The following is a 57671-nucleotide window of genomic DNA, read 5'->3' as shown; positions in this document are numbered from 1 at the left end:
CCCCGCCGACTGTTGGCTGATGCGCGCGACCTCGCGCGCCGGGTCCGTCTTGCCCAGCGGGTGACATGGTTGCCGCTGGGCGTGCTGGCCCTGGTGACGTTCGGGGCGATCCCCGCCTACCGGTACGGCCACACGGTCGTCAGCGACTGCCGGACGGTGGACGGCGGCCAGGTGTGCCGGGTCTGGGAGCCGGCTGCGCAGTTCTACTGGCTGGCGGCGGCGGTCCTGGCGTACGTGGTGATCGCCGGCGGTTACCTGCGGGTGGCCCGGGCCCGGGGAGTGGACGCCCGCGTGCTGCCGTACGTGCTCACCGGTGTCGCGCTCTCGGTCGTGCTGTTCGCCGCCATCGCCGCCGGCGCCGGAGCGTGGATCGTCCGCGACCCACAGGCGCTCCTCGACCCGTCCACCTTCGTCCAGGTCCTGTTCCGGCTGCTCACCCCGATCGGCGGGATCGGGCTGGCTCTCCTGGTGCTGGCCTGGCTGGAACGGCACGTCGCGCTGCTGTTGTTCGCCCTCGGGTACCTTGCAGTGGTGCTGGTGCCGATCGACTTCGGTTGGGGAGCCCACTGGGGTGGCCAGTGGGAGAACGTGCCGATGCTGGTCGTCAGCGGCGGCGTGCTGTTGCTGGGCAGCGCCGGCTTCGCGCTGGCGCAACGGCTGCGACGGTCCCGGTGACCGACCCCGTCGACACCCCGGCGCCACAGGAGACCGAGTCCCCGCATCCGGCCACCGCGCTCGACGACGTGGTGCACCAGCGGATCCGGCTCGGCATCCTCACCATCGCGCACGAGGCCCGTCGGGTGGAGTTCGGCTACCTGCGCACACACCTGGAGCTGACCGCCGGCAACCTCTCCAAGCACCTGAGCGTGCTGGAGACAGCCGGCCTGGTCCAGATCGAGAAGGGCTACGCCGGCCGGCGCGGCCGGACCTGGATCACCCTCACCGCCGCCGGTAACACCGCGCTCGCCGAAGAGATCGCGCGCCTGAAGCAGCTCATCGCCCGCGTCGACCCGACAGCCGGACAGTAGCGACGACAGCCGACAAGAACTGAGACCACAAGCAGAACGCCCGGCCGATCCTCGCGGATCTTCCGGGCGTTCACGCTGTTCACGAGCGGTGGCGGCGGGATTTGAACCCGCGGAGGGCGTAAACCCTCACACGCTTTCGAGGCGTGCTCCTTAGGCCACTCGGACACGCCACCGCCGAAGAGGTTACAGGACCACCGGCCCGGACGCCGAACCGGTATGCCACCGGACGGCCTGGCAGGATCCTCCCCATGAGTGTGCACATCGGCGCGAAGCCGGGAGAGATCGCCGAACGGGTCCTGATGCCGGGCGACCCGCTGCGGGCCAAGTGGATCGCGGAGACCTACCTCGAGGACGCCACGTGCTACTCGACGGTCCGGGGCATGCTGGGCTTCACCGGGCGCTGGAACGGCGTGGAGGTGTCCGTCCAGGGCTCCGGCATGGGCATGCCGTCGGCCTCGATCTACGCCCACGAGCTGATCAACGAGTACGGCGTACGGTCGTTGATCCGGGTGGGCTCCTGCGGTGCCCTCGCCGAGGACCTGAAGCTGCGGGACGTGATCGCGGCGAACGGCTCGGCCACCGACTCGAACATGAACCGGGTGCGTTTCGACGGGCTCATCGACTACGCCCCGGTCGCCGACTTCGGGCTGCTGCGCACCTCGGTCGAGATCGCCGAGCGGCGCGGCGTACCGATGCGGGTGGGACCGGTGCTGGCGGCGGACGCCTTCTACACCGACCGGCCGGACCTCTACGACCGGCTCGCCGACTACGGCGTGCTGGCGGTGGAGATGGAGTCGGCGGCGCTCTACACCATCGCCGCCCGGTTCCGGGCCCGTGCCCTCACCGTGCTGACGGTCAGCGACCACATCAAGACCGGCGAGAAGAGCACCTCCGCCGACCGGGAGCAGACCTTCTCCCAGATGGTCGAGATCGCTCTCGACACGATCGTCGCCTGACCGCGCTGAGGTGGTAGCAGGGGACCCTTCTTACGCAAAATCCGGTAGCAAGGGTCCCCTGCTACCACACAACACCCCGCCACAGCGCACCCCGCCATACGACGCCACGCCACACGACGTAAGGCCGCAGCACATCGTGCTGAGGCGGTGCGGCGTCAGCGGAAGAAGGCGCGCAGCAGGGCGGCGGACTCGGTCTCCAGGATGCCGCCGTACACCTCGGGCCGGTGGTTGAGCCGGCGGTCACGCAGCACGTCCCAGAGCGAACCGGCCGCCCCGGTCTTCGGCTCCCAGGCCCCGAAGACCACCGTCGACACCCGGGCCAGCACCAACGCGCCCGCGCACATCGTGCACGGTTCCAGGGTCACCACCAGGGTGCAGCCGTCCAACCGCCAGTGTCCGAGCCGCTGCGCGCCCCGGCGCAGGGCCAGCACCTCGGCGTGCGCGGTCGGGTCGCCGGTCAGTTCCCGCTCGTTGCGCCCGACGGCCAGTTCGACGCCGTTCGGGTCGTAGAGCACTGCGCCGACCGGGATGTCGTCCGCGCCGACCGGAGCCGCGGTCGGGGTGTCCGGGCCGGTGACGGCGACCGCCAGCGCGCGGCGCATCCACAGTTCGTGCCGCTGCCGGCGGCCGACACCGCCCGGGTCGGCCAGCCCCTCCTCCGCCCCCGGTCCGATCCGTCCGGCGTACCCGGGGGTGGGTTGGCCCGGCCGGACGGTCTCCAGGGCGGGGTCCGTGACGTCCGCCGGCTCACCGGCAGGAAGCGGAAAGTCGGCGGCGGAGGGGAGCCCACCGGTGGCAGGAGGCTCGTTCACACCTCGCGCAGCTCCTCGACCTCGTCGGCACAGCCGAGCACCTGACACACCTCGGCGGTGACGTCGGCGGGGAGCATCCCCTCCCGGGTGCAGAGGGTGACCAGCCGCTGCGCGGGGATGCCCAGGTCGTCGAGGAGGTCGGCGTCCCCGACCGGGTCGGCCTCGGGGTCGACCGCCGGCTGGTCGCTCTCCCCGCCGCCGGTCGTCCGCCGCACGTCGCCGACGTCGTCCAGGTCGGGGGCCTTCAGGTCGCCGACCAGCACCGACCCGAGCTGAGACTCCTCGGCGTACGCCGAGTCGGAGCCGAAGACCCGCAGGTCCTCCCCCTCGTCCAGGCGCAGCACCACCAGGTACGCGTCGTCGGCCTCGACGAAGAGCAGGGACAGGTCGGCGTCGGGCTCGACGTCCCGCAGGCGCTCGGCCACCTCGTCGAGATCCGTGACGCCCCGCAGGTTCACCTCGGCGGCGGTCCAGCCGCCCGCGTCCCGTACTGCGGCCGCAGCGAAGTACGACACTGTCCCCCCTGACTACCCGGCACCGCGTGCCGACCTGTTACGCGTGCACGGTAGCCGGTCGCATCGGCGGGCGACCGGTCAACGCCCCGATGAGGCGGTCAATCCCCGGGAAAGTCGAGCCCGTCCCGGCCGGCGACCCGACCGTGGGTGGCTGGTTCAGCCGGCGACCCGGCGACGGGTGGCGATGAGCTGGCGTAGCCGCTCACTGCGTACCCGCTGCGGTCGCTCGCGTTGGCGGACCGCTCTGGCCCCGGCCAGTTCCGCGAGGAGCTGCAGGCGTCGGCGGCTGCGGTCGGGGTCGAGCCGCGGGGTGGTCCAGGCCATACCGCCGAGGGTGACCCAGTCGTGTCGCGTACGTCAAGACGTGCTTCGGTGTGCAGCGGGACGACCACGCAGCGCTTACCGGAGCGGACCGTTGAGCCCCGGTCCGGTGGTCACCAGAGCGGCCAGTTCCCGCTGCCCGCCCAGCTCGCCACCACCACGGCCACGGCGATGCTCCAGCCACCGGCGGTGACGATCGCCACGCCGGTGCCCACGCCCCGGTCGCCGAAGCGGACGAGCACCAGGGCGACGACCCAGGCGACCAGGCCGGCGCCCACCGTCCACCAGGCGTAGCCGCGCAGGCCCTCGCCGAGCAGGCCGAAGAAGAGCAGCCAGGCGGCGCCGACCGCGCCACCGACGGCGACGCCGCTGCCGGTGACGGGATGCGGCTCGCGGTAGGTCGGGCGGACGGGCCGCCCGGAGGGGAAGAGACCCGACGGGGTACGCCCCATCGGGTGTCCCACGCCCGGCGGGGGCGGCGGGCCGGGTTGCCAGGTCATCGCCGTCACTCCTCCCCGGGCCCGGCGGGCCCCCTCCCACCGTAGTGGTCTGCCAGGATGGTCGGGTGTTGCCGCGACTGATCGGGTATGGGTCCACGCGGCCGGTTCTGCTGCTGCTCGTGCCGGTGCTGCTGGCCGGATGCGCGACCTCCCGGCCGGTGAGCGCTCCGTCGGCGTCGGCACCGGTCGGGTCGTGGTCGCCGACCGGGTCCGCCCCGGCATCGCCGCCGGTGGCGACCGGGACGCCGACCGTCCGTCCCGCGCCGACGGCCACCGGTCTGCGGTACGCCTTCCCGGTGCGGTCACGCAAGGTCGGCTACCACCCGACCCACTCGGCGTATCCGGGCACGGACATCTTCGCCGACTGCGGCGAGCCGGTGGTCGCGGTGACCGACGGCGAGATCCTCGAGGTGAGTCGGGTGGACCGCTTCGACCCGGACGGGCCGAAGGGGCCGAACAACGGCGGCCTCTCGGTGTCGCTGCTCGGGGACGACGGTGTGCGGTACTACGGCTCCCACCTCAGCGTGGTCGCCGACGGGGTGGACGCGGGGGTCCGTGTCCGGTCCGGGCAGCAGCTCGGCCTGGTGGGTCGGACGGGCAACGCGAACAACGTCTGCCACCTGCACTTCGGCATCTCGCCGCCCTGCCCGGGGAAGGACGGCTGGTGGATCCGGCGGGGCGTGGTCTGGCCGGCGCGTTATCTGGACGCCTGGCGGCGCGGGGTCGACCGGGAGCCGGCCGCCGAGGTGCGGGCCTGGCATCGCAAGCACGGCTGCCCACCCGCCCCCACCTCGGCGAACTGATCCTCCACTCAGCCTTTAACGGGTAGGACACATTGACGAGTGTTGCCTTGTCGGCTACCGTCCGAGCGAGAGAGCGCTCTCACAGCACCCTTTCCCCCCATTTCTGACAAGCGCCCCGGAGCCGACCAAACCGGCGTCGGACGCGCGATGGAGGCCCGATGAAACCTCCCGTCCCCCACCGCCCGCTGGCGCTGGCCGCCGCGACCGCCCTGGCCGTCCTCGTCGGCGGCCTGGCCGTCAGCGTCACCACCCCCGCCGAGGCCGCCACCGTCGGCCGGGGCAGCTACACCACCGACCCGGTCGGCCCTCTCCCCGCCGGCTGCGGGCAGATGTCGACCAACCCCCGCCAGTTCGTCACCGCCAACGCCCCCACCGGCCCGGTGCCCACCAACGACTGGTGGTCGTCCCTGCTGTGGAAGAAGACCAACTGCGCGTTCAGCGAGCCGCTGCACGCGCACCCGATCTCGTTCAACACGCTCACCGACGGTCTCGGCTTCTCGGCCACCTCCACCCCCGTCATCACCGGCACGGCGACCGGCGTCGGCGAGTTCAAGTACCCGTACCAGGAGGACATCCGGGTCGGGGTGGCCGGGCTCGCCGCGCCGAACGTCAAGGTCGACGGCTGGACCGACTGGACGGTCAGCCCGCACTGGAGCGACGGCGCACGGACGATGCGGGCCACCATCGGCCACGGCCTGCCGTACGCCTACTTCCAGACCGGCGGCGGCGACGCGGTGGTCAACGTGACCGGCGGCAGCCCCACCGTCTGGTCGAACGGCGGCGGCACCATCGGCTTCACCGTCCGCGGCAACAACTACGTCGCGTACGCCCCGACCGGGGCCACCTGGACGGTCAGCGGCACCCGGATCTCGTCCAACCTGGCCGGCCGGGGCTACTTCTCGGTGGCCCTGCTGCCGCAGACCAGCGACTCGACGGCCCGCGCCTCGCTCGCCGCCACCTACGGCCAGTACGCGCACGCCCACGTCACCGGCACCCGCGTCTCCTACAGCTACGACCAGGCCAGCAGCACGGTCCAGACGACGTACGCGTTCACCACCACCGCCCGCGAGGGCAGCGCCAACCGGACCGTGGTCAGCCTCTACCCGCACCACTGGAAGTCGCTGGCCGGATCCACCCCGATCGCCCAGACCTACCCGTCGGCCCGGGGCCGGATGAAGGTGCTCACCGGCGTCGCCCAGTTCCAGACGTCGATGAAGTTCCACGGGGTGGTGCCCGAGCTGCCCGCCGTCGCCACCGGCACCGGCAGCGACCTGACCACGCTGCGCAACCACCTGGCCGCCGTCCGGAGTAACCCGATGGACCAGCGGGGCAACGACACCTACTGGACCGGCAAGGGCCTCGGCCGGGCCGCCCGGATCGCCGAGATCGCCGACCTGGTCGGTGACACCGACACGCGCACCGCCGCGCTGAACGCCATCCGCAGCACGCTGACCGACTGGTTCACCGCCTCGTCGGGCAAGACCCAGCGGCTGTTCTACTACGACCGCAACTGGGGCACGCTGATCGGCTACCCCGCGTCGTACGGCTCCGACCAGGAGCTGAACGACCACCACTTCCACTACGGCTACTACATCGCCGCCGCCGCGACCCTGGCCAAGTTCGACCCGACCTGGGCCCGCGCCGACCAGTACGGCGGCATGGTCGACCTGCTCATCCGGGACGCGAACAACTACGTGCGCAGCGACACCCGCTTCCCCTACCTGCGCGACTTTGACATCTACGCCGGCCACGACTGGGCCTCCGGGCACGGATCGTTCGCCTCCGGCAACAACCAGGAGTCCTCGTCGGAGGGGATGAACTTCGCCAACGCGCTGATCCAGTGGGGTCAGGCCACCGGCGACACCGCCGTCCGGGACGCCGGCATCTGGATGTACACCACCCAGGCGGCGGCGATCAACGAGTACTGGTTCGACGTCGACAACGAGAACTTCCCGGCCGCGTTCGGCCACTCCACGGTCGGCATGGTCTGGGGCGACGGCGGCGCGTACGCCACCTGGTTCAGCGCCGAGCCGGAGATGATCCAGGGCATCAACATGCTCCCGGTCACCGGCGGCCACCTGTACATGGGCTACCGGCCGGCGTACAACTCGACGAACTACGCCGAACTGGTCCGCAACAACGGTGGTGAGCCCACCGTGTGGCAGGACATCCACTGGCAGTTCCTCGCCCTCGGCGACCCGGACTCGGCCCTGGCCAAGCTCCGCGCCAACCCCGGTTACACCCCCGAGGAGGGCGAGAGCCGGGCACACACCTTCCACTGGGTACGCAACCTCGCCGCGCTGGGCAACGTCGACCGGTCGGTGACGGCGAACCACCCGCTGGCGGCGGTGTTCGTCCGCAACGGGGCCCGTACGTACGTGGCGAGCAACATCAGCGCGTCCCCGATCACCGTCCGGTTCTCCAACGGCACCACGCTGAACGTGGCGGCGGGTAAGACCGCCACCACCGGGGCGTACACCTGGAGCGGCGGCAACGCCAACGGCGGTGTGAACCCGAGTCCCACGCCGACCACGACGCCCACGTCCAGCCCGACCCCGACGTCCAGCCCGACCCCGACCCCCACCCCCACCGGCACGCCGGACTCCCCGACCCGCTACCTGCTCGCCGGCGGCGGTCTCGCGGGTGCCGGCACGGCGGGCACCGCCACGGTCGCCGCCGCCAACGGCAACCACGACGGACGACCCACCAACGCGCTGGTCTTCACCGCGACCGGCCTCGACCTCACCTACCAGGGCGGCAACGGCAGCTTCGACCTCTTCCTCGACGCCGGCACGGCGGTCGGCAACGGCGTGCAGCTGCGTGCCTCGTACGACCTGACCGGTGACGGCACCTTCGAGCGGGTGGAGACGTACCGCTACTTCGCCACCGACCCGGTCCAGGGCTACGAGCACTACACCCAGAACCAGGGCCTCCAGACGGCCACCGGCAGTCACGGCAACCTGCGCAACGGCACCGTGAAGCTGGAGGTCTGGTCGGCCATCGGCAACAACCCGACCACCCTCGGCGTGGGCAACCAGTCGGTTCTCCGGCTTCCCCACGCCTGATCCCGCATCCGCCGACCCGGGGGCCGTCGTGGCGTGCCACGACGGCCCCCACCGGCACGCCCGCCGGGAGGGGACGGCACGGGGAGCCCGCGCCGCCGAGCCGACGACCGCGACGCGGCCGGCAGGCGGGGACGGAAGGACGGGCGTAACCGGGACCGGAGGCGTAAGTTCGCAGGGTGAGCCGGGATCCCGTCGCCGACCTGCGCCGCATCGCGTTCCTGCTGGAACGGGCGAACGAGGCCACCTACCGGGTACGCGCGTTCCGCTCCGCGGCCACGACCCTCGCCGCCCTGCCCGCCGGGGAGCTGGCCGAACGGGCCCGCACCGGGAAGCTCACCGAGCTGACCGGGGTCGGTGACGTCACCGCCCGCTGCGTGGTCGAGTCGCTGGCCGGCGAGGAGCCGGTCTACCTTCGCCGGCTGGCCGCCACCGAGGGCACCGACCTGGACGCGGCCGCCACCGACCTGCGTACGGCGCTGCGCGGCGACTGCCACACCCACTCCGACTGGTCCGACGGCGGGTCACCGATCGAGGAGATGGCCCTCGCCGCGGTGGAGCTGGGCCACGAGTACCTGGTCCTGACCGACCACTCGCCCCGGCTGAAGGTGGCACGGGGGCTGACCGCCGACCGGCTGCGCCGTCAGCTCGACCACGTGGCGCAACTCAACGACGCGCTGCCGGAGGGGTTCCGCGTCCTCACCGGGATCGAGGTGGACATCCTCGCCGACGGCTCGCTCGACCAGGACGACGAGTTGCTCGCCCGGCTGGACGTGGTGGTCGGCTCGGTGCACAGTGGCCTGAACGACGACCGGGCGAGGATGACCCGCCGGATGCTCACCGCCGTCGCCAACCCGCACCTGGACATCCTCGGGCACTGCACCGGGCGGATGGTGGCGTCCCGGCCGGCCGGGGTGAGCGGGCCGGGCGACCGGGCGCACCGGCCGCGTACCCGGCCGGAGAGCGACTTCGACGCCGACGCCGCCTTCGCCGCCTGCGCCGAACACGGCAAGGCCGTCGAGATCAACTCACGGCCGGAGCGGCAGGACCCGCCGAAGCGGCTGATCCGGCGTGCCCTGGAGGCCGGCTGTGTCTTCGCGGTGAACACCGACGCGCACGCCCCGGGGCAGCTCGACTGGCAGCGCTTCGGGTGCGAACGGGCCGCCCGGTGCGGGGTGCCCGCCGACCGGGTGGTGAACACCCGGTCGGCCGACGAGCTGGTCGCCTGGGCGCGGAGCCACGACCCCGCCTGAGGATCCACCGGGCCCGCACCGGCAGCCACCCAGCCGGCGGACGAACCGGGCCGACGGGCCCCGGGACACCGCCGCCGACCTGAGGGCCAACGAACCGGGCGGCGGACCGACCGGGCCGGCCGGGGTCAGTTCCGGGAGGCCACGGTGGGCACGGCGGGCGCGGCGGCGGTGGTGGTCGCCGCACGGCGCGGCCAGCGGAGGAGGCCCTGCGACACCGCCACCCCGAGCAGCACGACCAGCGCCCCGACCGGCTGGTGCCAGGTGGGCGTCTCGTCGAGGGCCACGGCGCCGATGAGCACCGCGAAGACCGGGATCAGGTAGGTCACCGTGGACGCCGCGCTCGCGCCGACCAGCCGGATGTTGTGCATGTTGATCACGAAGGCCAACCCGGTGCCGAGGGCGCCGAGCGCCAGCACGCTGGCCACCACGTCCCAGGAGAGCGCGGCGGGCGCGGGCGGTGCTCCCGCCACCAGCGGTGCCACCACCGCCAGCTGGACGGTGGCGAGCAGCAGCTGCGCCGCCGACAGCGCCAGCCCCGACTCCGCCCGGCCCGCGACGAACCGCTTCTGGTACGGGATGGCCATGCCGTAGCAGGCCGCCGCGCCGAAGCACATCAACTGCCCGGTGAAGGTGGCACCGCTGACGCCCTGCCAGACCCCGAGCACCACCAGCACCCCGGCGAAGCCCAGCCCGAGTCCGACGGCCCGTCGGGTGGTCAACCGCTCGGTCCGGAACACCAGCACCGCCAGCGGCAGGACGACCAGCGGCGTGGTGGCGTTCCAGATGCCGGCCAGCATCGACGGGATCCGCTGCTCGCCGTAGCCGAAGAGGGTGAACGGGAGCGCCACACCGAACGCGGCCACCACCGTGAGGTGCAGCCAGAGCCGACGGTCCCGGGGAAGCCGGTCGCGGAGCACGGCGAGCACCACGAGGAGGGTCAGCGCCCCGGTGGCGACACGCCCCAGGGTGACGTAGAGCGGGTGCAGCTCCCGGATCCCGATCTTGATGAACAGGAAACTGGAGCCCCAGATCGCCGCGAGCAGGACGAAACCGGGCAGCCAACTACGCAGGGGCGCCCGGTCAGGGGTGGAGTCCGGTGTCACTCCTGACACTCTGCCGTAGCCCTCCGACATTGTCCGGCGATATCCGGTCGCCGTGTCGCGCGTCACCGCAACCTGCCTACCGCGGTGGCGTTGACCAGCCGAGGAGGCGGCGACCGATGGCCCTCGACGCGGCCGGCGGGTACACCCCGGTCGCCAAGGCGGTCGGCGGCGAGCGGCTGACGGTCGACGCGCCGTTCCCGATCGACCTGGACCCGGCCGAGCTGCTGCCCTGAGTGAGCGGAGAGCCGACCGAACCGCTGGCCGGGCGCGCCGGAAAGAAGGTCGACAGCCCGGGGAGCCGGTCACGTAGGGTTCCCCCGTGGGACGAATCGACGACCTCGCGAACCGGTACGTGGTGGAGTGGGCCGTACTCAATCCGGCCGGCGCCACCTACACCGGCATCGCCGGCCAGGACGACCGGCTCGACGACCTGTCGCCGGACGGCTATGCCGCCCGCGCCGAGCTGGACCGGCGCACGCTGGCCGAACTGGACGTCATCGAGCCGGAGACGCTGGCGGAGCGGACCGCCAAGGAGGCCATGCAGGAGCGGCTGGGTCTGACCCTGGCCCGCTACGACGCGGGCGAGGAGACCAGCGCGATCAACGTGATCGCCAGCGGCCTGCACGACATCCGCTCGGTCTTCGACCTCATGCCGACCGAGGGCGAGCAGGCGATGGCGAACGTCGCCACCCGGCTCCACCAGTTCGCCGGCGCGCTGGAGGGCTACAAGACCACGCTGCGCGCGGCGGCCGACGCGGGCCACGTCTCCTCCCGGACGCAGATGGTCGAGGTCGCCAAGCAGTGCGACATCTGGACCGATCCGGACGGCGACAACTTCTTCCACGGCCTGGTCGAGCGGCTCGGCGCCGACGGCACGCTCGGCGCGGACCTGCGCCGGGGTGCGGCGGCGGCCACCGCGGCGACCGCCGAGTTCGGCCGGTTCCTCCGCACCGAGCTGGCGCCCCGGGGGCGGGAGAAGCAGGCGGCCGGCCGGGAGCGCTACGCGCTGGCCTCCCAGTACTTCCTCGGCGCGAAGATCGACCTGGACGAGACGTACGCCTGGGGCTTCGAGGAGCTGGCCCGCCTGGAGGCCGACATGCGGACGGTGGCCGCCCGGATCGTCGGCCCCGGGGCGACCATCGACGAGGCGGTGGCCGCGCTGGACGCCGACCCGGCCCGCACGATCCAGGGCAAGGAGGCGTTCCGGGACTGGATGCAGGCGCTCGCCGACAAGGCCGTCGGCGAGCTGCACGGCACCCACTTCGACATCCCCGAGCAGGTACGCCGCATCGAGTGCCGCCTCGCCCCGACCAGTGACGGCGGCATCTACTACACCGGCCCCAGCGAGGACTTCTCCCGGCCGGGCCGGATGTGGTGGGCCGTGCCGCAGGGCGTCACCGACTTCTCCACCTGGCGCGAGGTGACCACCGTCTACCACGAGGGCGTGCCGGGTCACCACCTTCAGGTCGGGCAGACCGCCGTCCGGGCGGAGCTGCTCAACCGCTGGCAGCGGCTGCTCTGCTGGGTCTCCGGGCACGGCGAGGGCTGGGCGCTCTACGCCGAACGCCTGATGGAGGAACTGGGCTACCTGGAGGACCCGGGTGACCGGCTCGGCATGCTCGACGCGCAGGCGTTCCGGGCGGCCCGGGTCATCGTCGACATCGGCATGCACCTGGAGCTGGAGATCCCCCGGGGCAACCCGTTCGGCTTCCACCCGGGCGAGCGGTGGACGCCGGAGCTGGGCTGGGAGTTCATGCGCGCGCACTGCCGGGTGCCGGACGAGAACCTGCGCTTCGAGCTGAACCGCTACCTGGGCTGGCCGGGGCAGGCCCCGTCGTACAAGGTCGGCGAGCGGATCTGGCTCCAGGCCCGGGACGAGGCGAAGATCCGCAAGGGCGCCGAGTTCGACCTGAAGGAGTTCCACCGGCAGGCGCTCGACCTGGGCGCGCTCGGGCTCGACCCGCTGCGCCGGGCACTCGCCCGGCTCTGAGGCACCGGGTGACGACCGGGCCGGGCGGTGACGTCCGGTCCGTCTCGTCGGTCGGCTCAGGGCAGGGTCAGCCGGAGCGGTTCGTCCCCGGTGGTGAGGACGTCGCAGTCGACGAAGGCCAGGTCGATCACCGGGTCCTGGAAGACGAGCTGCGGCGCGGTGATCGGGATGCCGTCCGGGAACGGCAGGTCCGGGGTGAGCGTGACGGTGACCAGACCGGGACCGCCGAGCAGGGCGATTCGACCGGTGAACCGGGTGGCGTAGAACGCCACGTCGCCGTCGACGGTGAGCTGGTCGGTGACGTAGCGCAGCGGGGTTCCGGCGGTGCCGGCCGACTGGAGTGCGAAGTCGTCGGTCACCGCCCGACGCATGCTGAACTTCAACGCCCGCAGGGTGCTGTCGATCGTCCTCAGGTCGACGACCCCCTCGAAGCGGATCCCGGTCATCACCACCTTCGAGCCGGTGAGCTTCGACGGCGTACCCACCGTGGGCGTTTCCGGGTCGGCATCGATCCGGGGCAACGGCTTGCCCGGCCGGACCGGCTCGGGCTGCTCGGACTCGTCAGGCTCGCCGGGTGTGGGAGTCGCGCAGGCCGGCGGGGCGGCGGACGTCGCGGCCGGGGCGGGGCGCGCCGCGGGCGGTCGGCCCGGGGTGGCCGCCGGCGTGGTCCCGACCGGGGTCGGGTCCGGCTGCTCCCGGGCGTCGTCCCCGGTACGGAGGTCCCCGTTTCCCCCGACGTCGGTGGCCGGTCCGGCGTCCGGTCGGGCGGAGGTGACCGGGTCAGCGTCCGGTCCGGCGGGCGTGGTCGGGCGAGCCGTACCGGGATCGGGGGTCGGGGTGTCGTCACCGGGGTCCGGGGTGGCCGACGGCCCCGGGGTGGTGGGCGGGCCGGACGGGGCCGAGGCGGTCGGCGTGGGGCAGTCGGAGCCGAGCGGGGCGGCCCGCACCGGCATCGGGCCGTTCAGGGCCAGCAGAACGGCCGTGCCGAGGCCGAGCAGGGCCACCGCCCCGGCGAGGAACCGGGGATCGCGGGGGGACGGTCCGGCCGCCCGGTCGACGGGCATGATCTCGTCGACCAGGGTCCGGTCCGGGTCGTCCGCCTCGGGCCCGGCCGACGAGCCCGATCCACCCGACGGGCCCGATCCACCCGACGAGCCTGATCCACCCGCCGGGCCCGGTCCAGCCGACGGGGCACCGGCGGGCGGCACGGCAGTGGACTGCGCGACGACGGGCGGCTCACCGGAAGGCACCGCTTCCCCGGTGACGGACGCTGCCGGCGCACGGGCGGGCGCCCAGGCGAAGCCGAGCGCGCTGCCGACCATGCCCAGCAGCAGGCCGACGAAGAAGCCGCCGAGGTTGACGCCGATCAGCGAGAACAGCGCGGTGACCGCCGCGACGACGGCGTAGAACATCCGGTGCTGCGGGGTGAACCACATGAACATCCCGCAGGCCACCAGGATGGTGGGGATCACCCAGGAGAGAAATCCGGTCGGCCCGATCTGGAACGTCAGGCCGCCGAGGCTCATCTGGGTGGTGCCGAAGATCTGCACACCGGCCAGGGCGGTCAGCAGCCCGCCCCAGAACGGCCGGCTCCGCCGCCACCGGTGGAATCTCCGCCTCGTCTGGCTGAACCCGCCCGAACGGGCATGCTGCGGGTCCGCGCTTGTCACGTACGCCTCCTGGCGGCTCGGGTGGTGGGGCGGGAGGGAACGGGCCGGCGGGGCCCACGGCGGTGTCCCGCGTGGGCCCCGGGGTCACCTCAGAAGCACTCCTTGGCCTCGGCGCCGACGTTCACCTTCAACTTGAGCCCGGTCAGGGTGAAGGTGCCGGCGCTCGTCGAGCGGGCCACCTGCTTCAGGTCGGTGATGACGACGCTGTCCGCGCTCTGCCCGAACGACTTCGGCGTGGCCTTCGCGTTCAGGTCGGTGGCGTCCCGTCCGATCTTGATGTTCGAGAAGGTGGCGTCGCCCTCCAGCGATTCCATGTCGATCAGCAGACCGCTGGCGGTGGCCGGCTTGCCGCCACCACCGGCGTTGATGGTGAGCACGATCGGCATGTTCGGGATCTTCACCGACTGGCAGAGGTTGTGGAGGTCGGCGCGGGTGATCTCCGAGACGGCGACCGGGTGGGTGGTGCCGTCCTTCTCCTCGACCATGCCGCCGTACTGCTTGAAGCCGTCGCCCTCCAGCTTGGAGGCGCTGACCTTGAACGTCTGCCCGGAAACGGCGAAGGACGCCGCGATGGCACCGTTGGCCATGCCGACGACGATGGCACCGGCGACGACGGTGGTGGGCACCAGCATGGCGGCGAACCGACGCCAGCGCACACCGCCCTGGGTCGGGGAGTCGGTGGAATCCTGCACGGGTCCTCCTCGGAAGGGGTCACCGGGGCAACGGCACCGGGACTACGGGGGAGCACTTCACGTCGCTGCGGACCCACGGTGCTGCTGACGGTGCGCAGCGTGCGGATTGGATGGTCGCGCGTGGCGACGCACGTCACAAGACCCTTGCTACCCGCCGGTAACTCCACGGTTGCATCGAGGATCGCAACTTCCTTACCGGCCGTGAGAACACCCCAGCACCCGCACCGGGCAAACCATCCCGATTGCCACAGCACCCCTGCGCCGACCTCACCAGCGGTAGCCGTTTCATCGACAGGTCACATTTTGGAAACGGCCACCTGACAAACCGCTGAGGATGATCGGCGATCAACCGTCCGGTGGATGGACACCCGGCCCGTCCGGTAGTGATCAGTCGTCCGCCGTCAACCAGTCGTGCAGCAGCCGGTGGTCGATCGAGTCCGGTCGACCCAACGGCAGCCCGGCGATCAGCGCGGCGGCCTCGGTGGCCGGAACGCGTACCGGCCGGGTCCCGACACCCGTCACCCGGCAACGGTCCCGCCAGAGCGCCAGCACCCCGGTGTCCGGCAGGTCAGGAGTGCCTCCAGCCACGCCGGGTCGTCCCGCCGCGTCCCGGCCCGGTCCAACCAGCCGCCGGCGTAGGTCAACCCGTAACCGTCGCTCCGCGCCCCGTCACCGTGCCATGATCGAGGGCACTGGCGCGATCCGGAGCGACACGCGTACCGACCTGCGTGGCGGTGCACACTGCCGGCTACCCCTCCGCGTTGGTTACCGTAGTCGTTCACCGGGGAGTCCCCCGCTCCCCCCGTGGTACGTCCGATCGAGGTTCTGCCTGTGACTCTGTACGGCGACAAGCTGCCTCCCGCCGACGACCGGCCGACCGTCCAGGTCACCGCGGTCACCTGGCCCGCCGCCGAGGCCGGGCCGCCCCAACCGGCCACCGGTCCGGAGCCCACCGGTCCCGCACCGGATCCGTCCGCCCCGCGCGGCGGGCGACGGCGACGGGTGGTGCTCGCCGCCGGGATGGCGACGGTACTGCTGGCCGCCGGCGCCGGCGCGGGCGGTTACGCGTACGCCGGCGAGGTCCCGCGTGGCACCACGGTGCTCGGCACCGAGGTGGGCGGCAAGAGCCGGGCGGACGCGGCCCGGGCGCTCCGGGCCGAACTGGACCGCCGGGCCGTCACTCTCGCCGCCCCCGTGCCGGTACGCATCGGCGACCGGACCACCGAGATCATGCCGGCCGACGTCGGGCTGACGGTGGACGTGGAGGCGACCGTGGCGGCGGCCGTCGAGGCCCAGGCCGCCCCGCTCAGTCGCCTCTTCGGCTCCCGTACGGTCGAGCCGGTGGTGACGGTCGACCCGGCCCGGTTGGAGACCGTGCTGGAGGCGGCGGTCGGCCCGCAGGGACGCAAGATGACCATGCCGAAGATCACCTACAGCGGCACCACCCCGAAGAAGGTCCATCCGAAGCCCGCCCTCACCGTCGACGCGCAGGCCTCCGCCGAGGCGTTGCGCAGGAACTGGCTCGGCGCGGAGCCGGTCACCGTGCCGCTGGTCGAGAAGCACCCGGCCACCACCGCCGAGGAGGTCGACCGTCTGGTGGCCGAACTGGCCGCGCCGGCGGTCGCCGCACCGGTCAAGCTGACCACCCAGAAGGGGTCGGTGACCATCCCGGCGAGCGCGATCGCCCGGAGCCTGAGCTTCCCCGCCGACAAGACCGGCAAGCTCACTCCCAAGCTCGACGTCAAGAAGCTCCGGACCGCCCTGGGCGACAAGCTGGCCGCCATCGAGGTGGAGCCCCGGGACGCCTCGATGACCCTGGCGGGTGGAACGCCGAAGGCCGTCCCGAGTCGCCCCGGACAACGCCTCGACGACGACGCCCTGGGCCGCGACCTGCTCGCCGTCCTGCCGAAGGCCGACGGCCGTACGGTCGACGGCGTGCTCAAGCCGGTCGAGGCCAAGCTGACCACCGAGAAGGTCACGCAGCTCGGCATCAAGGAGAAGGTGTCCAGCTTCACCACCCACTTCACCGGTGGCCTCTCCTCGGCGCGCAGCAAGAACATCGTCCAGATCGCCAAGGACGTCGACGGCACGGTGGTCCAGCCCGGCGAGACGTTCTCCCTCAACGGTCACACCGGTGAGCGCGGCTACAAGCAGGGCTACCACGACGCGCCGGTCATCCTCGACGGAAAGCTCGTGCCCGGGGTCGGCGGCGGGACGTCCCAGTTCACCACCACCCTGTTCAACGCCATCTACTACGCCGGGCTGGAGGACGTCGAGCACAAGCCGCACTCGTACTGGTTCAGCCGGTACCCCGCGGTGATCGAGTCGACGATCTTCTACCCGAACCTCGACTTCAAGTTCCGCAACAACACCCCGTACGGGGTCATGATCGACACCTCGTACACGTCGAGTTCGGTGACCGTGGCGATCTGGGGCACCAAGATCTACGACAGCGTGAAGACCGAGTACAGCCCTCGCCGGAACATCACCAGGCCGAAGGTCATCCACCTGGAGCCCGGACCGTCCTGCATCGCCACCAACGGCATCAACGGCTTCACCCAGGACGCGTACCGGATCATCCGCAAGGACGGCGAGGTCGTGAAGCGGGAGAAGTTCACCTGGACCTACCAGGCCGAACCGCGCTTCGTCTGCGGGCCGTAGCGACGCCGACTCCCCCGGGCACGACGACGCCCCGCCGGTCCGGTGACCGGCGGGGCGTCTGCCTTTCCGCGTGCCCTCGCAGCGGCGTCAGCACGTCCCGACCGGCGTCCTTGGCGTGCTCGGGAGAGGCCGTTGACGCGGGAGAGCATGCGGGTCGCACCGCGCCCCGGGGTCGGGCCGTCCTACCGGGCACGCCTCAGGGCCGTACCTCGGCCAGCCCCTGCCGTACGCCCTCGACGTCCCGGTCGGTGCCGTAGACCGGGGTGTCCGGCTGCTGCCGCCAGCTCCCGTCCAGGGTCCCGGCGTCGACCGGGTCGAACCCGAGCGCGTCGACGACCTCCATCACGAGCCGTTTGGCCTCTTCGTCGTCGGCGGCCACCGGGAGGGCGATCCGGTCCGGGGCGCCGGCCGGACGGCCCTTCTCCAGCAGGTGCTGCGCCTGGATGTTGTTGAACGCCTTGACCAGCCGGGCACCCTTGAGATGCTCAGCGGTCCACCGGCTGGAGGTGACGCTCCGATCCGCGATCTCCGGAACGTCCCCGTCCCGTTGGGGGTAGTAGTTGTTGGCGTCGACCACCACGCGGCCCTCGAAAGCCTCAGCGGGCAGCTGCGGCACGGCCTTCAGCGGTACGGCGACCACCACGAGGTCCCCGCTCCTGGCTGCCTGGTCCACGGTCCCCGGGGTCGCCCCGGTCTCCGCAGCGAGGTCGCGTAGCGACTCGGGGCCCCGCGAGTTGGCCACCGTCACGTCGTGGCCCAGGTCCCGCAGCCGTCGGGTCAGGGAGCCACCGATGTGACCCGAGCCGATGATGCCGATCCTCATGAGCACTCTCTCCTGCCTCCGCCGGTACGGCGGTCCGGGTCGGGACAGAGAGGATGTACCCCGAAGGATCGGGCTGATTCCCCCGGGAAATACAACGAGGGTCACCCTGACAACAGGGTGACCCTCGTGAAAGAAGTCCGGCGGTGTCCTACTCTCCCACACCCTCCCGAGTGCAGTACCATCGGCGCTGGAGGGCTTAGCTTCCGGGTTCGGAATGTAACCGGGCGTTTCCCCTCCGCCATGACCGCCGTAACACTATCGACATATCAAACAACCGGGCGGGTTGTTCGTTAGCCGTGAATCACACAGTGGACGCAAGCAGAAAGTTTGTAGTCAAGTCCTCGGCCTATTAGTACCGGTCAACTGAACCCGTTACCGAGCTTACATTTCCGGCCTATCAACCCAGTCGTCTAGCTGGGGGCCTTACCCCTCCAAAGAGGGTGGGATACCTCATCTTGAAGCGAGCTTCCCGCTTAGATGCTTTCAGCGGTTATCCCTTCCGAACGTAGCTAACCAGCCGTGCCCTTGGCAGGACAACTGGCACACCAGAGGTTCGTCCGTCCCGGTCCTCTCGTACTAGGGACAGCCCTTCTCAAGTATCCTACGCGCACGGCGGATAGGGACCGAACTGTCTCACGACGTTCTAAACCCAGCTCGCGTACCGCTTTAATGGGCGAACAGCCCAACCCTTGGGACCTGCTACAGCCCCAGGATGCGACGAGCCGACATCGAGGTGCCAAACCATCCCGTCGATATGGACTCTTGGGGAAGATCAGCCTGTTATCCCCGGGGTACCTTTTATCCGTTGAGCGACACCGCTTCCACACGCAAGTGCCGGATCACTAGTCCCGACTTTCGTCCCTGCTCGACCTGTCAGTCTCACAGTCAAGCTCCCTTGTGTACTTGCACTCAACACCTGATTGCCAACCAGGCTGAGGGAACCTTTGGGCGCCTCCGTTACCCTTTAGGAGGCAACCGCCCCAGTTAAACTACCCACCAGACACTGTCCCTGAACCGGATCACGGTCCGAAGTTAGATACCCAAATCAACCAGAGTGGTATTTCAAGATTGCCTCCACCCGTACTGGCGTACGGACTTCACCGGCTCCCACCTATCCTACACAAGCTAATTCGGATACCAATGTCAAGCTATAGTAAAGGTCCCGGGGTCTTTCCGTCCTGCCGCGCGTAACGAGCATCTTTACTCGTACTGCAATTTCGCCGGGCCTGTGGTTGAGACAGTGGGGAAGTCGTTACGCCATTCGTGCAGGTCGGAACTTACCCGACAAGGAATTTCGCTACCTTAGGATGGTTATAGTTACCACCGCCGTTTACTGGCGCTTAAGTTCTCCGCTTCGCCCCGAAGAGCTAACAGGTCCCCTTAACGTTCCAGCACCGGGCAGGCGTCAGTCCATATACATCGAATTACTTCTTCGCATGGACCTGTGTTTTTAGTAAACAGTCGCTTCCCCCTGCTCTCTGCGGCCATACAACGCTCCACCCGCGCGGGGCTTCACGTCTCCGGCCCCCCTTCTCCCTAAGTTACGGGGGCAATTTGCCGAGTTCCTTAACCACAGTTCGCCCGATCGCCTCGGTATTCTCTACCTGACCACCTGTGTCGGTTTGGGGTACGGGCCGCTAAGAACTCGCTAGAGGCTTTTCTCGGCAGCATAGGATCACTGACTTCACCTGAATCGGCTCGGCATCACGTCTCAGCCCTATGGTGTGCGGATTTGCCTACACACCGGCCTACACGCTTACCCCGGCACAACCACCGGCCGGGCTCAGCTACCTTCCTGCGTCACCCCATCGCTTGACTACTACCCGCCAGGTTCCCACGCTCCCCAACCGCAACCCGAAGGCATTGGCCAGTTTGGGTGGTTAGCACAACGAGGTTCATCAGGGTCGCTCTTTCGCGGGTACGGGAATATCAACCCGTTGTCCATCGACTACGCCTCTCGGCCTCGCCTTAGGTCCCGACTCACCCAGGGCGGATTAGCCTGGCCCTGGAACCCTTGGTCATCCGGCGGAAGGGTTTCTCACCCTTCTTTCGCTACTCATGCCTGCATTCTCACTCGTGCCGCGTCCACACCTCGATCACTCGGATGCTTCACCCCCGGCACGACGCTCCCCTACCCATCCACACACCTGCACCAGACATCAAGGCCTGGCGAAGTAAAAATGTGAATGCCACAGCTTCGGCGGTGTGCTTGAGCCCCGCTACATTGTCGGCGCGGAACCACTTGACCAGTGAGCTATTACGCACTCTTTAAAGGGTGGCTGCTTCTAAGCCAACCTCCTGGTTGTCTATGCGACCCCACATCCTTTTCCACTTAGCACACGCTTAGGGGCCTTAGCTGGTGATCTGGGCTGTTTCCCTCTCGACTACGAAGCTTATCCCCCGCAGTCTCACTGCCGCGCTCTCACTTACCGGCATTCGGAGTTTGGCTGATTTCGGTAAGCTTGTGGGCCCCCTAGACCATCCAGTGCTCTACCTCCGGCAAGAAACACGCGACGCTGCACCTAAATGCATTTCGGGGAGAACCAGCTATCACGGAGTTTGATTGGCCTTTCACCCCTAACCACAGGTCATCCCCCAACTTTTCAACGTTGGTGGGTTCGGCCCTCCACGCGGTCTTACCCGCGCTTCAGCCTGCCCATGGCTAGATCACTCCGCTTCGGGTCTAGAGCATGCGACTAAAAACGCCCTATTCAGACTCGCTTTCGCTACGGCTCCCCCACACGGGTTAACCTCGCCACATGCCACTAACTCGCAGGCTCATTCTTCAAAAGGCACGCCGTCACCCCGCAAGGCTCCGACGGATTGTAGGCGAACGGTTTCAGGTACTATTTCACTCCCCTCCCGGGGTACTTTTCACCATTCCCTCACGGTACTCGTCCGCTATCGGTCACCAGGAAGTATTTAGGCTTACCAGGTGGTCCTGGCAGATTCACGGCAGATTTCAGGAGTCCGCCGCTACTCGGGAACACCCACAGAAGACCAGCCACTTTCACCTACCGGACTTTCACCGCCTACGGTCAGCCATTCCAGACTGTTCGGCTAGCAACTGGCTTTATAACTCCTCGAACACGTGTCAGCATGTTCAGCAGGGTCCCACAACCCCGACCACGCAACCCCTGACAGGTATCACACGCAGCCGGTTTAGCCTCAATCCGCTTTCGCTCGCCACTACTCACGGAATCACTATTTGTTTTCTCTTCCTACGGGTACTGAGATGTTTCACTTCCCCGCGTTCCCCCCATACACCCTATGTGTTCAGGTGCAGGTGACATCACATGACTGATGCCAGGTTTCCCCATTCGGACACCCTGGGATCACAGCTTGGTTGACAGCTCCCCCAGGCCTATCGCGGCCTCCCACGTCCTTCATCGGCTCCTGGTGCCAAGGCATCCACCGTTCGCCCTTGACAACTTGACCACAAAGATGCTCGCGTCCACTGTGCAATTCTCAACCAACGACCAACCCACAACCCACCACATCCCACACCAGACCCGACAACCGCCGGCGGTATGCGAGACCAGGTCATGCCTGGCAGCTTTCGCCTAAAGAAACCAACCACACGGGTTGTTCCTTCAGGACCCAACAGGGTGCTATCCGCCCTCCCCCAGCCGCACCACAACCCCCGTTCCTGCACCCCACAAGGAGGCGTGTACTAGAAGGTCCATGGCCGTTGCCAGGAAAAAACTCACCAGTGTCTCCGCCATCGAGCACCCCGACCCGACATTCGCAGGTCGCGGGCTCCTTACCACCCTTCGGTGGAAGGTGCTCCTTAGAAAGGAGGTGATCCAGCCGCACCTTCCGGTACGGCTACCTTGTTACGACTTCGTCCCAATCGCCAGCCCCACCTTCGACGGCTCCCTCCACAAGGGTTGGGCCACCGGCTTCGGGTGTTGCCGACTTTCGTGACGTGACGGGCGGTGTGTACAAGGCCCGGGAACGTATTCACCGCAGCGTTGCTGATCTGCGATTACTAGCGACTCCGACTTCACGGGGTCGAGTTGCAGACCCCGATCCGAACTGAGACCGGCTTTTTGGGATTCGCTCCACCTCACGGTATCGCAGCCCATTGTACCGGCCATTGTAGCATGCGTGAAGCCCTGGACATAAGGGGCATGATGACTTGACGTCATCCCCACCTTCCTCCGAGTTGACCCCGGCAGTCTTCGATGAGTCCCCGCCATAACGCGCTGGCAACATCGAACGAGGGTTGCGCTCGTTGCGGGACTTAACCCAACATCTCACGACACGAGCTGACGACAGCCATGCACCACCTGTGACCGCCCCCGAAGGACCCGACATCTCTGCCGGTTTTGCGGCCATGTCAAACCCAGGTAAGGTTCTTCGCGTTGCATCGAATTAATCCGCATGCTCCGCCGCTTGTGCGGGCCCCCGTCAATTCCTTTGAGTTTTAGCCTTGCGGCCGTACTCCCCAGGCGGGGCGCTTAATGCGTTAGCTGCGGCACAGAGAACCGGAGAGGCCCCCCACACCTAGCGCCCAACGTTTACAGCGTGGACTACCAGGGTATCTAATCCTGTTCGCTCCCCACGCTTTCGCTCCTCAGCGTCAGTATCGGCCCAGAGACCCGCCTTCGCCACCGGTGTTCCTCCTGATATCTGCGCATTTCACCGCTACACCAGGAATTCCAGTCTCCCCTACCGAACTCTAGCCTGCCCGTATCGACTGCAGGCCCGCAGTTGAGCTGCGGGTTTTCACAGTCGACGCGACAAGCCGCCTACGAGCTCTTTACGCCCAATAAATCCGGACAACGCTCGCGCCCTACGTCTTACCGCGGCTGCTGGCACGTAGTTGGCCGGCGCTTCTTCTGCAGGTACCGTCACTTACGCTTCGTCCCTGCTGAAAGAGGTTTACAACCCGAAGGCCGTCATCCCTCACGCGGCGTCGCTGCATCAGGCTTCCGCCCATTGTGCAATATTCCCCACTGCTGCCTCCCGTAGGAGTCTGGGCCGTGTCTCAGTCCCAGTGTGGCCGGTCGCCCTCTCAGGCCGGCTACCCGTCGTCGCCTTGGTAGGCCATCACCCCACCAACAAGCTGATAGGCCGCGAGCCCATCCCAGGCCGAAAAACTTTCCACCAACAGTCATGCGACCGAAGGTCCTATTCGGTATTAGCCCCGGTTTCCCGGGGTTATCCCAAAGCCTAGGGCAGGTTGCTCACGTGTTACTCACCCGTTCGCCGCTCGAGTACCCCGAAGGGCCTTTCCGCTCGACTTGCATGTGTTAAGCACGCCGCCAGCGTTCGTCCTGAGCCAGGATCAAACTCTCCAACAAAAACTTGTTGAACAATCGTCCCGGCAACATAGTGTTGCCAAAGGAATCCCCACCAGCCAGACATAAAGCCCGACCAGCACGGGGTATAACTAATTGGCACTGGCTTATCAAGCACCCTGTTGAGTTCTCAAAGAACAACCACACACCATCCGGCAACCCCACCAAGGGGCCCCATCCGGGGCATCTCGTCCTCGCACCCGCCGCTTCCGCGTCGAGCACTTCTACTACGTTACCTCACCGTTTCCGCCGTGTCAAACCGTGTGTCCCGGTCTGTCGTGCTTGGTACGGTTTGGCCCCGCTGATCGCAGGCAGCGGCGAACCACTGTGCTTTGATCATCGGATTCAGCAGGCCGGCCGCTGCGGTCTCCCGCTCGCTCGCCCGGTTCCCTGCCGGTCGTCAACCTTACCCGGCCGGTTCCGCCCCGCCAAATCGACCCCTCGGTCGACCGGTGGAGCACCACCCGGACCCGATGCTCGAGGAGTGAACCCCTCCCGCTTCGGTGCCGGCCCGTTCCGGACTCCCAGGTTCTTTGCCCTGTTTCGTCCGTTCCGCGCTGGCAGAGAGAAAGTTACGCGTCGGGGGTTTGAACGTCAAATCGAGGGGGTAGCGGTCCGCGTCACATCGTCGATGGCGGGCTATACCGCCTGGTCAGACCGGCTGCGGGCACGCCGCTGGGCGAGCACGCCCCGGACACCCAGCACGCCGACCGCCGTGCCGATGGTCAGGGACGCGGCGATCAGCAGCGCGTGGATCCAGAGAAAGCCGGTACCGCTGCCCTCGCCGACCGTCCCGGTCGACCAGGACCTCGGGTCGTTCCAGATCGCGACCGCGAACCTCGGCCAGATCGCCCAGGTCCAGACCCCGACACCGACAAGGAAGAGCGCCCAGCCACGTGACAGCACCATGGCCGCCGAGTATGCCAGCGCCGTGGACGCGTCGACCCTGTTCAGGGCACCGCGCCTCGGCCGGCGGGGTTACCGTGGACCCGTGGTCCGGACGAGCAACCTCCCGGCGGCGGGCGTCGAGCTGAGCGACGACCTGCCCGCCGGTGCCGCCCCCTATCCGGCGGCGACCAGGTCCGGGGACGGGCGTGACCGCCTCCTGGACGTCCTTCGTGCCCGCGGGCTCCGGTTCCGCGACGGCGCGCGATGGCAACCGGCTCGCTGAGCCCCTGCTGATCACCGACCGGGACGTTCCGTCCCGCGTCGACGCGCGCCCGCGAAACCCCCACCCGTACGACACGAGAGGCGTACCACCATGTCCGCTGCACGGATGCTCACCGGCGACCGCCCGACCGGGCGGCTGCACCTCGGCCACTACGTGGGCAGCATCGCCAACCGGGTTCGGTTGCACCAGCGCTACGAGAGCTTCTTCATCATCGCCGACCTGCACATGCTCACCACGAGGAACACCCGCGAGGACATCTCCCGGGTCGCCGGCAACGCCCGGGAGATGGTCCTCGACATCCTGGCCGCCGGAGTCGAGCCGGACCGGGCCACGTTCTACCTCCAGTCCGCCGTCCCCGAGGTCGGCGACCTGAACACGCTCTTCCAGAACCTGGTCAGCGTGCCGAGGTTGGAGCGGGTCCCGTCGTTGAAGGAGATGGCCCGGGCCGCCGGCAAGGAGGAGATGCCGTACGGGCTGCTCGGCTATCCCGTCCTCCAGGCGGCGGACATCCTCTGCGTCCGGGCCGACGTCGTGCCGGTGGGCCGGGACAACGCCGCGCACGTGGAGGTGACCCGGGAGGTGGCCCGCCGGTTCAACCACCTCTACGGGGAGGTGCTCCCCGTACCGGAGATGATCCACGCGGAGACGCCGACGCTGGTCGGCACGGACGGCCGCGCCAAGATGAGCAAGAGTCTGGGCAACGCGATCGCGCTCGCCGACGAGCCGGCGGTGGTGCGGCGCAAGGTGCTGGGGATGTACACCGACCCGAAGCGGGTCCGGGCCGACGTGCCGGGGACCGTGGCGGGGAACCCGGTCTTCGTCTACCACGACGTGTTCAATCCGGACCGGGCCGAGGTCGACGAGCTGAAGGAGCGCTACCAGGCCGGTCGGGTCGGCGACGTCGAGGTCAAGGAGCGGCTCGCGGCGGCGCTCAACCGGTTCCTCGACCCGATGCGGGAACGGCGGGCCGGCTTCGCGGCCGAACGTGGCCTCGTCGACCAGCTGATCGCCGACGGCACCGAACGGACCCGTGAGGAGGTCCGGCGCACCCTCGCCGAGGTGCGGCGGGCGATGGGGCTGACCGGCGCGTACCAGCAGATCCGCCGCCGGGCCGAGCGGGCCCGGGGCAGAGCGGGCAGGCCGGCCACCGTGAGCACGAGCCGCGCCTGAGGAGCGGCCCGCCGGGGCACGTATCCTGGAGAATCCGTCTGCCCGCTGCCGAGGAGCTGCGATCTGATGACCTCCGCGGACCCTGCCGCCCCGGCGGGCCCCACGCTGGACACCGCCCACGGGTCGGTCGTCCTGCCCACCTTCCTGCCCGACGGCACCCGGGCCTCGGTCCGGGCGGTCGACACCCTCGACCTGTCGACGGTGGGGATCGAGGCGGTGATGGTCAACGCGATGCACCTGGCCCAGCGTCCCGGGTTGCAGACCATCAAGCGGGCCGGCGGACTTCACCGCTTCATGGCCTGGGACGGCGTGATCGTCTCCGACTCGGGCGGCTTCCAGGTCCTCTCCCTGCTCCGTAAGCAGGGCAAGAAGGGGTCGATCCGGGCCAGCGGGGTGACCTTCCAGGAGTCGCCGAGCGCGAAGAAGATCGTGCTGACCCCGGAGAAGGTCATCGAGTGGCAGTTCGGGCTCCGCTCGGACGTGGTGGTCGCCCTCGACGACTGCACCGGCCCGGAGGACTCCCCGGCCGAGCAGCTCGCCTCGACCGAGCGGACGATCCGCTGGTTCCGGCAGGCCCGGCAGGCGTACGACCTCCAGTGCCGGCAGCGCCGGATGGCCGAGCCGCCGCTGCTGGTCGGGGTGGTGCAGGGCGGCACCGACCCGGAGCTGCGTCAACGTTGCGTCGACGCCCTCGTCGAGTCCGGGGCGCAGGGGTTCGGGTTCGGGGGCTGGCCGCTCAGCGCCGAGGGTGAGCTGGAGCGCGAGATGTTCGCCCTGCTCGCCCGGATCACCCCGCAGGACGCGCCGTTGTTCGCCCTGGGGGTCGGCCGGCCCGAGCACCTGGTCTCCCTCTGCGAGCTGGACATGCGTTGGGTCTTCGACTGCACGATCCCGACCCGGGACGCCCGGCACGGCCGGCTCTACGCGTTCGTGCCGGAGATCGCCGACCGGCTGCTCACCCCGGACCGGAGCTTCTACCAGAACGTCTACATCCTGGACGAGGAGAACTCCCGGAAGGACGAGCCGATCTGCGCGACCTATGACTGCCCGACCTGTCGGCGGTACAGCCGCAGTTACCTGCACCACCTCTTCCGGGTGAAGGACGGTCTGGCGGACCGGCTCGCCACCCTGCACAACCTGCGCTTCTACACCCGGCTGCTGGAGATGATCCGGGCCGGGCGGATGGCCCAGCCGGGCCTGCGCGAGCCGGCCCGGCTCGGGTGACCGGCCGGTGACGTCGACCCCGCCGGACCTGGTGCCCGCCGGTGAACCGGCGCCGGCCGCCCTGCCGGAGCCGGAGTCGGCCATCCTGCCGGAGCCGGCCGGGGTCGTGTCGTCGCCGGCGGCGGAGTCACCCGCCGTGCGGAAGGTGATCGCCCGGCTCACCGCCGCGGCCAAGTACCGCGACGTGCACCCGGAGACCGTTGCCGACCTGGTCCGGCGGGAGGGTCGGGCCACCGGGGACGCCGCCGAGCTGGAACGGCGGGTCCGGGCCCGGCTGCACAAGGTCGCCGCCCTGCACCTGCTCACCGCCCGGCCGGCGGCGCTGCGCAAGGCGCTGGACCGGGCCGACCTCGACGACCCGCAGTCGCGGCGGGACTGGTGCCGGCAGGTGCTGGCCGGGCACTTCTCCACCGCCGAACGCCTGCCCGACCTGGACGCCTTCTACCCGACCCTGTTCGGGCTGGTGCCGCCGCCGGAGACGGTGGCCGACATCGCCTGCGCGCTGAACCCGTTCACCGTGCCCTGGCTGCGGGAGGTGAGTGACGCCCGCTACGTCGGCTACGACTTCAACGCGACGTTCGTGGAGCTGGGCAACGCCTTCCTCGCCCGGACCCATCCGGAGTGCGAGATCCGGCACGAGGAGGTGCTCACCGACGGCCACCGGGTGAGCGCCGACCTGGGGTTGCTGCTCAAGACGTACCACTGCATGGAGGGACGCCGGCCCGGCGCGGGGCTGGCGTTGGTCGACCGGCTGGCGTGCCGGCACGTGGTGGTGTCGTTCCCCACCCGGGCCATGAACGGCCGGGCGGCGGTCTTCGTGCCCCGGCACGTCGAGGAGTTGGCCGAGCTGGCCCGCGACCGGGGATGGAGCTGGTCGCGGGCCACTCTGGCGTCCGAGGACCTGGTGGCGATCCACAAGGAGTGAACCGCCGGGGCCTCAGTCCTCCCAGAGGCGCTCGACGATCGCGGTGGTCTCCTCCCGGGTGCGCGGCCGGTCCGCCAGGCCGTCCATCGCGCCCCAGGCGCTGGCGTACCAGGACTCCTCGGTGAGTTCGCGGTCGGTGAAGCGGCCGGTCAGCGCGGCGCTGACCCGGTCGATCCGGCCGCACGCGTCCTCGGCCACCTCGTCGGTGAACGCCGCCGAGGGGGTCTGGTTGTCGCCCTCGAAGAAGAGCAGCCCCTCGGCCGCCGCGGCGGCGTGGAAGGCGTCGGCCACCTCGTCGTCGGCGCAGACGAACTGGAAGAGGTTGCCGTTGCCGGCGAGGTCGATCGGGACTCCGGCGTTGGCGAACGCCGCCCGGGTGTGGGCGATGAACCGGTCACCGGCGGCCCGGATGGCCTGCTGCGGTTCCCCGGTCGCCATCCGCCGCAGCGTGGTGGTCGCGGCGGCCATGGCGGTCGGCTCGAAGTACGAGGTGAACGAGACGTCCTCCAGCGCGGCGAGCAGGTGGGCGTCCCCGCCCACCGCCGCGACCGGCGAGCCGTTGGCCAGGCACTTCGCCACGATCCAGACGGCCGGGTCGAGGAGGGGGGTGGAGAGCCCGGCCCGGTAGCGGAGGCCGACCTTGACCTCGTCGGCGATGACCGGGACGTCCGCCTCCTTCGTCAGCCGGGTGAACTCGGTGTACCAGCGCTCGCCGAGGTGCATGTGGTCCGGGCTGATGACCACCGCCGCCACCTGCTCCGGGCGGCTGAGCCACTCGGCGAGCACGTCCAGGTCGAAGAGGAACTCGACGATGCCGTGCTGGTTGGGGGTGAAGGGCTCGTCGCAGTGCCACATCGGGTCGTACCCGTGGTAACCCGAGCTGAGGACGATCGACCTGTCCCGGGCGTCCCGGACGGCGCAGGTCACCGAGCGGAGCGCGGCGGTGCCGGTGCGGTAGAGGCCGACCACGTCGCCCCCGCACACCTCCTGCAACTGACCGAGCAGGGAGTCCAGCACCGGGCTCCAGGCGGTGCCCACCCCGGAGCGGCCCCGGGCGGCGCGGGCGATCGCCTCGGCGACCTCCTCGTCACCGTGGCCGAGGATGACCGATCCCCGGGCGTTGTCGAAGTCGATCCACCGGCGGCCGTCCGGGTCGGTCAGGTACGCGCCCGAGCCCTCGACGAACACCCGGGGGCGTCCGTCGGCGTCCCGGGGGCAGGTGGGTTCCTGGGCCAGCAGTTTGCCGGCACCGATGTCGATGGTCATCGTGTCGCTCGATTCGTTCCGTTCCGACAGGTCACAGGGAGAAATCGGGGTCGATGCCGAACTCCCGGCGCAGGAGCTGGCAGGCCATCCGCAGGGCGAGGGCCTGGATGGTCAGGGTGGGGTTGACGCCACCCGGGTAGGGCATCACGCCCCCGTCGACCACCATCAGGTTCGTCAGGCCGTGCACCCGTCCGTCCGGGTCGGTGACCGAGGTGCGGGGGTCGGTGCCGGAGCGGCAGGTGCCGTGCAGGTGGGTGCTGCCCATCCAGAAGTACGACGACTCACGCCAGGTCAGCTCACAGCCCGCGGCCCGCAGGATCCCCTCGGCCCGCTGTTGCAGGTACTCCAGGCGGGCCCGGTCCCGGGGGTGGGGCGAGTAGTCCATCACCACGTCCGGCAGGCCGAACTGGTCGACGCCCCGGCCGAGCGTCACCCGGTTCTCGGCGCGGGGCTGGTCGGGGACGATGCACTCCAGCCTGATGATCTGCTCGTCGGGACGTAGTTGGAGGGCTTCCTCCGGGCGGGACTCGAAGATCACCCCGCCGAGTCCGCCGGGCGCGTCGTCGGCGGTGTAGTAGTCGGTGATGGCGGCGGTGGAGAAGGGACCCGGACCGGCGACCCGGCCGCCGCCCGGAGTCACCGGGCTGTCGGTGCGCCGGTAGCCGAGGACGTACCCGCTCATCTTGAAGCACAGTCCCCGGCCGACCATGTCGTGCTCGTTGCCCAGGCCCTGCGGGCTGACCTCGTCGGTCGACCGCAGCAGCAGGGCGGCGCTCTGGACGGCGTTGCCGGCGACGACCACGTGCCGGGCCCGCAGGACGTGCCGGTTGCCGTTGTCCACCCGGACGCACTCCACGCCGTCCACGCTGGTGGCGTCGCGTCGGAGCAGCCGGACGGCCTTCAGGCCGGCGAAGAGCCGCAGTCCGGCCTTGCGCGCCGGGTCGAGGAAGACGGTGAGCGCGTCCCCCTTCGCACCGCGCTCGCACCGGTTGGAGATGCACGGCCGCTCGCCGGCGCACGCCAGCCGGCCGTGGTACGACTCGGTCGCGATGGCCAGGGGCGTCGGGAAGGGGTTCAGGCCCAGTGAGCGGGCCGCCGCCTGGATGGCCGCGCCCTCCGCAGTGGTCTCGACCGGCCGCATCGGGTACGACGGATTGCTCGGCAGGCTCGGGTCGTGCCCGCCCCCGGAGATACCGAGCGCCAGTTCCACGAACTCGTAGTAGGGATCGATCTCGTCCACCGTCCACGGCCAGCGCAGCGGCAGGTCGGAGCGGCCCAGCCGGCTCTCCGCGTCGAAGTCGACCGGACGGTAGCGGAAGGCCGCGCCGCCGAAGAAGACGGTTCCCCCACCGACGTTGCAGGTGGACCAGGGGTTGCCGGTCTTTTCCCAGAGGCCGCTGTCCTGGCGGATCCAGGCGGTCTCGGCAACCGTCTCGACGTCGTCGTAGCTCACCCAGGGATCCACGAAGGGGCCCTGTTCGACGACCACGACGTCGAGACCGGCTCGTTGCAGGGCCCAAGCGGTGATCGCACCGGAGGCGCCGCTGCCGATCACACAGACGTCGGCGACGTGGGCGGTGTCGTCGGCGGTCGGCTCCGGGCCGTACCGCAGCCGGGCCGTGATGTCCTCGTGACCGGTACTGAGGTCGGCGGAAACGCTGATGAGAACCTCCCGGGTTGGGTCTGCGTGCCGGCCGGCCGCATGGGGTCCCGACGGGACCGACCGGTCACTGGGGTTGTCCGTGCGGGGGTACGACGGTCGGGGGTGCGCCGACGGTCACGGGGTCGACCCGCAGCCCGCCGGGGGGTTGCCGGACGCTGAGCACCTGCCCGGTGGTCCCGTGTTCCCGGGCGGACGTGACGGCCCAGGCCACCAGGCGCGCGGCGGCAGCGGTGTCGTCGGGCGCCTCCGGGCCGCCCATGTCGGTGGGGATCCAGCCCGGGTCGACCGCGTTGACGACGACGTCCTGCTCGCGCAGGGCGACCGCGAGGTTGACGGTCATGATGTTCAGCGCGGCCTTGGACATCCGGTAGCCGGTGGCCTCCCCGTCGGCGGTGGCCGGGTCGGCGTCGTCGGCGGTCACGTTGACCACGGCGGCCCCCGCCGCGGCTCGCAGCAGCGGCACCATGGCGCGGGTCACCAGCAGGGGACCGACGGCGTTGACGGCGAGCAGTTCGTGGACCGCCTCGGCGGTCACGCTCTCCAGGTCGGCGTCGCGTTCGTCGAGGAAGACCCCGGCGTTGTTGACCAGGCCGGCGAGGCGCCCGCCGGTGCGGTCGGCGACCAGGTCGACCGCAGCCGCGATGCTCGCCGGTGAGGTCACCTCCAGGGGTACGTGTGCGGCCCGGCCGCCCCGACGGCGCAGCGCCTCGGCGGCCGCCGCGCCCCGCCGCTCGTCGCGGCACCCGAGCAGGACGGACCAGCCGTCGTCGACCAGGAGGGTGGCGGTGGCCAGCCCGAGGCCCCGGTTCCCGCCGGTCACCAGGACGTGCCCCCGCCTCGGGCGGACGTGCGTGTTCGCCGGGGCGGTGTCCATGCTCCGCTGCCCGGTCACTTCCCGCTCGCCGCCCCGGCCCCGGCGAGGGCGGCGCGGTAGCAGTCGATCATCCGGTCCCGGGTCGCGGCGACGTCGAAGGTGCTGGCGGTGCTGGTCTGCGCGGCGTGGATCTGGGCCACCACCGCGTCCCGGTCGGTCAGGACGTGCCGGACGACGTCGGCGAGTCCGCGTACGTCGCCGGGCTCGCTGAGCAGGTCGGGGCAGGCCGAGCCGATGGTGCTGCGCAGTCCCCCGACCGCGTAGGCGGCGACCGGGGTGCCCGTCATGATCGCCTCGATCGCGCTGCCCCCGAGTTCCTCGTGGATCGAGGGCATGACCAGGGTGTCCACCAGCGCGAGGGCGGCCGGCACCTGGTCGTGCGGGAGGAAGCCGGTCACTACGAACTGGTGCGCGCGACCGGCCTCGGCGATCTCCCGTTCCATCCGTTCCCGCTGGGGGCCGTCACCGACGACGAGGAAGGTCGGGGAGAGGTCGTCCAGGAGTTCGGCCAGGCGGAGCAGGTCCGGCCAGCCCTTCTCGTGGGCGACCCGGCCGATGTAGCCGATGAGCGGCCGGCGGCCGGTCAGGCCGTACCGCTGCGCGAACGCCGCCGCCTCGGCGGGCGTGGCCGGGGTGATGTCGACCGCGTCCGGGTTGACCACGATGGCGGAGCGGTCCAGACCGGTCGCGGCGCTCACCACGTCGGCGGTGCGGGCGGTCAGGGTGCTGACCCGGGCGGCGGAGCGCAGCGCCTGTCGTTCCGCCTGGGTGACCAGGCGGTGCGCCATCGCGTCCACCGCCGACATCGGCTGGTAGACGGAGAGCCGGGAGCAGTGCAGGGTGAGCACGTACGGCACGCCCAGGATCCGGGCGGCGATCCGACCCGCGACCAGTGGCCAGATCTGGCCGTCGGCGTGCACGTGGACGAGATCGGGGCGCCAGTCACCGCGACGCAACCGGAGGCACTCCCGGATGGTTCCGATCAACCATGCCTGCCCCAGGCCGACCAATCCAGTGATCTCGGAACGGATCTGGGGCAGGGACACCCGGGCGATACGAACGGTCAGGCCCGGCTCGATCTGCTTCGTCGGCGGCAACCCCGGAAAGCCCAGGGTCAGCACGAGCTGGTCGACGCCCGCCCTGGCCAGGCTGCGGGACAACGCCAGGATCTGCACCTGCATACCGCCCACCGGATCGAACTCGGCCGGCCAGTGGTCGACGTAGTCGTGGTGGAAAAAGGGAGTCAGCCGAAGTACACGCACGACGCCATCCGATTCTTCCGGAAGAGTGCCGAAAAGCTATTTCTGAATGACGTAAATCAGCTCGTTGCCGATCTCCAGTCGCTGAATGCGGCACGACCGTTCTCTGGCCTGGGACTCAAAACTTTGTGAATAGTTCTGAAACATCCCCTTCGATCGCTGACCGAGAGACTTGGTCGGGAAGGTTACCACGATAATCGGCGAGTTGACAATGTCAATCACTTCCCAGCCGGAGCCTCGTCGCTGAGTCTCCAGACAGGGCAGCGTCTTCAGCAATAGCGTGACGTCGGTCGGCTCGTCAAGGCGGTCCTCGAGGAGGTCGACCACACTCGTACGGTGCGCGACGCCCAACCTCGTCAGGGCGGCGTCCACGAAGCCGATCAGCCGGGCGTCGATGTCGGAGGCGACGTAGACGGTCTGGTCCGACAGGCCCATCCAGGGGGCGGCCAGCGGATTGAGGCCACAGGCGAGGTCACGCAGCGTGTTGGGCTGGGGCACGTGACGGAAGATCTCCTGGTAGAACTCCGCCAGGTGTGGCAATCGCTCACGGGTGGACACGTGCACCGACATCGCACGACGCAGGGCCGCCCGGACCGCCTCGTCGTCACCGGCGTCCACAGCGGAGTCGAGCTGCCGCAGCAACGCTGCGTAGTTGGGCGGGCTGGGCGGCAGGAAGGCCCCGTAGATCTCGTGCAGCCCGCGCTTGGTGCGCTTCACCGCGTCCGGCACGTCGCCCCGCGCGGCGACGAGGGCAGCCCGGGCCAGGCGCCGCACGGTGGCCGGGGCCACCGTCTGGTAGCGCCGGCTCTTGGTGATGGCCTGCTCGACCTGGTCGATACGGTCCTCAGGCGCAGATGTCGTCATCGAGTCCTCCGAAAGATCCTGAACCGGCAGCGAAGCGGAAAAATTCCCCCATCAATACTGCGGTCCACATACCAAGAGTCATTGCTCGGTGTACCTAAAGTTATTGCAGGAGTATTACCGGGCGGGCCCGGGAGCGCTCGCAGCCCTTCCCTCGTCACGTCCATAATGGTCGGCCTGTCCTGCAAGCCCGGCTTGGCCGGTTTTTGCACGTCGACACTGGTGATTGTGTCTGGCACACTTGGCCGGGGCCGCGATCTAACGGTTGCCGCAGTCTGGCTTGGGGAGGACGTGAAAGTGACCCTTCTTGCCGTCAATGGTGGTTCCCCTATACGTTCGCAGCAGTGGCCGTTGTGGCCCGCTCCTGCGCCCGGCGCCCTCGACGCCCTGAATGAGGTTCTCCATTCCGGTCGGTGGGCCATCAGCGGGCCATATCAGGGGAAGCAGAGCTTCGAGCGGCGATTCGCAGCGGCGTTCGCCGAGTTCCACGAGATTGGGCACTGTGTGCCGACCTCCAGCGGGACGGCCAGCCTCATGGTCGCGCTCGAGGCATGCGGGGTCGGTGCCGGTGACGAGGTTATCATCCCGGGCCTGACCTGGGTCGCCAACGCATCCACCGTCGCCGGGGTCAACGCGGTGCCCGTCCCGGTCGACGTGGATCCGCAGACCCTCTGTCTCGACCCGGTGGCCGTCGAGCGGGCGATCACCCCGCGAACCGCGGCCATCGTCGTGGTCCACCTCTACTCCGCCGTGGCGGACCTGGACGCGTTGACCGCGATCGCCGAGCGGCACGAGATCCCGCTGATCGAGGACTGCGCGCAGGCACACGGCGCACGCTACCGCGACCGTCGGGTCGGCACGTTCGGCGCCTTCGGCACCTTCAGCATGCAGCACAGCAAGGTCCTGACCAGCGGTGAGGGCGGTGCCGTCATCACCGGGGACGCCGCACTCTCCCGGCGGGCCGAGCACCTGCGGGCGGACGGCCGCACCTACACGCCGGACGAGCCCGCCGTGGGAGAGATGGAACTGGCCCAGACCGCCGAGCTGATGGGCAGCAACCGGTGCCTGTCGGAGTTCCAGGCGGCGCTCCTCCTCGGTCAGCTCGAACTTCTCGACGAGCAGAACGAACGACGGCGGGCCAACGCGGCCCTGCTCGACGAGGGTCTCGGCGCGCTCGGCATCCAGCCCCAGGTCTCCTCGCCCGGCACCACCGAGCGCACCTACTACGAGTGGGCCGGTCGGATCGAAGACGACGGGATCGGGCAGATCGGCGTCGAGCGGATCGCCCCGGCGGTCGCCGCCGAACTCTCCGGCGCGGCCATCTACGCCAGCTACCCGCCGATGAACCACAACCGGCTCTACCAGCCCGCCACCCGGGCGCGGTTCAAGGGCATCGCCGGACTCGACCTGACCGGCTACTCGTTGCCGGTCGCCGAGGACGCCGGCCAGCGGGTCGTCACCATCCACCACTCGGCGCTGCTCGGCGACGAGTCGGACATGAAGGACATCGTTCGCGCCTTCGAGAAGGTGTTCGCGAACCACCGGGAACTACGCGGCTGACCACCGGGCCGGACGGGGAAGCTCCCCATCGACCCCGGCCCCGGCAGCTGCGATCGGGAGCCCCGACCCCGGGGTTTCCGCTGGTTAGGGCCCCATCCAAGGGTTGTAGGGACCCGTGACGAAGGGTTGTGCGTATGGAGGTCGAGATACGCCTGGGCTCGGTTCGGTATCCGTTCCGGCTCGGCACCGACTGCCTCGGTGCCATCGTGGAAGACCTGGTCGCCATGTCGGCCAGTCGGCTCCTGATCGTCTGTGACAGCAACACCGGTCCACTGTTCGGCGCGGAACTGGTCGAACGGCTCTCCCCACGGGTTCCGGCGAACCTGCTCATCCACCGCGCCGGTGAGCCGTACAAGGATCTACAGGCCGTCGGCACGTTGGCCGACTCGGCGCTCCAGCTCGGCGCGGACCGCGCCTCGGTGGTGGTCGCCGTCGGCGGCGGCGTGATCGGCAACATCGCTGGCCTGATGGCCGCCCTGCTCTTCCGCGGGATCCGCCTCGTGCACATCCCGACGTCGCTCATCGCGATGTCCGACTCGGTCCTCTCGCTCAAGCAGGCGGTCAACGCCTGCGTGGGCAAGAACCTGATGGGGACCTTCTACGCGCCGGAGTCCGTCCTGGCCGACACCGCCATGCTGCGGAGCCTGCCGTTCCGGGAGACGGTCTCCGGCCTCTGCGAGGTCGTCAAGAACTCGCTGGCCATCCGGCCCAGCATGGTCGAGATGCTCCGCACGTCGCTGCGGCAGGACGCCGTCTACGACGACGAGACGATGTACGAGATCATCTCCGAGAGCATCCTGGCGAAGGCCTCGGTGACCGTGGACGACATGCACGAGTGCCGCGCCGGTCTCGTGCTGGAGTACGGCCACACGGTCGGACACGCCATCGAGTACACCGCCGCCGGCGGGCTCTCCCACGGCCAGGCGATCGGCCTCGGCATGGTGGTGGCCGCCGAGGTGTCCCACCGGCTGGGTCACCTCGACCAGGAGGCGGTCGCCCTGCACCGGGAGCTGTTGACCCGGGCGGGCGCGATGGTGACCATCCCCGAGGAGGTCGACCTCGACGAGGTGATGCACCGGCTGCGGTTCGACAACAAGCGCGGCTACCTCGCCGACCCGGCCGAGAGCAGCGCGATGGTCCTCCTCGGTGGACTGGGCGAGCCGCTGTGGCACGACGGGCGCCCGCTGGTCTCCGTTCCGATGGCGCTGGTCGGTGAGGTCGTCAACGAGATCGCCCGTCCGGAGATCCCGAACTTCGAGTTGGTGGCTCCGGTCGAGACGGTGGAGGAAGGCCGGGTGCCGGACACGGTGGGTGCTGCCGATGGTTGAGCGCCTGGGCGTCGCCGTAGTCGGCGGCGGGTTCATGGGTGGCGTGCACGCCGAGGTCCTGACCGCCGATCCCCGAGTGGATCTGCGGTGGGTGGTGGACCGCGACGAGCGCGTCGGCACGGACCTGGCCACCCGGTTCGGCGCACGCGTCACCACGACCCTCGACGAGGCGCTGGCTGACGACACGGTCCGGCTCGTGGTGGTGGCCACCCCGGCCGCCACCCACGAGCCGATCGCGGCACAGGTCATCGCCGCCGGCCGGAACGTCCTGGTGGAGAAGCCGCTCGTGCTCTCCACCGGGCACGCCCGGCAACTCGCCGCCGCGGCCCGCGAACGCGGGGTGGTTCTCGCGCACGGTGGCAACTTCGTCTACGCCCCGAAGTTCGTCCGGGCCCACGAGCTCGCGGCCGACCGGGAAGCACTGGGCACCGTCCACTCCGTCCGGGTAGCCTTCCGGACGTCCGGACCGGACACCGACTGGTTCCGGTCGAAGGCGACCGCCGGCGGTGGCGCCCTGACCGACCTCGGCTGGCACGCGGTCGAGCTGTGCCGCTGGATGCTCGGCAAGCCGGCCATCCGCGCGGTCACCGCCTGCACCCGGCAGCTCAGTGCCGCCGGGGACGTCGAGGACCAGGGTGTCGTCCTGATCGAGTTCGCCGACGGCGCGATCGGTCAGTGCGACGTCTCCTGGGCCTGCCCCGGCGGTGAGCAGCTCACCGTCGAGGTGATCGGCACGGAGGGCCTGGTCACCGCCGATCTCTGGCAGGGCATGGGGGTCGAGGCCTACACCAACACCAAGTTCGGCGCGGTGTGGGAGCCCAACCAGGGATGGCTGCGCCCCGAGTGGGAGTGGATCCGCAACAGCGGATACGTGCACCAGGACCGTCAGGTCGTGGACGCGGTGCTCGACGGGCGGCCCACGACGCACACCCCGGACGACGCCGTCGCGGTCGTCGAAACGCTCGAAGCGGCGTACCGCAGCGCGGCAGACGGGCGGAAAGTGGAGATGAATGCCTGACAACAAGGCCCCCCGGGGCGTCCTCTCGCTGACACCGTTCTTCCTCTACGCCGATCACCAGAAGCTGTGGAAGCCACGGTTCGACCCGATGGGCGGCATGCACGTGTTGGGCCACGCGATCGTGACGGAGATGGGCCGGCGGGGCTTCCCGCAACGGGTCCTCACCATGGCCCCGCCCGGCGTCCCGAAGGACCTCCAGATCGCGCCGAACGTCACCGTGCACGCCCGGCGCCTGCCGGTGCTGCCGATCCCGTCCAAGCTGGAGGGCTACTTCGGCCTGGTCGGGGCGTGGGCGAAGGCCAGCCTGCTCTACGTGATGCGCAACAAGGAGCAGCTCAAGCGCGAGATCGGAATCGTGCACGCGCACTGCGACGGTTCCGGATCCGCCCCGGCGTACGCGTACGCCGCGGCGCAGGTGCTCGACGTGCCGATCGTGTCGCACATCTACTCCTGCCGGTCGCTCACCCAGCACCCGACCACGGTGTTCGAGCGGGTGGTCGACCCGGTGGCGAAGTCGGCGGAGAAGTACGTCATCCAGCACTCCGGCGCCGTGCTCACCCTCAGCGACAAGGTGCGCGAGCGGATCCGGGACGAACTGCACGTGCCGGACGACAAGGTGCACCGGCTGGCGCACCTGGTCACCGACAACTTCGTCGGGCACGACACCCCGGAGCGCCGGGAGGAACTGCGGCAGCGGTTCGGGCTGACCGACGACAAGCCGACCGTCCTCTACGTCGGCCGGATCTCGTCCGAGAAGGGCGTGGACTGGTTCGTCAAGGCCGCCGCCGAGGTCGCCAAGCGGCGCGACTGCCGGTTCCTGATCGCCGGGGACGGCCCGCAGCGCGGCGACATCGAGGCGCTGGCCCGCCAGCTCGGCGTCGCCGACAAGCTGGTGATCACCGGCTTCCTGCTCCCCGAGTACATCCCGTCGATCATCTCGCTCTCGACGCTGGCCGTCCTGCCCTCGCAGTACGAGGAACTGGGCGTCGTCGTCCTGGAGTACATGATGATGAAGCGCCCGGTCGTGGCGCACGACGTCAGCGGCGTCCACAAGCTGGTCGACCACATGAAGACCGGCGTCCTGGTGCCGCCCTTCGACCCTCCGAAGCTCGCCGATGCCATCGAGATGGTTCTCGACGATCCGGACCTGGCCCGTCGCCTGGCGGAGAACGCCGAACCGATTCCCCAGCGGGAGTACTCGCTGGCCTCGGCCGGTGAACGCCTCGAGGCGATCTACCTATCCCTCATGGAGGAGTCCTGAGATGACCGTCACTAACAAGATCGTCACCGGTGTCGCATTCCCACCGTCGTTGTTGGCGGAGACCCCGCCGATCTCGGTGGCGACCCTCACGGCCTACCTTCGCGACAAGGGTATGCCGGCTGTCGGCCTGGACCTGAACGCGGACTTCAACGAGTACCTGCTCAACCGGGTCGAGATCGAGCAGGTGCAGGGCCCGGAGAATACCCACGAGTTCACCAAGCCCTTCATCAAGCAGTTCTTCCTGAACCACATCACCGGGAACTACTTCACCGAGACGAACTTCGAGCAGTGGGACCTGCAGCAGCAGTGCCAGGTGGCGCCGGAGAGCCTCTCCATCTGGGACCCGCCCTTCCCGTTCTCGTACTGTGAGTTCCTGTCGATCCTGCGCGACGAGCCGGAGCGCGTCGCGAAGCTGGTCCGGGACCCGGACGCGAACATCTACCACGCCTTCTACCAGGAGAAGGTGGCCGGCAAGGCCTCCGAGCTGGGCCTGATGGGCTTCTCGATCATGGGGTACAACCAGGTCATCCCGGCGCTGACCCTGGGCTACCTGATGAAGAAGGAGAACCCGGACCTCTACATCTGCTGGGGTGGCCCCTGGGTGACCTCCTTCGCGGACATGCTCATCCCGCGTCTGGAGGCCTGCCCCGAACTGGGTGAACTGATCGACGCCCTGGTCGTCCGGGAGGGCGAGGAGCCGCTGCTGAAGATGGCCGAGGCGCTGTCCCGGGGCGAGCGGCCGGTCGGCATCCCCGGCGGCTGCAAGCCGATGTCGGAGCAGAGCGTGCTCGACACCAAGCCGGTCGGCCGCAAGCTGCTGCTGGCGATGTCCCAGCCGCGGGAGAACATGCCGAACACCCACTGGCGGATCGAGGACGGCACCTACGAGCGCAGCGGTGACATCTCCTGGGTCGCCGACATGAACCAGCTCCCGACCCCGGACTACAGCGACTTCGACCTGTCGCTGTACACCACCTTCCGGGAGGGGCAGGGCAGCCTCGTCCTCCAGGGCTCGCGGTCCTGCTACTACATGAAGTGCTCGTTCTGCAACGCGATCACCAACTTCGCGCCGTGGAGCTACCGGGAGCGCAGCACCGAGAACATCCAGAAGGACATCGACACCTTCCTGGAGCTGTACCCCGGGACCGTGCACTTCGACTTCGCCGACGCGGTCTTCCCGGCGAAGCGGCTGGTCGAGCTCGCGGACTTCTTCATCGAGAAGAAGCGCCCGGAGCTGTTCTGGGAGGTCGACGTCCGCTTCGAGGGCAACATCGACAAGGCCGTCCTGACCAAGATGCGCGACTCGCAGGGCACGCTGCGCTTCGGCCTGGAGACGGCGAACGAGCGCCTGCTCGACCTGGTCCGCAAGGGCAACCGGATGGAGGTCGTCCACCGGCTGCTCCAGGACAGCCGGGAGCTGGGCTACAAGCCGTTCCTGATGACCATCGTCGGTCTGCCCACCGAGGAACGGGAGGAGGCCGAGGAGCTCTACCAGTTCCTCAGCGACTACCACGACACGGTGACGTACCAGATCGCCGACTTCATCGTCGAGCGGAACTCGCCGATCCAGCTCCGGCCGGACGACTACGGCATCCACATCGACGACGACGAGCAGGAGAGCTTCCACCACAACCTGCACTTCACCCGCCGCGCCGGCTACAGCGACGAGGAGGCGCAGGAGGTGTACCGGGACATCCTGGTCCGCACCATGCAGCGGTTCAAGGGTGCCCACGAGGTCGACGTGGAGCAGGAGCGCAGCCGGGTCGCCCCGGACGACTCCGTGTACCGGCTGAGCCTGCGGGCCGGCTCCTTCGCACTGGAGAACTACTGGGTGAAGCACAACAACCTGCCGTTCGAGGGCCTGGTGCCGATCGGCTACAAGGTCCAGCAGCAGTGGACCGACATGACCGACAAGGGCACGGTCTTCGAGATCGACCCGGACATCGCCCTCGGGGCCCTCGCCGGGGCAGGTAGCCGCTGATGACGCAGAAACTGGCCATCCTCGGTGGCGACCCCGTCCGGACCCGGCCCTGGCCGGAGTGGCCGCACGTCGGCCCGGAGGACGTGGATCGGCTGCGGACCGTCATCGAGAGCCGCAACCTCGGCGGCATCCCCTTCCCGAACACCATGCACCAGCAGTTCGCCGAGCGGTTCACCGCCAAGCTCGGGGCGAAGTACGGCCTCCTGGCGACCAACGGCACGGTGACCCTCTCGATGGCGCTGCGCGCGCTCGGGATCCATGCCGGTGACGAGGTGATCACCACCGCCTTCACCTGGGTCGGGACGGTCGCCGGCATCGTGCACGTCAACGCCGTGCCGGTGCTGGCGGACATCTCCGACGAGAACTGGTGCATCGACCCGGTGAAGGTCGAGGAGGCGATCACCGACCGGACCAGGGCGATCATGGTGGTGCACCTGGGCAACCAGGTCGCCGACATGGACGCGCTGCTGGACATCTGCCGCCGGCACAACCTGCTGCTCATCGAGGACTGTGCGCACGCCCACTTCGCGGAGTGGCGCGGCCGGTGCGTCGGCACCATCGGCGACGCCGGCAGCTACAGCTTCGAGACCAGCAAGATCATGACCTCGGGCGAGGGTGGCTTCCTGGTCACCGCCACCGAGGAGGCGTTCCACCGGGCGATGTCCCTGGCGCACGTCGGCCGCAAGGAGGCCCCGTACGACAGGTTCCCGGGCCGGGTCTTCGGCTGGAACCACCGGGCCACCGAGATGCAGGCGGCCGTCCTGCTGGGGCAGCTCGACCGGTACGACGCCCTCGACAAGCAGCGGACCGCGATGGCGGAGATGTTGACCCAGGGGCTGGTCGAGATCGGCGGCTTCAAGCCGCTGGCGGAGGACCCCCGGGTCACCCGCCGGCAGCGCTACGAGCTGCTCTTCCGGTTCGACACCGAGGCATGGGACGGGCTCCACCGGGACAAGGTGCTGGAGGCGATCCTCGCCGAAGGCGTCGAGTTCGAGGGGAACACCTTCTACCCGCCGATGCACCGCGACGAGCTGTTCCACATCACCGCCGACGACTGGCCGGCGATCCGGGAGCGCTACGGCGAGAAGATCGAGCCGGACGCGTTCCACCTGCCGGTGGCGGAGCGGGTGGCCTTCGACGAGGCGGTGTGGATCCACCACTCCCTGCTGTCGGTGGAGCCGGAGGACGTACAGGACATGCTGGATGCGGTGGTCAAGGTCCGGGACAATCTGGGGGCGCTGAAGAAGAGCCTATGATCGGATCATGGCTCTGACGAAGCTCGGTCGGGCGGACACCCCGCCCGACCGATCCCTCGAAACATTCCCGATCGGCGACAGCTCGCAGGAGATCACCATCGACTGCCGGGAGTTCACCTGCCGCTGCCCCATCACGGGGCAGCCGGACTGGGCGACCATCCGGATCGAATACCGTCCCGGTGACCGGGGAGTGGAGACCAAGAGTCTCAAGCTCTACCTGGAGACCTTCCGGGACGAGGGGATCTTCCACGAGCACCTGGCGACGAAGATGCGTGACGACTTGGTGGCGGCCCTCGAACCGGTCTTCCTCAAGGTCACGGTCGACTTCAACGTCCGGGGCGGGATCGCGCTGGCGGCGTCGAGCACGTACCAGCGCTGACTCCCAGAACGCGACGAACGGCGGCGGCCGGTGGTTCCTCCGGGAAACCACCGGCCGCCGCCGTTTCGTGCTGTCCGGGTCGGTTTTGCCCGGGTCAGTTCTGTGCCGGGAAGAGGACCGGCTTGATGCTGCGGTCCCGGTTGACCACCTTCTCGATGGTCTCGTCGATCAACGCGTTCGTCCGCTCGTCGTCACGCAGCAGACCACCGAAGGCCTCCTCCGCGAAGTCCAGCTTCCGCTCCTCGGTCAACTCACCACCCGACGTCGGCGCGATGTCCGGCCGATCCGCCACCACCTGACGCGTCGCCTTACGGAACCCCGACAACGCGTGGTCCACCGCCGCCTCGTCGAACGCCGCCGTCACCAACTGCGTACCGGAGTCCTCGAAGTACACCCCGAAGTCGTGCGCCGTCTTGTAGATCTCCCAACCCAGATCGTCATTCGGCAACACCACGTCGAACATCAGGGCCGGGCCACCCACCCAGTTCGGAATCCCCTCACCGGTCAGGATCTCGCGCATCCCATCCGCCAGCCGGCGGCCCATGCGCTCCGCGTGCTCGTACACGCCCGGCGTGTCCAGCACCTCGAACACCGCGAGCGCCGCCGCCATCGGCGGCACCTCCCGCGTGTACGTCCCCTGGATCCCCGACACGTCATACGCATCGATGATGTCCCGACGACCCATCACCGCCGCCAACGAATGACCGTTCGCCAGCCCCTTGCCGAGTACGACGACGTCAGCCGGCACACCCAACCCGTGCACACCCTTCGGCCCCGCCCGGAACCCCGTGTACACCTCATCCAACATGAACGGCACGTCATACCGCGCACACAACGCCGACATCCGGCGGTAGTGATCGAGGTCGAAGTACAGGACCTCGGGCGAGACGATGACGCCGGCGACCTGTTCACCGAACGCCTCCAGCATCTTCGCCAGGGCCTTCTCGTTGTACCCGAAACCCACCACACCGGTGGACTGCTGGTACCCGAACTCCTCCCCGGCCATCTGCCACTCGTGCCAGCCGTGATAGCCGGACGACAGGACCAACTCCCGACCCGTCGCCGCCCGCGCCAACCGGACCGCCATCGCCGTGCCCTCGGTACCAGTTTTGTGGAAGACGACCTTCTCCGCACACTCGTACCGCTCACACATCCGCTCCGCCAACTCCACCCGCGGAACCGACAACGTCGACGCGAACGTCGTACCGTAGTCCCGAATCTGCCGCGTGATCGCCTCATTGACCGCCGGATGACGGTAGCCGAGGATGACGGCGGCATCAGCGCCGGTCAGGTCGACGTAACGGTTGCCCGACAGGTCCGTCATCCAGGCGCCCTCGGCGTGCGCGATCACCGACGGATAGCGCCCCGAGATGTCGTACTCCTCGGCCGCGGTCGTCCGCCGGGCCCGCTCGATCAACTCACGGTAGTTCATGTGCCCACCACGCCATTCACGTCGGGGCGGGCCGGCGTCCGTCGGACGCCGGCCCGCCCGGGTCAGCTCAGAGAAATTCGTCCAGCAGTTGGATGTAGGTCAGCTTGTGCTGGTCGACGCTGATGCCGTACCGCCGGAGGAAGTGCTCGGCGTGCGGCGGACCGTAGCCCCAGACGTCGTCCTGGCCGATGTTGTACAGCGCCAGGGCGAGGTCCATCCACCGGTCCGACACTCCGGCCCGGTCGACGTCGAGGATGCCGGCCAGGGTCAGCGTCTCCGGATCCACCAGGACGTTGTCGAGGCAGAAGTCACCGTGGCAGACGACCAGGTCGTCCTCCTCCGGGGGCGTCATCTTGCTCAGCTCGTCCCAGAGCTGCTGACCCGTCCAGCCCTCGTGCGAGGGGTCCACGTCGTCGAGGTCGAGCGCGCCCAGCGCCATCGAGGAGCTGGCCTGGTGGATCAGGTCGGCCAGCCGACGCTCGAACGGGCACTCCGCCACCGGAAGCGCGTGCAGCGTACGCGCGACGTCGGCGACGACGTCGATCACCCGCCAACGTTCCTCCGGCTTCCAGTGCCGGGCGGCGGGCCGCCCGGGCAGCGCCCTGGTGACCACCCACGCCAGCTCGTCGTTGGCGTCGAGGGCCACCACCTCGGGGACGGGCAGCCCCTGGGCGGCCAGCCAGCGGAGCCGCTCGGCCTCCTTGGTCGGGTTGAACCGGTGGTCGTCGGGGTGCCTGGGCGGCGTGGTCTTCACGTAGAAGGAGGGACCCTCCCCCACGCGGTAGACCGTCGCGCCGGACGAACGCTCGCCCAGGCACTCCCACGGGTCGTCCTTGTCGCCCCAGCCAGCCACCGGTATCGGTGCTGCAACCATCTTCACCGGCCCTGTCGTTCCTACGCCAGGGTCCGGGTCAGTTCTGGGCGGGGATGAGAACCGGCTTGATGCTGCGGTCCCGGTTGACCACCTTCTCGATGGTCTCGTCGATCAACGCGTTCGTCCGCTCGTCGTCACGCAGCAGACCGCCGAAGGCCTCCTCGGCGAAGTCGAGCTTCCGCTCCTCGGTCAACTCGCCACCCGACGTCGGCGCGATGTCCGGCCGATCCGCGACCACCTGACGCGTCGCCTTACGGAACGCCGACAACGCGTGGTCCACCGCCGCCTCGTCGAACGCCGTCGTCACCAACTGCGTACCGGAGTCCTCGAAGTACACCCCGAAGTCGTGCGCCGTCTTGTAGATCTCCCAACCCAGATCGTCATTCGGCAGCACCGTGTCGAACATCAGGGCCGGGCCACCCACCCAGTTCGGAATACCCTCACCGGTCAGGATCTCCCGCATCCCATCCGCCAACCGACGGCCCATCGCCTCCGCGTGCTCGTACACGCCCGGCGTGTCCAAGACATCCAACACCGCCATCGCCGCCGCCATCGGCGGCACCTCCCGCGTGTACGTCCCCTGGATCCCCGACACGTCATACGCATCGATGATGTCCCGACGACCCATCACCGCCGCCAACGAATGACCGTTCGCCAGCCCCTTGCTGACCACCACCACGTCAGCCGGCACACCCAAGCCGTGCACACCCTTCGGCCCCGCCCGGAACCCCGTGTACACCTCATCCATCATGAACGGCACGTCATACCGCGCGCACAACGCATACATGCGCTGGTAGAACTCGACGTCGAAGTACAGCAGCTCCGGCGAGATCAGCACTCCGGCCACCTCGTTGCCGAAGGCCTCCAGCATCTTCGCCAGGGCCTTCTCGTTGTACCCGAAACCGACCACACCGGTGGTCTGCTGGTACCCGAACGTCTCGCCCGCGAGTTGCCACTCGTGCCAGCCGTGGTAGCCACACGACAGGATCAACTCACGACCGGTCGCCGCCCGCGCCAGACGGGCCGCCATCGCCGTACCCTCGGAGCCGGTCTTGTGGAAGACGACCTTCTCTGCACACTCGTACCGCTCACACAACCGCTCCGCCAACTCCACCCGCGGAACCGACAACGTCGACGCGAACGCCGTACCGTAATCCTGAATCTGCCGCGTGATCGCCTCGGTCACCGCCTGATTCCGGTGACCGAGGATGATCGTCCCGCTGGAGGCGGTGAGGTCGACGTAACGGTTGCCCTCGACGTCGGTCAGCCACGCACCCTCGCCCGACTGGATCATCGCCGAGAAGCGGGTCCCGATGTCGTAGTTCTCCGCTGCGGTCACCCGACGGGCCCGCTCGACCAGCCCCCGGTTCGTCAAGTTGGCAGAATCCATGTCCTGGCTACCTTCTCTCGCCGATTTGACCCTTGCCCAGGAGTGCCACCGGGATCGGCGCCGGGCTGTCCGGCCGGCGCGCCAGCTGGGCTCGCTCGACCTGTGGTCGGCGACTGCCATCAGCTATCCCCAAGGGACACCGTGGCCGCCAGCATATAGCACTGTAACTATGCGCGGAATGGCCGAAACAGCTACTGACGTTTAGTGATTTTACTTTCCGTAACGCCATGGGAGCAGGACGGAGTATCCGCCGGTCAATCCGTTACCGACCAGTCGGCACGGAGGCGCCACGAGGTGCGTCGACCGCATCGTCGACGCACCTGCGGATCACTTACCGTGGTTTCCCGGGCGAACCTTCGGGATAATCCGGTGGCTGCGGTTGCCCAGGGAAACCTAATTCTGACTGAACAGCCAAGTACGGCTCGGCCGAATTGTCCGGGACGCTGCCCCGGAGACGTTTTTCCGCATCCGTCGCGAACCCATCCACACCCGCCCACCGCCGTCACTGTCCGTAGCCATCAACCGGTGCCATGGGGTTGCCGACGGAATCCGTGGTGAACTTTTCCCGCCAGCTTCCCGAACGACAGGACGGGAGCGGTGGGACAGGTGTGGTGGGGACGAGGGTCAGTGGGAAACCGCCTCGGCGGCCACCAGTTCGGCCTCCCGGCGGTTCTCGTCGAGCAGCTCGACGAAGCGGCGCTGGATCCGGCCGATCCGCTCGTCACCGGTGGGCCGGACCATGAACGAGCACCCTTCGGCATCCCCGGCCGTCTGCGCTCCGACCTGTGCGCTGACCTGCGGCTGACCGCTGTACAGCGCGATGGCCGCAGCGATCATGTCACCGGCGAAGCGGCAGAACTGGTCGGCGCCGGCACCCTTGTCGGCGTCCGCGACGTGCTGCATCACGCAGACGCAGCCCAGCGGGTGCCCCAGTGCCAGCAGCCCGTCGGCGGTCTGCCGGATCGCCCGCACGGTGGCCGGCAGTTCCTCCGGGCTCTCCGGGTCGAGCTGCGCCATGCTGTGCTCGACCAGACGTGCGCCGGCCTCCGCCGCGGAGACCGGCCCCTGCTCGCGGCGCTCCGCCCCCTCGAGGACGTACTTCGGCCACAGCGCCATGGCGAGGGTCCCCACCCAGGCGGTGTAGAGCTCGTCCGCGGCCAGGACACCGTTGGCGAAGGCGAAGTTGAACTGGTCGAACAGGGCGGGGTCGGTCAGCGGGTCGACGATGCCCCGGGTCAGACAGGTCTGGTAGTCCGGGGAGCCGTAGATCGGGTAGAACGGGTTGGTCCAGAACTCGACCCCGGCCAGCACCAGGTTCACCGCGTCCTGCACGATCGCGTCGAGGCTCTGGTCGGGCAGCCCGACGATGATCGCGGCGCTCGCCGTCAGCCCGAACTTCTCGAACAGGGCGACCCCGGCGGAGACCTTGTCCAGCGAGGTGAACCCCTTGCGCATCTTGCGCAGCCGGGCCGCGTCGGTGGTCTCCAGCCCGAGGAAGAGGTCGTCGAAGCCGGCCGAGACCATGCTCTCCACCAGGTCCTCGGTGAGCTTCACGACGGTCATCCCGTTCGGCAGGCTGAGCCGGACGTCGAGCTGACGACGGACGATCTCCTGGCAGATGGCGTGCACCCGCTCGATGTCGAAGGTGAAGTTGTCGTCCTCCACCAGGAAGCGGCGCACCCCGTGCACGTTGACGTAGTGCTCGATCTCGTCGACCACGCGCTGCGGGTCACGGGCCCGGAACTGCTTGCCGACCGTGGCGTGCACCGTGCAGAACGAGCACGAGAACGGGCAACCCCGGCTGGTGATCAGGGTGACCGCGTTGCCGTACCGGTCGAAGTCGAGCTGGTCGGCGGCCGGCGGCGCGAGGGAGTCGAGGTCGGCGACGAAGGGCGCACGGGGACGGATGTGCGGCGTGCCGGGCGTGGCGCACTCGCAGAGCCCCTCGCCACAGCGGAAGGCCACCCCGAGCAGCTCGGTCAGGGGCCGCCCGGTGGCGAACGCGTCCAGCAGCGCGACCGTGGTCACCTCGGCCTCGCCGAGCATCACCGCGTCGACCTCGGGCACCTCGAGCACGTGCGGGAAGGCGACGGTGCCGTGCTGACCGCCAACGATCACCTTCGCGTTCGGCAGAACGCGCTTCGCCATCCGGGCCAGCTCGTAGGCGCTCTCGTAGTAGGGGGTGAACATGCAGGAGATGCCGACGACGTCCGCCTCGCTGGCGGCGAGGGCCGCCTCGATGCGCTCCGTCCGGGCGCCCCAGTGCATGATGTGCCGCCAGCGCGGGTGACGCTCCAGCTTGGCCCGCTCGATCGTGGTCAGCTCCGCGTCCGGGACGACGTGGTTGTCCTCGGTGTAGGCGAGGGAGTCGAAAATCTCCGTCTCATGGCCCGCGGCGCGCAGCGCTGACGATACGTAGGCGAGACCGATCGGAACGTGACGTCCGATTTCCACCATGCATCCGCGGATCGGCGGCTTGACGAGGAAAACCTTCACTTGATTACCTTCCGTAACAGAAGGCGCTGCCACCAGCGCGTTCATCCGCTGACCCCGTGCCTCTCCACGGTAATCGACGCGGCGACCGAGACAAATACCTGAAAGTACCCGATCCGAGAGGGGCCTCCATACTGGACTAATTCCCCAGATAATTGACGGGATGCTCACCCGGTGTCGCTTGTCGATACCACTCGGTGGTGGGCACTCGCGATTCGGCTTTGTCGCCCCCTATGATTTGCCGCGTGTCGCCCACGACCGGCCGAGGGGCGCAGGACAGCCGGAGGTTCCACTGATGATTATTGCCAACGCTGACGGTTGCACGCCGTACGAGGTGGCGCGGGGTGTCACCATCGTCCGTGGCGAAGGCGCCTACGTGTACGACGCGGAGGGTCGCGGCCTCATCGACCTCTCCAACTCCTTCGGCAGCGTGATGCTCGGGCACCAGGACCCGGTGGTCACCGAAGCCGTGCTGAAGACGGTGCGCTCGGGCGTCCCGGCGGCGGCCTCGCTCGACCTGCAGAACCACCTGGCCGAGCAGATCGCCGGGGACCTCCCCGGCGACCAGCGGGTGGCGTTCTTCAAGACGGGCACCGCCGCGACCCGGGCCGCAGCCTCGGCCGCGCGCCAGGTCACCGGCAAGCGGCTCATCGCCAGCTGCGGTTACCACGGGTACGACCTGATGTGGGAGTTCACCCCGCCGGGCCAGCCCAACTCCGAGGACGTGCTGCACTGCTACCACCTGCCGGAGCTGATCGACCAGGTCCTGGACAAGCACGCACACGAACTGGCCGCCGTGATCATCGCGCCGGACTACATCCACGTCTCGCCGGAGTACATCGCCGACCTGTTCGAACGGTGCGAGCGGGTCGGGGTGGTCACCATCGCCGACGAGGTGAAGCACGGCTACCGGCTCCGGCAGGGCGCTTCGGTCACCGAGGCGAGCGTCGTGGCGGACATGTACACGTACGCCAAGGGGATCAGCAACGGCTGGCCGCTCTCCTGCGTGGCCGGCGACGAGCGGTTCCTGAAGCCGCTGGCCGAGTTCGTCTCGACCCTCACCTTCGAGGCGCCCAGCTTCGCGGCGGCCTCGGCGACCCTCGACCGGCTGGCCGAGCTGGACGTCCAGGCACAGCTCGCCATCGACGGCGCCCGCTTCGTGTCCGAGGCGGCCAAGATGATCAGCACCCGTGACCTGCCGATCGAGATGGCCGGCACCGGGGCCGCGTTCCAGTTCGTCTGCGCCCCGGAGGTGGAGGAGGTCCTCCTGCCGCACGCCCTGGCCGAGGGGCTCATCCTCGAACCGTCCGACCAGCAGTACCCGTCCGCGTGCTTCCGGGGCGAGGTGGTCGACGACGCGCTGGAGCGGCTCGACCGCGCGCTGACCACGATGGCCGCCGCCCGGCCCGACCTGGTCGGACGCGAGGTGACCCAGCTCGACCGGGTCAACGCGGCCTTCTGCCAGATGGACGGCCTGCCGGGCCGGCCGGACGGCTGGAGCCTCGACCAGTGCGTGGAGTACGTGACCGCTCAGCTCTGACGTGTACGGCAGGGGCCGGCCCGGACAGTCTCCTGTCCGGGCCGGCCCTCGTCGTGTTCCCGGCTGCCCGGGAGCGGCACGAACCGTGGTGACCGAGTCAGTCGCCCGTCGCGCCGTCGATGCTCTGCCGGATCAGGTCGGCGTGACCGTTGTGCCGGGCGTACTCCTCGAGGATGTGCACCACCGTGGTCCGGAGGTTGCGCACCTCGCCCTCGTCCTCGTAGGTCTCATCGAGGTCGCGCAGCGTGAACGCCTTGCGGGTTAGCTCCGCCTCCTGCCGGAAGAGGTCGAAGTCGGCCTGCACGTCCGCCGAGGCGACGTCGTCGAACGCGGCGTCCGGACGCTCCTCGGTGGAGTACGGGTCCTCGGCCGTCTCGCCGGTGAAGAGGGTACGCAGCCAGCGCTCCAGCTCCGTCATGTGGCGCACCAACCCGAGCAGGGTCAGGTTGGTCACCGGGACGCTGTTGGTCTTCAGCTGCGCCTCGGTCAGACCCGAGCACTTCAGCAGCAGGGTGTCCCGGTGGTAGTCGAGCCAGCCCGCCAGCACGGCGGTCTCGTCGCCCAGCATGGGGTCTGGTTTCCGGTCGACGGCAGGGGCGGTCCAGGTCATGGGGTGGTCCCTTTCGTTAGCTGAGTCAGGTGCGGGGTACGGCGGTCCCGGCCGTCACCTGGCAGCAGGGTACGCCGGAAACGGCAGGATCCGGGCGGTCCCGTCCTGGCTGGCGGTGACGATGCGCTCGCCGGACCGGTCGAAGGCGATGTTCCACACCGGAGCGGTGTGTCCGGTCTCCACCTCCCCGACCTGCCGCCCGGTGGCGACGTCCCAGACCCGCACGGTGCAGTCCTCGGCCGCGCTGACCAGCAGACGACCGTTCGGGTGGAAGACCACCCCGTCCACCGCGTCGGTGTGTCCGACCAACGGCTCGACCGCCGCGCCGCCCGCCGCATGGTCCCAGATGCGGACGGTCAGGTCGTCGGACCCGCTGGCCAGCAGCCGCCCGTCGGGACTGAAGGCGACGCTGACCGCGCCCTTCGTGTGCCCGACCAACGGGGTGCCGACCGGGCGCCCGGTCGCGGTGTCGTAGAGACGCACCGCGTCGCCGGTCGAGGCGACCAGGTGGCCGTCCGGGTGGAAGGCCACCCCGTCGATCTCGTCGGTGCTCTCGGTGAGGGGCTCACCCACCGGCTCACCGCCGGGCACCTTCCACAGTCGTACGGTGTGGTCGGCGCTGCCGGTGGCCAGCACCCCCCCGTCGGGGTGGAAGGCCACGCCGTAGACGCCGGCGGTGTGCCCGGTGAGGGGCTCGCCGACCTGTTCACCGGTGCTGACGTCCCAGATCCGGGCGGTCCGGTCCTCGCTGGCGCTGGCCAGCAGCCGGCCCTCGGGGTCGAACACCACGAGCCAGACCGTGTCGGTGTGTCCGGTGAGGGTCCGGCCGACCTGCTCGCCGGTGGTCGCGTCCCAGAGGCGGACGGTGCCGTCCTCGCCGCTGGTGGCGACCAGATGATCGTCGGGGTGGAAGACCGCGCCGATCACGCCCTCCTGGTGCCCGGTCAGCACCAGGGACGGTCGAGTGGGGGGCACTGCTGCCGACTCCACCTGTCTGCTCCGTTCTCCACATTGCGTGGGGGGGTGGGGGTGGCCCGGGGTGCGCCGGGTCGCGCGCCGCCGCGCCCTGGACGTAGGGGACCAGGGCCGGGACGTTCTCGTCCCGGCGGAGGGGGCCGGTCGGTGACCGGTCCGGACGCGGGTCGCCGTCCGCCGGGTCCGGCGGACGGCGACCCGCGTGGTCACGTCACTCGGTACGCGACCGACGGTTGAACAGGGCGAGGACGGCCGGCAGCGCGGCGATGACGGCGGCCACCCAGAACGCCCGACGCATCCCCTCGACCGGGTCGGCAGGCGTGCCCGCCGCGGTGACCAGCACGGCCAGGCCCAGCGCCGGGCCGATCTGCTGGACCGCCTGCAACACGCTGGACGCCGCGCCGGTCACCTCCGGGGCCACGTTCGACATGATCGAGGCGGTCACCGAGGAGTAGATCAGGCCGGCGCCGAAACCGGCGATCGCCAGCGGCCCGAGCAGCGAGGTGACGTAGCCGCCGTCGGCGGAGATCTGGGTGAGCCAGACCATCCCGAGCGTGGTGAGCAGCGCGCCGATCCCGGCCACGACGCTCGGACCGAGCTTGGGTACCAGCTGTCCGCTCAGGATCGCGGCGACCAGGACCAGGACCGCCGCCGGAATGAAGGCGAACCCGGTACGCAGCGCGGAGTAGCTCCACACCCCCTGGAAGTACTGGGTGAGGAAGAAGAACATGCCGGCGAAGGCGGCCGGGAAGAACAGCAGGGTGACGAAGCCGCTGGCCCGGACCCGGTCGGCGAACAGCCGCAGCGGCAGCAGCGGCTGCCGGGCCCGACGCTCGGCCAGGACCAGCACGGTGAACAGGACGGCCGCCACGGCGAGGCAGGCCAGGACGACCGGGTCGCCCCAACCCTTGGTCGAGGTGCGGACGAGCGCGTACACCAGGGCGACCATCGCACCGGTCGAGGTCACCGCCCCGACGATGTCGAACGAGCCGCGCTGCGGCTGGCTCTCGCGCAGGACGCGCGGCGCGAGCAGGAGCACCAGCGCGACCACCGGCACGTTGATGAAGAACACCCAGCGCCAGGAGGCGGCGTCGCTGAGCACCCCGCCGAGGATCAGGCCGAGCGTGCCGCCGGCCGCGGCGATGCCGGTGTAGACACCGATCGCCTTGTTCCGGGCCGCGTTGTCGGTGAAGTTGATCGGAATCAGCGAGAGCGACGTCGGGGCGACCAGGGCGGCCCCGATCCCCTGGAGGGCACGGGCACCGATCAGCATCTCCGGCGAGGTCGCCAGACCGCAGATCAGCGAGGCGACGCCGAAGACCGCCAGCCCGACGAGGAGGATCCGCCGCTGGCCGACGATGTCGCCGGCCCGGCCGCCGAGCAGCATCAGACCGCCGAACGCCAGGGCGTACGCGTTGACCACCCAGACCAGCCCGGTGGCGCTCACCTCGAGGCTCTGCTGGATCTGCGGCAGGGCGACGTAGACCACCGTCGAGTCGAGGACGATCATCAACGCACAGGAGGCCAGGAGGGTCAGCGCGAGTCCCGGTCGGTTGGGACCCGCTGCGCCGGGCTGCTTGACCTCCGCGCCGGTCGCTTGTTTGGCCGTGTCAGACATAGACAGCCTCACTCAATATGGTCGGAATCAGGATCGGCCAATATATGCGATTCGGCGTGTCCGTCTGAAGACCCGGAGCGGGTCCGTCCGTCCACTTCGGAGAAACTCTGGCGCACGACGGGCCCTTTTCCCGCCGCCACGGTGGACGGTTTCGGCGACCACCTGACGGCCAACAAGGAAACGGCCGGTGACGATTCGGGTCACCGGCCGTTGGTGGCCGGCGGCCATGGAACCGGCCGGGGCGTGGTGCCGCCGTACCGAATGAATGGCGGCACCACGTTCCGACTCGTACGTCGACTACTCGTTCCGCAGGTCGAAGACGACCCGGACAGTGCCGTCCGTGCGGTTGATGGCACGGTCGATGGCGGGGGCGTAGTCGTCCAGCGTGACGATGTCGGTGAGGATGGGCTGGGTGTCGATCGCCCCGTTCGCGAGCAGGTCCACGGCTTCCCGGTACTTGCCACCGGGCCCCATCACGCCGACCAGGCTGGCGTACGACAGTGGCAGCCGGGCGGTCTCCAGCGCGTGCTCGGCGCCCACCTGGTAGCCGACCAGGCAGACCCGTCCACCGGGGCGGACCAGGTCGAGCGCGCGGACGACCGACTCCGGGTCGCCGGACGCCTCGAACACGACGTCCACCTTGTCCGCGTAGCTGGTCAGCTCGGGCAGCTCGCTGGGGTGCACCGCAGCGGCGGCACCGCTCTCCTCGGCGATCTTGCGGCGCTCGGCGACCAGGTCGGTGGCGAGCGTGACCGTGGCCCCGGTCGCCCGGGCCGACTGGAGGAGAAGCTGGCCGATGCCGCCAGCACCCAGCACGGCGACCCGCTCCGCGGGCCGGAGGTTGATCCGGTCCACCGCGTGCAGCGCGACGGCGAGCGGCTCGGTCTGGCTCGCCGCGGCGAGGTCCATCCCCTCGGGAAGCAGGTAGAGGTTGGTGATCGGCACCGCCACGTAGCCGGCGCAGCCACCGTCCACGGTGAAGCCGATCTCGATCAGGTTCTCGCACATCACCGGCAACCCGTCCCGGCAGGGCCCACAGCCCTGACAGCCGACGATCAGATCGCCGGTGACCGGACGGCCGACCCAGGACTCGTAACCCTCCGGGGCGGAGTCCACCACACCGGCCCACTCGTGGCCCGGCACGATCGGGTACCGGTTGCCGTGCCACTTGCCTCGGTAGAGCCAGAGGTCGCTACCGCAGAGGCAGCAGTAGTGCACCTTGACGACAGCCCATCCGGGAGGTGCCTCCGGGCGGGGAGTGTCGATGATCTGAGCCTTGTGTCCTCCGTGGAACTGTAGCGCCCGCATTCGTCCCCCCACGCGGCTGTGAGATGTTCTCCGAACACCTTAGAGGCCGGTTGATCGAGGCTCAACAAGTTCCGCTCTGGAAATTCCACCTTGACAGGTCATCTATACCCAACTATCGTCCCGAAAGGATCCTCCAACCTCTGGGAGATTTGACGGCCGACTTGTCGGTGACGTCCTCCAGCATCGGGGCTTGGCTGTGTCGAGGTCGTGCCCACGGGCCGTCTGACAAGTTTGGGGGTGTGGCGGTAGATATCACGAGAACTGTCGTCGTGCCGCGTCTCGAAAACGCTGTTCTCCGCTGCCGCCGTCGCGCCGCAATTCCGTTCCGTTCATCTGGTCACCAAATGTCGGCCATTCGGTGATGGCCTATGTCCGGAGTTCGGGGCGATGCCCGGTTCCCACCGGGTGAATCGTCGCGGCCGGTGGCGGGGGAGCCGCGCCCGAGGCCCCGGCGCCTGAACCGCCTCCCTCCTCCGCGACGCCCGCGCTCGTGTGCTCCCGGGCGGGACGAGCAATCGTCCCCGGGGCCGGTCCCGCGTCCCACCACCGGCAGGTGGGGCGATGGTCCATGCCCGGAGAGCACCGGCGCGGGTCCCGACCGGTACCCGTACCGACAGCTCAAGGACCCAGATGGACTCCGTACATTCCGACCTCAAGGTCGCCATCGTCGTCGCCGACATCGCCATCGTGCTGATCGTCGGCTCACTGCTGATCATGCTGTTCCGCCGGCTGAAGCAGCCGCCGGTCATCGGTGAGATCACCGCCGGCATCGTGCTCGGACCGAGCCTCCTCGGACTGCTGCCCGGAGACGTCACCGGCTTCCTCTTCCCGGTCGAGCTCCGCGCCCACCTCTCGATGATCTCCCAGGTGGGGCTGCTGCTCTTCATGTTCCTGGTCGGCTGGGAGTTCAACGGCCAACTGCTCAAGCGCCGCTCCGGGTCGGTCGCCACGGTCTCGCTCTCCGCGATCGGTCTCGCGTTCACGCTCGGCATCGGCGCGGCGGCCCTGCTCTACGACCGGCACGACGTCGTCGACGGGGAGAAGATCTCCTTCGGCTACTTCGCCGCCTTCCTGGGCATCGCAATGTCGATCACCGCGTTCCCGGTGCTGGCCCGGCTCCTCACCGAGACCGGCCTGGCCCGGACCCGGGTCGGTGCCCTCTCCCTGGCCGCCGCCGCGCTGGACGACGTGATGGCCTGGACGCTGCTGGCGTTCATCGTGGTCATCTTCGGGGCGGGCGGTGACGGCACCGGGACCCTGGTGACCGTCCTCGGGCTCTTCCTGCTCTACGTGGCGCTGATGGTCTTCGCGGTCCGGCCACTGCTGCGCCGGCTCGTCGCCCGGCTCATCCGGGGCGGCACGGCCTCGCCCTTCCTCGTCCCGCTGATCGCCGCCGGGGCGTTCCTCTCCGCCTACGCCACGTCGTGGATCGGGGTCCACGCGGTCTTCGGGGCCTTCGCCTTCGGTCTGGTGATGCCCCGGGAACCGCGGGCGCTGCTCGCCGCGAGCCTGCACATCCCGCTGGAAAGCACCACCCGCCTGCTGCTGCCGATCTTCTTCATCGTCACCGGGCTCAACGTCAACATCGGCGCCCTCGGTTGGACCGGCCTGGGCGAGCTGGCGATCATCATGGTCGCCGCCATCGTCGGCAAGCTCGTCGCCGCAGGCTTCGCCGCCCGGTTGTCCGGCATGAACTGGCAGGAGTCGTACGCGGTCGGGCTGCTCATGAACACCCGGGGCCTGACCGAGCTGGTGATCCTCAACATCGGTCTCTCCCTGGGTGTGCTGGACGGCGAGATGTTCACCATGATGGTGCTGATGGCCCTGCTCACCACGGCCATGGCGGTGCCGCTGCTGCCCAGGGGGCTGCCCCGGGCGCCCGGAAGCCTGTTCGACATCCCCTCGGTCACCGTGCCGTCCGGTGCGGCCGCCCGGCGCACGCCCACGCAGGGCGACGCCACGGACGCCGCCGCCACTGGGCAGGAGGTGCCGTCGGGCAAGTCCTGACCGACGACCGCGACACACCGGCGGCGGGAACGCCCCGTCGCCGGTGTGTCACGTACCGCAGGACCACGCCCTGAGCCGGTTCCACGCCTGAACGCTGAGTAGGCTTACCGCCGGGTACGACCGTGCCCGTGGACGAGGGTGAAGGGTGGTGGCGGCGCGTGCCGACGGAGAAGCGCAGGGCCGTGGTGCTGCTCAGCGGTGGGCTCGACTCCGCCACGGTGCTCGCGATGGCCGTGCACGAGGGGTACGAAGCGCACGCGCTCAGCTTCCGCTACGGCCAGCGGCACACCGTCGAGCTGGAGGCCGCCGCCCGGGTGGCGAAGGCCCTGGGCGCGACCCGGCACGTGGTCGCCGACATCGACCTGCGGGTCTTCGGGGGCTCGGCGCTGACCGACGACACGCTCGCCGTACCGCACCACGACAGCGCCGACGAGCTGGGCGACGAGATCCCGGTCACCTACGTGCCCGCCCGGAACACCATCTTCCTGTCGTTCGCCCTGGCCTGGGCGGAGACCCTGGACGCCTCGGACATCTTCATCGGGGTCAGCGCGCTGGATTACAGCGGCTACCCGGACTGCCGTCCGGAGTACGTCGCCGCCTACGAGACGATGGCCAACCTGGCCACCAAGGCCGGCGTCGAGGGGCGGCAGCGGCTGCGCATCCACACCCCGCTGATCCAGCTCACCAAGGCCGAGACCATCCGCAGGGGCCTGGAGCTGGGCGTCGACTACGC

The 57671-nt window shown here is 69.4% G+C and carries 44 protein-coding genes, 1 tRNA gene, 3 rRNA genes and 1 pseudogene (2 of these 49 cut by a window edge); 21 read left to right on the top strand and 28 right to left on the bottom strand.

Annotation, left to right across the window (positions count from 1 at the left end; genetic code table 11):
• Together GA0070618_RS11685 and GA0070618_RS11680 are read left to right on the top strand one after the other, a co-directional pair.
• Positions 1-675, top strand: the 3' portion of a protein-coding gene (locus tag GA0070618_RS11685; RefSeq protein WP_088981659.1) for a hypothetical protein. It extends 33 nt beyond the left edge of the window; only the last 675 of its 708 coding nucleotides appear in the window; the start codon falls outside the window, past its left edge; its stop codon occupies positions 673-675.
• Positions 672-1028, top strand: a complete 357-nt coding sequence (locus GA0070618_RS11680; protein ID WP_088981658.1) for a transcriptional regulator — start codon at positions 672-674, stop codon at positions 1026-1028. The genes GA0070618_RS11685 and GA0070618_RS11680 overlap by 4 nt, the downstream gene beginning before the upstream one ends.
• A gap of 86 nt (positions 1029-1114) precedes the next feature.
• Here the strand turns inward: GA0070618_RS11680 and GA0070618_RS11675 are convergent.
• Positions 1115-1201: transfer RNA gene (locus GA0070618_RS11675), tRNA-Ser, on the bottom strand.
• 75 nt (positions 1202-1276) lie between these two features.
• Here GA0070618_RS11675 and deoD point away from each other — a divergent pair.
• A complete protein-coding gene (deoD, locus tag GA0070618_RS11670) occupies positions 1277-1984 on the top strand; it encodes a purine-nucleoside phosphorylase (RefSeq protein ID WP_088981657.1) in 708 nt (235 codons plus the stop codon).
• A gap of 155 nt (positions 1985-2139) precedes the next feature.
• Here the strand turns inward: deoD and GA0070618_RS11665 are convergent, their stop codons facing one another.
• The 4 genes from GA0070618_RS11665 to GA0070618_RS11655 all read right to left on the bottom strand — a co-directional run bounded on the left by GA0070618_RS11665 (position 2140) and on the right by GA0070618_RS11655 (position 4132).
• Complete coding sequence (locus tag GA0070618_RS11665; RefSeq protein WP_088985461.1) at positions 2140-2586, bottom strand: nucleoside deaminase; 447 nt, start codon at positions 2584-2586, stop codon at positions 2140-2142.
• A gap of 206 nt (positions 2587-2792) precedes the next feature.
• Positions 2793-3311, bottom strand: a complete 519-nt coding sequence (locus GA0070618_RS11660; protein ID WP_088981656.1) for a tRNA adenosine deaminase-associated protein — start codon at positions 3309-3311, stop codon at positions 2793-2795.
• Positions 3312-3467: 156 nt separating this feature from the next.
• Positions 3468-3635: a hypothetical protein gene (locus tag GA0070618_RS34000; RefSeq protein ID WP_170107950.1), complete on the bottom strand. Its 168-nt coding sequence runs from the start codon at positions 3633-3635 to the stop codon at positions 3468-3470.
• Between the two features lie 110 nt (positions 3636-3745).
• Positions 3746-4132, bottom strand: a complete 387-nt coding sequence (locus GA0070618_RS11655; protein ID WP_231931708.1) for a hypothetical protein — start codon at positions 4130-4132, stop codon at positions 3746-3748.
• Between the two features lie 44 nt (positions 4133-4176).
• Here GA0070618_RS11655 and GA0070618_RS11650 point away from each other — a divergent pair, with 44 nt between their 5' ends.
• From GA0070618_RS11650 to GA0070618_RS11640, 3 genes are all read left to right on the top strand, one after another.
• On the top strand, positions 4177-4935 hold the full coding sequence (locus GA0070618_RS11650; protein ID WP_414467577.1) for a M23 family metallopeptidase: 759 nt from the start codon (positions 4177-4179) through the stop codon (positions 4933-4935).
• 158 nt (positions 4936-5093) lie between these two features.
• Positions 5094-8000 (top strand): glycosyl hydrolase, encoded by a 2907-nt coding sequence (locus GA0070618_RS11645; RefSeq protein ID WP_088981654.1) that lies wholly within the window; start codon positions 5094-5096, stop codon positions 7998-8000.
• Between the two features lie 176 nt (positions 8001-8176).
• Positions 8177-9250, top strand: a complete 1074-nt coding sequence (locus GA0070618_RS11640) for a PHP domain-containing protein (RefSeq protein ID WP_088981653.1) — start codon at positions 8177-8179, stop codon at positions 9248-9250.
• 125 nt (positions 9251-9375) lie between these two features.
• On the opposite strand, the gene GA0070618_RS11635 is transcribed toward GA0070618_RS11640, so the two are convergent.
• Positions 9376-10353: a DMT family transporter gene (locus GA0070618_RS11635; protein WP_231931707.1), complete on the bottom strand. Its 978-nt coding sequence runs from the start codon at positions 10351-10353 to the stop codon at positions 9376-9378.
• Between the two features lie 319 nt (positions 10354-10672).
• Between GA0070618_RS11635 and GA0070618_RS11630 the strand changes: the two genes are divergently transcribed.
• Positions 10673-12343 carry a DUF885 domain-containing protein gene (locus tag GA0070618_RS11630; RefSeq protein WP_088981651.1) on the top strand — a complete coding sequence of 557 codons (1671 nt, stop codon included), beginning with the start codon at positions 10673-10675 and terminating at the stop codon, positions 12341-12343.
• 56 nt (positions 12344-12399) lie between these two features.
• Here GA0070618_RS11630 and GA0070618_RS11625 read toward each other — a convergent pair whose 3' ends face one another.
• From GA0070618_RS11625 to GA0070618_RS11615, 3 genes are all read right to left on the bottom strand, one after another.
• Positions 12400-14013, bottom strand: coding sequence for a DUF6114 domain-containing protein (locus tag GA0070618_RS11625; protein WP_088981650.1), 1614 nt, complete (start codon positions 14011-14013; stop codon positions 12400-12402).
• An 89-nt stretch (positions 14014-14102) separates the two neighbouring features.
• Entirely contained in the window at positions 14103-14705 is a 603-nt protein-coding gene (locus GA0070618_RS11620) for a DUF6230 family protein (protein WP_088981649.1), read from the bottom strand.
• Positions 14706-15092: 387 nt separating this feature from the next.
• Positions 15093-15293: a hypothetical protein gene (locus GA0070618_RS11615; RefSeq protein WP_088981648.1), complete on the bottom strand. Its 201-nt coding sequence runs from the start codon at positions 15291-15293 to the stop codon at positions 15093-15095.
• 237 nt (positions 15294-15530) lie between these two features.
• Here GA0070618_RS11615 and GA0070618_RS11610 point away from each other — a divergent pair, with 237 nt between their 5' ends.
• On the top strand, positions 15531-17366 hold the full coding sequence (locus GA0070618_RS11610; protein WP_088985459.1) for a VanW family protein: 1836 nt from the start codon (positions 15531-15533) through the stop codon (positions 17364-17366).
• Positions 17367-17562: 196 nt separating this feature from the next.
• On the opposite strand, the gene GA0070618_RS11605 is transcribed toward GA0070618_RS11610, so the two are convergent.
• From GA0070618_RS11605 to GA0070618_RS11585, 5 genes are all read right to left on the bottom strand, one after another.
• Complete coding sequence (locus tag GA0070618_RS11605) at positions 17563-18189, bottom strand: NADPH-dependent F420 reductase (RefSeq protein ID WP_088981647.1); 627 nt, start codon at positions 18187-18189, stop codon at positions 17563-17565.
• A gap of 135 nt (positions 18190-18324) precedes the next feature.
• A 5S ribosomal RNA gene (gene rrf / locus GA0070618_RS11600) occupies positions 18325-18441 on the bottom strand.
• Between the two features lie 77 nt (positions 18442-18518).
• Positions 18519-21627 (bottom strand): 23S ribosomal RNA (locus GA0070618_RS11595).
• Positions 21628-21983: 356 nt separating this feature from the next.
• Positions 21984-23498: ribosomal RNA gene (locus GA0070618_RS11590) — 16S ribosomal RNA — on the bottom strand.
• The 16S, 23S and 5S rRNA genes sit together here, the layout of an rRNA operon.
• Positions 23499-24134: 636 nt before the next feature.
• Positions 24135-24404: an SCO4848 family membrane protein gene (locus tag GA0070618_RS11585; protein ID WP_088981646.1), complete on the bottom strand. Its 270-nt coding sequence runs from the start codon at positions 24402-24404 to the stop codon at positions 24135-24137.
• 352 nt (positions 24405-24756) lie between these two features.
• Between GA0070618_RS11585 and trpS the strand changes: the two genes are divergently transcribed.
• The 3 genes from trpS (at position 24757) to GA0070618_RS11565 (ending at position 27985) form a co-directional block, all read left to right on the top strand.
• On the top strand, positions 24757-25836 hold the full coding sequence (gene trpS, locus GA0070618_RS11575; RefSeq protein WP_088981644.1) for a tryptophan--tRNA ligase: 1080 nt from the start codon (positions 24757-24759) through the stop codon (positions 25834-25836).
• A 66-nt stretch (positions 25837-25902) separates the two neighbouring features.
• A complete protein-coding gene (locus GA0070618_RS11570; protein ID WP_088981643.1) occupies positions 25903-27060 on the top strand; it encodes a tRNA-ribosyltransferase family protein in 1158 nt (385 codons plus the stop codon).
• Positions 27061-27067: 7 nt separating this feature from the next.
• Positions 27068-27985 (top strand): hypothetical protein, encoded by a 918-nt coding sequence (locus GA0070618_RS11565; protein ID WP_088981642.1) that lies wholly within the window; start codon positions 27068-27070, stop codon positions 27983-27985.
• A gap of 12 nt (positions 27986-27997) precedes the next feature.
• Here the strand turns inward: GA0070618_RS11565 and GA0070618_RS11560 are convergent, their stop codons facing one another.
• The 6 genes and pseudogenes from GA0070618_RS11560 to GA0070618_RS11540 all read right to left on the bottom strand — a co-directional run bounded on the left by GA0070618_RS11560 (position 27998) and on the right by GA0070618_RS11540 (position 33911).
• Positions 27998-29251 carry an aminotransferase class III-fold pyridoxal phosphate-dependent enzyme gene (locus GA0070618_RS11560; RefSeq protein ID WP_088981641.1) on the bottom strand — a complete coding sequence of 418 codons (1254 nt, stop codon included), beginning with the start codon at positions 29249-29251 and terminating at the stop codon, positions 27998-28000.
• Between the two features lie 31 nt (positions 29252-29282).
• Positions 29283-30704 (bottom strand): GMC oxidoreductase, encoded by a 1422-nt coding sequence (locus GA0070618_RS11555; RefSeq protein ID WP_143740568.1) that lies wholly within the window; start codon positions 30702-30704, stop codon positions 29283-29285.
• A 24-nt stretch (positions 30705-30728) separates the two neighbouring features.
• A pseudogene (locus GA0070618_RS35515) lies at positions 30729-30806 on the bottom strand (NAD(P)-binding protein); the annotation flags it as partial.
• A gap of 172 nt (positions 30807-30978) precedes the next feature.
• Entirely contained in the window at positions 30979-31806 is an 828-nt protein-coding gene (locus GA0070618_RS11550) for an SDR family NAD(P)-dependent oxidoreductase (RefSeq protein ID WP_088981639.1), read from the bottom strand.
• Positions 31803-33050, bottom strand: a complete 1248-nt coding sequence (locus GA0070618_RS11545; protein WP_088981638.1) for a glycosyltransferase family 4 protein — start codon at positions 33048-33050, stop codon at positions 31803-31805. The genes GA0070618_RS11550 and GA0070618_RS11545 overlap by 4 nt, the downstream gene beginning before the upstream one ends.
• Before the next feature lie 36 nt (positions 33051-33086).
• Positions 33087-33911 carry an Rmt family 16S rRNA (guanine(1405)-N(7))-methyltransferase gene (locus GA0070618_RS11540; RefSeq protein WP_088981637.1) on the bottom strand — a complete coding sequence of 275 codons (825 nt, stop codon included), beginning with the start codon at positions 33909-33911 and terminating at the stop codon, positions 33087-33089.
• 288 nt (positions 33912-34199) lie between these two features.
• Between GA0070618_RS11540 and GA0070618_RS11535 the strand changes: the two genes are divergently transcribed.
• The 7 genes from GA0070618_RS11535 (at position 34200) to queF (ending at position 42691) form a co-directional block, all read left to right on the top strand.
• Positions 34200-35468, top strand: coding sequence for a DegT/DnrJ/EryC1/StrS aminotransferase family protein (locus GA0070618_RS11535; RefSeq protein ID WP_331253138.1), 1269 nt, complete (start codon positions 34200-34202; stop codon positions 35466-35468).
• A 134-nt stretch (positions 35469-35602) separates the two neighbouring features.
• Entirely contained in the window at positions 35603-36796 is a 1194-nt protein-coding gene (locus GA0070618_RS11530; RefSeq protein WP_088981635.1) for a 2-deoxy-scyllo-inosose synthase, read from the top strand.
• Positions 36789-37814: a Gfo/Idh/MocA family protein gene (locus GA0070618_RS11525; protein ID WP_143740570.1), complete on the top strand. Its 1026-nt coding sequence runs from the start codon at positions 36789-36791 to the stop codon at positions 37812-37814. The genes GA0070618_RS11530 and GA0070618_RS11525 overlap by 8 nt, the downstream gene beginning before the upstream one ends.
• Positions 37807-39075 carry a glycosyltransferase family 4 protein gene (locus GA0070618_RS11520; protein WP_088981633.1) on the top strand — a complete coding sequence of 423 codons (1269 nt, stop codon included), beginning with the start codon at positions 37807-37809 and terminating at the stop codon, positions 39073-39075. The genes GA0070618_RS11525 and GA0070618_RS11520 overlap by 8 nt, the downstream gene beginning before the upstream one ends.
• A gap of 1 nt (position 39076) precedes the next feature.
• Positions 39077-41056 carry a B12-binding domain-containing radical SAM protein gene (locus tag GA0070618_RS11515; RefSeq protein ID WP_143740571.1) on the top strand — a complete coding sequence of 660 codons (1980 nt, stop codon included), beginning with the start codon at positions 39077-39079 and terminating at the stop codon, positions 41054-41056.
• A complete protein-coding gene (locus GA0070618_RS11510) occupies positions 41056-42312 on the top strand; it encodes a DegT/DnrJ/EryC1/StrS family aminotransferase (RefSeq protein ID WP_088981631.1) in 1257 nt (418 codons plus the stop codon). Before GA0070618_RS11515 ends, GA0070618_RS11510 begins: the two co-directional genes overlap by 1 nt.
• A gap of 7 nt (positions 42313-42319) precedes the next feature.
• Complete coding sequence (queF, locus tag GA0070618_RS11505) at positions 42320-42691, top strand: preQ(1) synthase (RefSeq protein ID WP_088981630.1); 372 nt, start codon at positions 42320-42322, stop codon at positions 42689-42691.
• 94 nt (positions 42692-42785) lie between these two features.
• Here queF and GA0070618_RS11500 read toward each other — a convergent pair whose 3' ends face one another.
• From GA0070618_RS11500 to GA0070618_RS11485, 4 genes are all read right to left on the bottom strand, one after another.
• Positions 42786-44123, bottom strand: a complete 1338-nt coding sequence (locus GA0070618_RS11500; protein ID WP_088981629.1) for an aminotransferase class III-fold pyridoxal phosphate-dependent enzyme — start codon at positions 44121-44123, stop codon at positions 42786-42788.
• A gap of 67 nt (positions 44124-44190) precedes the next feature.
• Positions 44191-44997 carry an APH(3') family aminoglycoside O-phosphotransferase gene (locus tag GA0070618_RS11495; protein ID WP_231931868.1) on the bottom strand — a complete coding sequence of 269 codons (807 nt, stop codon included), beginning with the start codon at positions 44995-44997 and terminating at the stop codon, positions 44191-44193.
• A gap of 37 nt (positions 44998-45034) precedes the next feature.
• Positions 45035-46387 (bottom strand): aminotransferase class III-fold pyridoxal phosphate-dependent enzyme, encoded by a 1353-nt coding sequence (locus GA0070618_RS11490; RefSeq protein ID WP_157748942.1) that lies wholly within the window; start codon positions 46385-46387, stop codon positions 45035-45037.
• 624 nt (positions 46388-47011) lie between these two features.
• The gene (locus GA0070618_RS11485) at positions 47012-48844 is read right to left on the bottom strand and encodes a B12-binding domain-containing radical SAM protein (RefSeq protein ID WP_172900280.1); all 1833 of its coding nucleotides are present in this window, start codon (positions 48842-48844) and stop codon (positions 47012-47014) included.
• Positions 48845-49175: 331 nt separating this feature from the next.
• Here GA0070618_RS11485 and GA0070618_RS11480 point away from each other — a divergent pair, with 331 nt between their 5' ends.
• A complete protein-coding gene (locus GA0070618_RS11480) occupies positions 49176-50420 on the top strand; it encodes an aminotransferase class III-fold pyridoxal phosphate-dependent enzyme (protein ID WP_170107915.1) in 1245 nt (414 codons plus the stop codon).
• 97 nt (positions 50421-50517) lie between these two features.
• Here the strand turns inward: GA0070618_RS11480 and GA0070618_RS11475 are convergent, their stop codons facing one another.
• The 4 genes from GA0070618_RS11475 to GA0070618_RS11460 form a co-directional block, all read right to left on the bottom strand.
• Positions 50518-51030 (bottom strand): DinB family protein, encoded by a 513-nt coding sequence (locus GA0070618_RS11475; protein WP_088981624.1) that lies wholly within the window; start codon positions 51028-51030, stop codon positions 50518-50520.
• Positions 51031-51084: 54 nt separating this feature from the next.
• On the bottom strand, positions 51085-52005 hold the full coding sequence (locus GA0070618_RS11470) for a WD40 repeat domain-containing protein (protein WP_231931705.1): 921 nt from the start codon (positions 52003-52005) through the stop codon (positions 51085-51087).
• Between the two features lie 211 nt (positions 52006-52216).
• Positions 52217-53623 carry an MFS transporter gene (locus GA0070618_RS11465; protein ID WP_088981622.1) on the bottom strand — a complete coding sequence of 469 codons (1407 nt, stop codon included), beginning with the start codon at positions 53621-53623 and terminating at the stop codon, positions 52217-52219.
• A 297-nt stretch (positions 53624-53920) separates the two neighbouring features.
• Positions 53921-54931: a zinc-dependent alcohol dehydrogenase gene (locus tag GA0070618_RS11460; RefSeq protein ID WP_088981621.1), complete on the bottom strand. Its 1011-nt coding sequence runs from the start codon at positions 54929-54931 to the stop codon at positions 53921-53923.
• A gap of 630 nt (positions 54932-55561) precedes the next feature.
• Here GA0070618_RS11460 and GA0070618_RS11455 point away from each other — a divergent pair.
• Positions 55562-56938, top strand: coding sequence for a cation:proton antiporter domain-containing protein (locus tag GA0070618_RS11455; RefSeq protein ID WP_088981620.1), 1377 nt, complete (start codon positions 55562-55564; stop codon positions 56936-56938).
• Between the two features lie 158 nt (positions 56939-57096).
• Positions 57097-57671, top strand: partial view of a 7-cyano-7-deazaguanine synthase QueC gene (gene queC / locus GA0070618_RS11450; protein ID WP_088981619.1) — the 5' portion only. The gene runs 127 nt beyond the window's last position; the window shows 575 of its 702 coding nt (coding positions 1-575); its start codon is at positions 57097-57099; its stop codon lies beyond the right edge, outside the window.

Origin of the sequence: Micromonospora echinospora, from assembly GCF_900091495.1 — a bacterium.
Taxonomy (GTDB): Bacteria; Actinomycetota; Actinomycetes; order Mycobacteriales; family Micromonosporaceae; genus Micromonospora; species Micromonospora echinospora.
Note: the sequence above shows the minus strand (reverse complement) of the source record. Positions and strands in the feature narration are given on the sequence as shown.

Excerpts from the sequence above, each read along its gene's own strand:
- deoD (WP_088981657.1), top strand. The coding sequence starts at position 1,277 with ATGAGTGTGCACATCGGCGCGAAGCCGGGAGAGATCGCCGAACGGGTC.
- GA0070618_RS11665 (WP_088985461.1), bottom strand. The coding sequence starts at position 2,586 with ATGCGCCGCGCGCTGGCGGTCGCCGTCACCGGCCCGGACACCCCGACC.
- GA0070618_RS34000 (WP_170107950.1), bottom strand. The coding sequence starts at position 3,635 with ATGGCCTGGACCACCCCGCGGCTCGACCCCGACCGCAGCCGCCGACGC.
- GA0070618_RS11655 (WP_231931708.1), bottom strand. The coding sequence starts at position 4,132 with ATGACCTGGCAACCCGGCCCGCCGCCCCCGCCGGGCGTGGGACACCCG.
- GA0070618_RS11645 (WP_088981654.1), top strand. The coding sequence starts at position 5,094 with ATGAAACCTCCCGTCCCCCACCGCCCGCTGGCGCTGGCCGCCGCGACC.
- GA0070618_RS11605 (WP_088981647.1), bottom strand. The coding sequence starts at position 18,189 with ATGAGGATCGGCATCATCGGCTCGGGTCACATCGGTGGCTCCCTGACC.
- GA0070618_RS11585 (WP_088981646.1), bottom strand. The coding sequence starts at position 24,404 with ATGGTGCTGTCACGTGGCTGGGCGCTCTTCCTTGTCGGTGTCGGGGTC.
- trpS (WP_088981644.1), top strand. The coding sequence starts at position 24,757 with ATGTCCGCTGCACGGATGCTCACCGGCGACCGCCCGACCGGGCGGCTG.
- GA0070618_RS11570 (WP_088981643.1), top strand. The coding sequence starts at position 25,903 with ATGACCTCCGCGGACCCTGCCGCCCCGGCGGGCCCCACGCTGGACACC.
- GA0070618_RS11560 (WP_088981641.1), bottom strand. The coding sequence starts at position 29,251 with ATGACCATCGACATCGGTGCCGGCAAACTGCTGGCCCAGGAACCCACC.
- GA0070618_RS11540 (WP_088981637.1), bottom strand. The coding sequence starts at position 33,911 with ATGACGACATCTGCGCCTGAGGACCGTATCGACCAGGTCGAGCAGGCC.
- GA0070618_RS11530 (WP_088981635.1), top strand. The coding sequence starts at position 35,603 with ATGGAGGTCGAGATACGCCTGGGCTCGGTTCGGTATCCGTTCCGGCTC.
- GA0070618_RS11525 (WP_143740570.1), top strand. The coding sequence starts at position 36,789 with ATGGTTGAGCGCCTGGGCGTCGCCGTAGTCGGCGGCGGGTTCATGGGT.
- GA0070618_RS11520 (WP_088981633.1), top strand. The coding sequence starts at position 37,807 with ATGCCTGACAACAAGGCCCCCCGGGGCGTCCTCTCGCTGACACCGTTC.
- GA0070618_RS11515 (WP_143740571.1), top strand. The coding sequence starts at position 39,077 with ATGACCGTCACTAACAAGATCGTCACCGGTGTCGCATTCCCACCGTCG.
- GA0070618_RS11510 (WP_088981631.1), top strand. The coding sequence starts at position 41,056 with ATGACGCAGAAACTGGCCATCCTCGGTGGCGACCCCGTCCGGACCCGG.
- queF (WP_088981630.1), top strand. The coding sequence starts at position 42,320 with ATGGCTCTGACGAAGCTCGGTCGGGCGGACACCCCGCCCGACCGATCC.
- GA0070618_RS11500 (WP_088981629.1), bottom strand. The coding sequence starts at position 44,123 with ATGAACTACCGTGAGTTGATCGAGCGGGCCCGGCGGACGACCGCGGCC.
- GA0070618_RS11495 (WP_231931868.1), bottom strand. The coding sequence starts at position 44,997 with ATGGTTGCAGCACCGATACCGGTGGCTGGCTGGGGCGACAAGGACGAC.
- GA0070618_RS11490 (WP_157748942.1), bottom strand. The coding sequence starts at position 46,387 with ATGGATTCTGCCAACTTGACGAACCGGGGGCTGGTCGAGCGGGCCCGT.
- GA0070618_RS11485 (WP_172900280.1), bottom strand. The coding sequence starts at position 48,844 with ATGGTGGAAATCGGACGTCACGTTCCGATCGGTCTCGCCTACGTATCG.
- GA0070618_RS11480 (WP_170107915.1), top strand. The coding sequence starts at position 49,176 with ATGATTATTGCCAACGCTGACGGTTGCACGCCGTACGAGGTGGCGCGG.
- GA0070618_RS11475 (WP_088981624.1), bottom strand. The coding sequence starts at position 51,030 with ATGACCTGGACCGCCCCTGCCGTCGACCGGAAACCAGACCCCATGCTG.
- GA0070618_RS11465 (WP_088981622.1), bottom strand. The coding sequence starts at position 53,623 with ATGTCTGACACGGCCAAACAAGCGACCGGCGCGGAGGTCAAGCAGCCC.
- GA0070618_RS11460 (WP_088981621.1), bottom strand. The coding sequence starts at position 54,931 with ATGCGGGCGCTACAGTTCCACGGAGGACACAAGGCTCAGATCATCGAC.
- GA0070618_RS11455 (WP_088981620.1), top strand. The coding sequence starts at position 55,562 with ATGGACTCCGTACATTCCGACCTCAAGGTCGCCATCGTCGTCGCCGAC.